Raw genomic sequence first — 57671 nt, forward strand, 5'->3', positions numbered from 1 at the left:
TACTTTTTATTAATAGCATGCACAGAACAATCAAAGAGTGAAGTTGAAGTTATACGAAATGATAATGTAAATGCTATATTTACAGAAAATGGTTTTGGTGGAGTTGAAGTAAATCAAAGAATTAACGATGAATTTATTGAAATTGAAAATAGTAGAGTAGATAATTGTTTTTTTGCTAAAAATAGAAAAATAAAATCCGATGTGGATTTTCAAGTTCTTAATAATAAAATTTCTGTAATTTCTTCAAATCAACTCGGAGTTTCTACGAATCTAGGAATTAAAGTAGGGGATGAAGAAAGTAAAATTTATGAAAAATATAAGAATTCAGTGATTGATAAAAAAATAAATCCATATGGTGAATCTCAAAATGATTATTCAATTATTATTTGGAATCATGATAAAACAAAGGGTACACGGTATGATATCGAAAGCAAAAAAATTATAGGTATAAAAGTAGGTGATACTAACCTAACTTTAATGGAAGGTTGTGCTTAAGCATTTTTAAAAAATAAAGCCGACTCTCGTCGGCTTTATTTATTCAACCTTCCAGCACTTCTTCCAATAACTCTTCACTCGGTGCAAAGTAATAAGCGCCATCCATAGGAGTGACAAAGTGAAGTAAGCGGTCATGAATGCCGTCACCACTGGTGCCAAACATACGTACTAGCATGCTGTCGATAATGCTTAAATCATTGGTATATGCCACAAAGAACAAGCCTTGATCGCCACGGCCATCACCATAAGGGAGTGAATGACGCAAAATCGCCATTTCTTCACCTTCACCATCTTCTACAACTGTACGTGATACATGTGAGTTTTCAGGCTGTTCATCTTCATCTAACTCAATAGACTCAAGTTTAGTACGGCCAATTACATGCTCTTGCGCATCGACTTTCAGCTTTTTCCATTTATCCAAATTATGCGCATAACGCTGTGCAAAAATAAAAGAGCCATTGGCAAATACGCCAGCTTCTTCAGCTAGTAATGCTGTTTCAGCACGATCATCTGGAAATTGCGGATTTTCAGTTCCGTCAATAAAGCCGGTTAAATCACGGCCATCAAAATTGCGGAAGCACACACGTTCATCCAGTACGTCAACTTTATCTTGAATACCATCAAAGAATGCTTGGCTCAGCGCAAAGCAAATATCTGTACGCTGTGCTGCAATATGGATAAATACATCTGCTGGGGCTACAGGCATGTTAAATGAACCTTGAATTGGATCAAGTTGTTTAAAGCCTGCCGGGGATTGACTGTAAAGTTGTGCCCAAAGTTCTGGTCCAAAAGCCACAGCCGTTTTAATCTGTGCATTTGGATGTTGGGTAATCAGACGATCACGAGTATTAAGTAAGTCTTCAAGTTGTTCTTTTAATTCGCTAATCGTTAAATCTTTTAAACGTAAAACAATAAAACGAGCATGATCTGAGGGTAATGGCAAAATTACAGATTGAGCAGACATTCATGGCTCCTAAAAATTATAATTTCTGAGTGGCTGTGTGTATTGTGCCTTAAGCAGCGCTGAGAGTGTAGCCTTCATTTGGCCTTTTAGCGTGCATTATTGTCATGAAAATAGAGTAAATGTCTATAATACAGACCCATTTCAAACTTGAGCTAATGATGTCCTATCAAATCTGGATTGCATATATGTTGGCATGTTGGGTGATTAGTGTTTCCCCAGGTGCAGGTGCAATTGCGTCTATGTCGAGTGGTTTGAATTATGGGTTTAAGCATGGGTATTGGAATGCCATCGGCCTGCAATTGGCACTTTTGGTTCAGATAGTCATTGTTGCAGCTGGGGCAGGGTTCTTATTTGCGACGACACCATGGGCTTTTCTGATCGTGAAATGGTTTGGTGTGGGCTATTTATTGTATTTGGCTTATTTACAGTGGACAGCGCCAACAGAGTCAATTGAAATCCAACAAGATTTACCAAATAAATCACCTTCAAAATTAGTTTTACATGGCTTTTTGGTCAATATGAGCAACCCTAAAGCGATTGTATTTTTATTGGCTGTTTTGCCGCAGTTTTTAGATTTATCCAAACCCCAATGGATTCAATATGTCATTATGGCTGCAACGATGATTAGCATCGATCTGATTGTCATGGCGGGGTATACCGGTCTCGCTGCAAAAGTGCTGCGGTTATTAAAATCACCCAAACAACAAAAATATTTGAATCGAACCTTTGCGGTATTATTTGCTTGTGCTGCGAGTTTATTGAGTTTGGTGCATCAATAAATCCAGTGAGATGATTCTGAGTATCGTATTTGACGTGCAAAAAAAGCCATGCAACTGCATGGCTTTTTTTTGATATGTCGCGAATTGAACAATGAACGTTGCTACTTAAGCCACTTTCTTAAATTTTTGCATAATAAAAATTAGGGCAAAGAGCAGCGCCATAGTTAATACAATGGTCAGTCCTGTAGAGGTGTTTAAACCAGCACTTGACCATAAACCTACAGTTACACCGACTTGGGCAATGATGAAAGACCACAGTACCATTTGCTTCGGAGAATTTGCCAATAAACGAGCGGTTAATGCAGGAATCACTAACAGTGCACCCATCAGCAATGAGCCGACAGCACGTAAAGCCAATACGGTAAATAAGGCCAGTAACAACATAAAAATCAGACGTTGCCATTTGGCGCTGACACCTTCACTGACCGCAATATCGGGGTCAATGGCAATCTGAATCTGCGATTGCCAACTTTTATACAGCACGGTCAGTGCCACAATGATCACCATTGCAAAGACAGGCAAATCTGACCAAGAAATAGTGAGTAAATCACCAAATAAATAGCTGAGTAATTCAGGTCTTAAGCTTGGCAAATGTTGTATGAACAGTAAGCCTGAGCACAGGAGTGTTGCAGAACAAAGCGCGAGCAAAGCGTCATTGGGTAAGCGAGGGTCGTGTAACACCCATAAGATTGCAACCAATAAGAGCGCAATCAATGTAACGCCTGTCCAAAGCGGTAGACTCATCGCACCGGCAATGGCGACACCGAGTAAAGTGCCATGTGCCATGGTGTCCGCAAAAAATGACATGCGACGCCATAACATTAAACAGCCAAGCGGCGCAGTCAGGAACACCAGCAAAGTGCCCATGATCCATGCTGGCAAAAGGAGTTGTAGCCATTCCATCATGGATTATGCTTCCGGTTCAGGGTGAATATGGGGACGAGAGTCATGCTGGCAAGGCGTTGCACTATCGCCATGTGCACAGTGATCATGGTGGTGTTGATAGAACACACGGTTTGTCCCAAAGATCGCTTGATATTCAGGATGTTGCTGGACATTTTCAGGCAAGCCACTACAACAAATATGCTTATTGAGGCAAACCACACGATGTGTTCCTTGCATTACCCACTGTAAATCATGAGAAACCATCAAAACTGCACAGCCATATTTTTCTGGCAAGCTACGCACGTAGTCATACAGTTCTGCTTCAGACTGGATATCCAGACCTTGCATAGGTTCATCCAGAACCAATACATTCGGTTGACGCAATAAAGCCCGTGCAATCAATACACGTTGACGTTCGCCGCCCGACAATTGCTGAACTTTAGATTGTTGCAACTTGGCAATGCCTGTATCACGAATTATTTCTTGCTTGATATTGGCATCACATTTTTCTAGGGCCAATAAATCACACACACGTAGCGGTAAGCTGTGTGATGGATTAAATTTTTGTGGCACATATGAGAATTTTAATTTTTGTGTGCTGATCACTTTGCCGGAGACAGGTTTTACAATACCCAACAACACTTTGATGAGTGTGGATTTGCCTGCACCATTGGGACCAATCAAGGTGACAATTTCTTTTTCGTGTAAGGCGAAATCTACATTCTTTAAAATGTCACGTTCATCGATTCGGACATGAACATGCTCTAAAGCCACAATGGGCTTCATATTTAGTGTTTGCTGCGGCACTGCTGACAGATCCCTGAAATTTCAATAATACTGTGATGTGCAGTAAAACCATCGGATGCAGACAATTCATCAAGTTGCGCCATCAAGCCTTGAGCAGATGCTTCTTTGACTATTTTACAATCGGTGCAAATCAGGAATGCGGCTTGATGTCCTTCGCGCGGATGACAACACGGGATGTAAGCATTAATCGACGTTAGACGGTGAATCAAACCTTTTTCAAGCAGAAAATCCAGCGTACGGTATACCGTCGGTGGCGCTGCAGGTCGGTCAGACTCACTTTTGATTTTAGCCAAAAGGTCATAAGCACCCATTGGTCCCGTTGCGTTCAAGATCAGTTCCAATACTTCTTTACGCAAGGGCGTAAGTCGAGCACCCGTCGCGCTACAGAGACTCTCAGCTTCAGCAAGGCGCTGTTCGACATTATGATGATCGTGTACACCATGCAAAGCATTATGATGTTCGTGTGAACATGCGCTCATAGCCAACCTCGAGTACGAAACTGTATAAAGAAAAAGACTTTAAATCTTAACATGAAGCGTAAGGACTTACGAACAGACGTAGGTTTTTTTACGATTTTGTTATATTATAACACCATTCATTTTATGGTGCTCTCTCCCCATGTCCCGTGTAATTCTTTTTTGTAGTTTAGCTTTATTCAGTGTGATGAGCTGGGCGCAAGGTCTCGTTGTTTCTACACAACCGATTTATCTAATCGCAAAGGATGTACTTAAGGGTGTAGAGCAACCGAAATTACTGCTTGACCATCAATCTGGACATGATGTGAGCTTGACGCCTGCACACCGTAAAACCGTGCAAGATGCCAATCTCGTTTTATGGTTAGGTCACGCGCACGAAGCACCATTGGCAAAAATGTTGGGTGGAAGTGGCAAAAGTATCGCTATTTTAGACTCAGGTATTATCAGTGCTTTGCCATTACGTGATGTCCGTGGCAATGCATTAAAAGGCACAATCGATACGCATGTATGGCTTGAACCAAACAATGCGGTTCGAATCGGCTTTTTTATTGCTGCTTTACGTTCACAACAGTTTCCAGAACATCGTGAAAAATATTGGGCCAATGCGCGTGCATTTGCGCAGAAACTCTTGGTCACTGCACAAAAAACTGATGTGTCGAGCCGTGCTCAACCTTACTGGTCTTACCACGATGCCTATCAATATCTTGAGCGCTCACTGAATTTGAAATTTACCGGTGCGTTGACAGATGATCCACATGTCGCGCCGACATTGGCACAAATCAAATACCTGAAAGACCATCGCGCGCAGCCAAAAGTATGCTTACTTGCAGAAGCACATGCCAGCCAAAATCAGTATCAAAAGCTCGGTGGTATCGTCTTTCAGCCGGTTGACGAAACGATGAGTGGGGCAGGGGATTTTGTAACAGCATGGAAGATGTTGGCTGATGAAACCCTGAAATGCACACTAAATGCACGAAAGTAAAGTAAAAAATAAACAACTATTGATTAGTTTGAAAGCAGTTTGCCAATTTAAAAAAACACGACTAAGGTCGGGAAAAGATTGCAAGTTAAGGGGTGTAACTCTATAATGCCTGCGATTAAAAATAATCATCAGTTAAACTTGTCAAGCAGAATTGCTGTGAGTGAACAAAAATGAGTCGAACTAGTCGCATGATTGATCGACGATTAGCGAAAGCTTTAGTCATCTTACAAGCAGTAATGATTCCTGTTTCAGCCCTGATTGGTTGGGTCCTTAAAGACACAATCACAGCATATAGTGCAGCTTTGGGTGCGTTGGTATGTTGGCTAGCAAGTAGCTACTTTTCATGGCAGTCGTTTCGTGCGGCTGGTGCCCGTGCCTCTAAACAGGTGCTGTCAAACATGTATCGTGGCTTAATGGGCAAGTTTGCAATCGTGATTGTTGGATTCATTTTGATTTTGATCAATGTCAAGCCGTTGTCAGCGGTGGCATTGTTTTGTGGTTTTATGCTCGTACAAAGTATGTCGTGGGTCGCTCCTTTTTGGGCAACACGCTTAAAAAAACGAGTATAAACACAACAAAAAATTGAAAAGTTTTTTGGAGAGTAACGAGATATCAGGCAGCACGCGATATTCGTTTTCTCTATTAGTTTTGACATTGACCAGGTGTGATTTATGGCTGCTGAAGAACATGCCCTTACTTCGACCGAGTACATTCAGCATCACTTGACTAACTTGACCTATGGCAAAATGCCAGATGGTACTTGGAAGTTAGCTGAGACTGCTAAAGAAGCTCAAGAGATGGGGTTCACTGCTATTCACTTGGATTCAATGGGTTGGTCTATTGGCCTTGGTATTGTTTTCTGTTTGTTGTTCTGGGTTGTAGCGAAAGCTGCAAACTCTGGTGTTCCGACCAAGTTCCAGTCTGCAATCGAAATGATTATCGAGTTCGTTGACTCAAGTGTCCGTGACACTTTCCATGGCAAATCGCGCTTAATCGCGCCGTTAGCATTGACCATCTTCGTGTGGATTTTCCTCATGAACTTGATGGACTTGATCCCTGTTGACTGGATTCCTTATACAGCTCAATTGATCGGTGCTAACGTGTTTGGTATGGATCCTCACCACGTTTACTTCAAAATCGTTCCATCTACTGATCCTAACATTACCTTGGGTATGGCATTATCAGTATTTGCGTTAACTATTTTCTATAGTATCCGTGAGAAAGGTCTTGTCGGATTCGGTGCAGAATTTGCACTTAACCCATTTAACCCAAGTAACCCAGTTTTAAAAGCATTACTTATTCCAGTAAACATTATTCTTGAATTAGTAACTTTTATTGCACGTCCAATCTCATTGGCTCTTCGACTGTTCGGTAACATGTATGCGGGTGAGTTGATCTTCATCTTGATCGCATTACTACCGTTCTGGATCCAGTGGGCGTTGTCTGTGCCTTGGGCGATCTTCCATATTCTTGTTATTACGTTACAAGCATTCATTTTCATGATGTTGACTATCGTATATATGAGTATGGCTAGCGAAAAGCATTAATGGTATTGCTCAACTGTCAAAGGGTGGTTGGGCACACAATTTTTTAACTTAATTTGGTATAAACCTAACCTCTGAGGAATTATCATGGAACTCACTTTAGGTCTAGTTGCAATTGCATCTGCTATCTTGATCGCTTTTGGTGCTTTAGGTACTGCGATTGGTTTTGGTCTTCTAGGCGGCCGTTTCTTAGAAGCTGTTGCTCGTCAACCAGAATTGGCTCCACAACTTCAAACTCGTATGTTCTTAATCGCAGGTCTTCTTGATGCTGTGCCTATGATCGGTGTTGGTATTGGCTTGTTCTTCATCTTCGCTAATCCATTTGTAGGTTAATCAGCTTAATTCCTAAATTAAACTATTGAGGAATAGCAATGAATATCAACCTCACATTGATTGGCCAAGCGATTGCATTTGCGATTTTTGTCGCATTCTGCATGAAGTTTGTATGGCCACCACTAATCAATGCGATTAGTGAGCGTCAGCGTAAAATCGCTGATGGCTTAAACGCTGCTGAAAAAGCAAAAGCTGACCTTGCGGATGCGCAAGCACAAGTGAAAGCTGAATTAGACGCGGCTAAAGCACAAGCGGCTCAATTGATCGAACAAGCGAACCGTCGTGGTGCGCAATTGGTAGAAGAAGCGCGTACTCAAGCTGCGGCTGAAGGTGAGCGTATTCGTCAACAAGCTAAAGAAGCTGTTGATACTGAAATCAATGCTGCTCGCGAAGAATTACGTCAACAAGTTGCTGCTCTTGCAGTTACTGGCGCAGAAAAAATTCTGAACCAGCAAGTTGACGCAGAAGCTCACAATGCCATGCTGACTCAGCTGGCTGCTAAACTTTAAGAGAGGCGGATTATGGCTGAACTCTTGACGTTGGCACGCCCATACGCTAAAGCAGCATTTGCTTACGCTTCTGAGCAAAATGCAACTGACACTTGGTCAAATGCATTGAACTTGCTCAGTGCTGCGGTGCAAGACGAAGCATTTTCAGCTTATCTAAATCGCCCTGAGCTTACTCCTGCTGAGCAGGTAAGTGTTTTCGCAAAAGTTTTAGGTGAAGACCAGACTGCAGCAGTGTCAAACTTTTTGACATTGCTTGCCGATAATGACCGTCTGGCACTTCTTCCTGAAATTTCAGAAGAATACGAACAGCTCAAATCACAGAATAACAATACTGTGGATGTAGTGATTGAATCTGCATTCCCATTGACTTCTGTACAAGAACAATTACTTGCGCATGCATTAGAGAAAAAATTCGAAGCTGCCGTAAATGTTTCTGTAGAAGTTAACCCAGCGTTAATCGCGGGTGTAGTTATTCGTGCAGGCGACCAAGTGATAGATGATTCTGCGCTTAACAAGCTTGAAAAAATGCGGACTCGTCTTCTTGCTTAACAGCTCGAAGACTGAACTTTAAAAAGATTGAGGTATAGCGCAATGCAACAACTGAATCCATCCGAGATCAGTGCGCTCATTAAACAGCGTATCGGCGATCTGGACACCAGCGCGACCGCTAAGAACGAAGGGACCATTGTTATGGTTTCCGACGGTATTGTGCGCATTCACGGCCTTGCTGATGCAATGTACGGTGAAATGATCGAATTCGACGGCGGCTTATTTGGTATGGCACTGAACCTAGAACAGGATTCAGTGGGTGCCGTTGTCTTAGGTAACTACTTAAGCCTTCAAGAAGGTCAAAAAGCTCGTTGCACAGGTCGTGTATTAGAAGTTCCGGTTGGTCCAGAACTTTTAGGCCGTGTAGTAGATGCTCTTGGTAACCCAATTGATGGTAAAGGCCCTATTGACGCAAAACTTACTGATGCTGTTGAAAAAGTAGCACCAGGCGTAATTTGGCGTCAATCAGTGGATCAACCTGTACAAACTGGTTATAAATCAGTAGATACAATGATCCCTGTTGGTCGTGGTCAACGTGAGTTGATCATCGGTGACCGTCAAACTGGTAAAACAGCTATGGCGATCGATGCGATCATCGCTCAGAAAAATTCTGGCATTAAATGTGTATACGTAGCAATTGGTCAAAAACAATCGACTATCGCTAACGTTGTGCGCAAGCTAGAAGAAACTGGCGCTATGGCGTACACAACTGTTGTAGCAGCTGCTGCAGCTGATCCTGCAGCGATGCAGTATCTTGCTCCGTATGCTGGTTGTACAATGGGTGAGTACTTCCGTGACCGCGGTGAAGACGCGCTTATCATTTATGATGACTTGTCTAAACAAGCTGTTGCTTACCGTCAAATTTCATTGCTTCTACGTCGTCCACCAGGTCGTGAAGCATATCCTGGTGACGTATTCTATCTACACTCACGTTTACTTGAACGTGCTTCACGTGTATCTGCTGACTACGTTGAGAAATTCACTAATGGTGAAGTTAAAGGCCAAACTGGTTCATTAACTGCATTACCGATTATTGAAACTCAAGCCGGTGACGTATCTGCATTCGTACCTACAAACGTAATTTCGATTACTGACGGTCAGATCTTCTTAGAAACATCATTATTCAACGCAGGTATTCGTCCTGCTGTGAACGCGGGTATCTCTGTATCACGTGTTGGTGGTTCTGCTCAAACTAAGATCATCAAAAAATTGTCAGGTGGTATCCGTACCGCTCTTGCGCAATACCGTGAATTAGCTGCGTTTGCTCAGTTCGCTTCTGACCTTGACGAAGCAACTCGTAAACAGCTTGAACATGGTCAACGTGTAACTGAGCTTATGAAGCAAAAACAATATGCTCCATACTCAATTGCTGACCAAGCTGTTTCAATTTATGCATCTAACGAAGGCTACATGGCTGACGTAGAAGTGAAGAAAATCGTTGCATTTGATGCTGCGTTGATCTCTTACTTCCGTTCAGAAAATGCTGCGTTAATGCAAAAAATTGACGAGACTGGTGCTTACGATAAAGAAATCGAAGCAGCAATCAAAGCAGGTATTGAAAGCTTTAAAGCGACTCAAACTTACTAAGATTCAACTGTGTTGAATCTGGTTTTGGTTTGGTTCACGGATCAACCTTCGGAAGCTCGAAAGGGCTTTCGAATACTAGGTTAAGCGTATGGCAAATTTAAAAGAAATTCGCGCCAAAGTAGCTAGTATCAAAAGCACGCAGAAAATTACTCGCGCGATGCAGATGGTAGCAGCTTCTAAGATGCGTCGTGCGCAAGAGCGCATGGCTCAAGGCCGTCCGTATGCCGAAAATATGCACCGTGTAATTGCTCATTTGGTACAAGCGAACCCTGAATACAAACACCGTTATATGGTTGAACGTCCTGTAAAGCGCGTTGGCTATATCATTGTTTCTTCAGATCGTGGCCTTGCTGGTGGTTTGAACATTAACTTGTTCAAAAAAGTGGTAAAACACGTACAACAGCAACAAGAGCAGTCAATTGAAGTTCAATTTGCTTTAATTGGTCAAAAAGCGGTTTCGTTTTTTAAAAACTACGGCGGTAAAGTTCTTGGTGCAACTACAAACGTAGGTGATGCTCCGAGTCTTGAACAGTTAACTGGTTCTGTACAGGTGATGTTAGACGCGTTTGATAAAGGCGAGTTAGATCGTATTTATCTAGTGTCAAACGGCTTTGTCAACGCCATGACTCAAAACCAAAAAATCGAACAGCTTGTTCCTTTAGCAGCTGCTGAGGAAAGCGAAGGTCTAAACCGTCAATACGGTTGGGACTATATCTATGAACCAGAAGCTGAAGAGCTTTTAAATGGTTTATTGGTTCGTTACATTGAGTCTATGGTTTATCAAGGTGTGATTGAAAACATCGCATGTGAACAGTCTGCTCGTATGGTTGCAATGAAAGCTGCAACTGATAACGCGGGTGAATTGATCAAGAGCCTACAACTTATTTATAACAAGCTGCGTCAAGCCGCGATTACTCAGGAAATCTCTGAGATCGTTGGTGGTGCCGCTGCCGTTTAACATTATTAGTTTGAATTGAGGAGACAGCAATGAGTAGCGGTCGTATCATTCAGATCATCGGCGCGGTTATCGACGTCGAGTTTGAACGTAACAGCGTTCCTAAGATCTATGACGCTCTCCATGTTGATGGTACTGAAACTACATTAGAAGTTCAGCAGCAACTTGGTGATGGCGTAGTTCGTACTATTGCAATGGGTTCTACTGAAGGCCTTAAGCGTGGTCTTACTGTAACTAACACTGGCGCGCCTATCTCTGTACCTGTAGGTACTGCATGTTTAGGTCGTATCATGGACGTTCTTGGTCGCCCTATCGACGAAGCTGGTCCTGTTGGTACTGAAGCTCGTTTACCAATTCACCGTCAAGCGCCTTCTTATGCAGAACAAGCGGCTTCTACTGACCTTTTAGAAACTGGTATTAAAGTCATTGACTTACTTTGCCCGTTCGCCAAAGGTGGTAAAGTTGGTCTGTTCGGTGGTGCCGGTGTTGGTAAAACTGTAAACATGATGGAGTTGATCAACAACATCGCAAAAGCTCACTCAGGTTTATCTGTGTTTGCTGGTGTTGGTGAACGTACTCGTGAAGGTAACGACTTCTATCACGAAATGAAAGACTCTAACGTTCTAGACAAAGTAGCAATGGTCTACGGTCAGATGAACGAGCCACCAGGTAACCGTTTACGCGTAGCGTTGACTGGTTTGACTATGGCTGAGTACTTCCGTGACGAAAAAGACGAAAACGGTAAAGGCCGTGACGTTCTATTGTTCGTCGACAACATCTATCGTTATACACTAGCGGGTACTGAAGTATCAGCACTTCTAGGTCGTATGCCATCTGCAGTAGGTTACCAACCGACTCTTGCAGAAGAGATGGGTGTTCTTCAAGAACGTATTACGTCTACTAAGTCTGGTTCTATTACGTCAATTCAAGCGGTATACGTACCTGCCGATGACTTAACAGATCCATCGCCTGCGACTACCTTCGCTCACTTGGACGCGACTGTTGTATTGAGCCGTGACATCGCATCTTCTGGTATTTACCCAGCGATCGATCCACTTGACTCTACTTCACGTCAGTTAGATCCACTTGTGGTGGGTACTGAGCATTACGAAATCGCTCGTTCAGTTCAAAACGTTCTTCAACGTTACAAAGAATTGAAAGACATTATCGCAATTCTTGGTATGGACGAATTGGCAGAAGAAGACAAACTTACTGTATACCGTGCACGTAAGATCCAACGTTTCTTCTCTCAACCGTTCCACGTAGCTGAAGTGTTTACTGGTGCTCCTGGTAAACTTGTACCGCTTAAAGAAACAATTCGTGGCTTTAAAGGTCTTCTAGCTGGTGAATACGACCACATTCCAGAACAAGCGTTCTACATGGTTGGTGGTATTGACGAAGTTATTGCTAAAGCTGAGAAACTTTAATTAGTTACCTAATTTAGGAGATTCTCATGTCAACTATGCAATGTGACGTTGTAAGTGTTAAAGAGTCTTTGTACTCTGGCACTGTAACTATGCTAATTGCTAAAGGTGCTGGTGGTGAGTTGGGTATTATGCCTGGCCATGCACCACTAGTAACTTTGCTCAAGCCGGGCGCAATCCGCGTTCTGCTTGAAAATGGTACAGAAGAATTAATCTATGTATCAGGTGGTGTACTAGAAGTTCAACCGCACGTTGTTACTGTACTTGCAGATACTGCAGTACGTGCTGACAACCTTGATGAAGCAGCAATTATTGAAGCTCGTAAACAAGCTGAACAATTGTTAGCAAATCAAAAGAGCGACTTGGACTCAGCTGCTGCATTGGCTGCTCTTGCAGAAACTGCTGCTCAGTTGGAAACCATCCGCAAAATCAAAAACCGCGCTCAATAAGACGCAGTTTGAGATTGAAAGAGCCACCCGAAAGGGTGGTTTTTTTATGTTCAAATATACAACTTAAATCGAGATGGATATAATATTTAGCAAATAAATCTTGATATAAAAAATAAAATGAAACTCAATATTAAATTAACCAATGAAGATTTTTATGTATTTCAGGTGCTAAACGAAGAGCTTATTAATCCTGTTGTATATGACAAATTCGAAGTTAAGTTTCTCAGATTAGTGTTTAAATTTTTTATACTATTAATAGTCGGTCTCTTTATTTTTATTTTCTTCAAAAATGATTCTTCACTTTTGAATTACTTGATTGTTTTAGTCGCTCTTTTATTAGGATTATTGCCCAAAGTAAACTCTCTTTTTCAAAATATGTTTAAGATACGATATATCGATCATATGGCTGAAAATTCGAAAATTTTCATTGGGGATAAAGAAATTGAGATTACAGAGAAAAATCTTATCGAAAGTACTGAGTATTACACTCAAATTTTTTCATGGAGTTTAGTATCAAATATTGAGAAAACGCAAACTCATTTAATTGTTTTCTTCGGTATATGTATAGGGATTATTTTGCCCTTAGACCAAATTAATAATGACGTAGAAAAGATAATACAACAATATTGCCCAAATATTGAGTTCAAAGAACATAACTGGTAAGTAAATTTCATTTGATTGTCTTTGATGAATTTGAAGTGATTTATTTGTAATGAATAATTGAGAAATTTCTATTCTCCATAATATTCACATCAAATCTCTTATCAAAATTTTCCCCTAAACTTTTCAGCTCAGGCTTTATATCTATCACCTAAAGTTGAATATATTTTATTCAATACAATCTTTATAGTGATTAAATTCAATCAGCTAGCATTGCACCATGAATCTTATCGCCTATGAGCCGCATTTTTGGGAACTTTATCAAGACTTTGATCAATATTACTTGAGCATTGCGGTTGATCTCAGTTCTGTAGTGTCATGTTGGGATGTTGAACTCACCCATGAAGAAGTTCAACAATATGAACACCGTGGGTGCGTGAGTATTCAAGAACTGGCAAAATCGATGGTTGCTGCTGCCTATAAAGGTGATTTTGCTTCATTAGAAAGTCGTTTAGTGAAACCATATGAACGTCAGGCCATGCAATCGGCTTTTAAAAAATGGCAAGATAGCCAAAAAGCAGGTTAATGGTTGTTATTCATGCATGGGTAAAATTGAAAACTCGCCGTGACTGATAATTTTAATTTTAAAAATTAGATCAAAGCCTTCATCCTGTGATGGAACTTGAAGTTTGCGATAAGTAGCACGCACGCCAACTTCTGGAATATGGGCTTTGCCTTCACGAAAACTGTTGCGTTTTAAGGTACTGTCCAAATCGGTTTCAAAATAATAAGCAATCACCTCAAAACCTGCATCAATTGCACGTTGGATATAGCGAGCACGAGCTTCCCGATCTGGGTTGGTATTATCAATCACCATTTTTGTTTTGGATGCCAAACCAGCTTCAAAGATCATATTTTCCCGATGTCGGGTTTTCAACATATCCAAATTAATACGTAAATGGCTATGATATAAATTCAACATGTAAAAGGTTGATTTGCCAGAGGCTTGAACGCCTGTAAAAATAATCAGCTGCATGGTGTCTGCAATGAAAGCATGGAATGAATAATAGAGTATTAAATCAGCAACGCAGTTTTGCTACAATCGCTGCAAAATGAATAAGAACAATTTACATAGGTCTGTATGCTCAAATTTTTTACCAGTTTATCGCTGTGTCTCTGTTGTGGTTTGCTCGCTGCATGCCAAAGCCAATACGTCACGACACCCAATCTTCCCACTGAAGCTGCACTTGTCGCTGAATCGGTTGATAATGGCATCAGTACGGAGCTTGAGATCCCATATTTGACCGCCTTTCGAAATCTGCGACAAGCCTATAATCACTGTGTTGCGTTTACCGCGAACAATCGCTACGTCTATACCGATAATCGTTTAGAAGAGCATTTGGAGCAGGGGACATTGATGGCACGGACTGAACATGGGGCGTATTTGCATAAAATGTTGGTCGAAAGTTTAGATCCACAGACGACACGTATTACCTTATTTTTGCCGAAGCAATATACCTTTGCTCAAGCACGCTTTAAACAAGATGTTCAACGCGCACTTGGACAAGATAAAAACTGTAATACCTTTGAATTTGCTCAATCCAACTAATTGAACTTTAAGACACTTGTGAGTTTTCTTGCTCTGGGTGCTCTACACGTTGACCGCCTTCATAACTGGCAAATCGAGCCTGATTAGGTTTGAAGACCGGTGCGGGTGTTGGCCAAGGCCAATCTCCAAAATGGGTTTCACGATAGCGTTTAAAAGCCGCATTGAGTTCTTCAGTGGTATTGAGCACAAATGGACCGCGCATTGCCACGGGTTCATTAATCGGTTCACCTTCTAACCACAGAATCCGGGCTTCTAATCCACCTGCTTTGAGATGGACGTCGGCATCTGATTGGAGTTCAACCAAATGCTTCATCTGAATGGTTTGACCTTCTATTTCTAATGTATTGCCTTGATAAAAATAAGCAAAACGGTTGGAGCTACTTGTTGTTGCGGGAATCACCAACTCCGCACCTGCTTGCAGGGTGATTAAATAAATGTTGACTTTATTTTCTGCGGCAGCCGCCCATGAGTGTGGCGGTCGGGAAATAGCATCAGTGGATTTGAACTGCCCTGAAATTACACGTATATCCGATTTTTTTCCTTCACTATCGGTTTCAAAGACGTGAGGAATGTCTTCACGCCAAAACATTTTATAGTCGGCATCATGGGTTTTCTGTTCAGCCGATGAATTAAACCAAATTTGGAAAAGTTCAAATGGATTGGCTTTGTCTTCATGCAGTAGGGGGAACATTTCACAGTGTTCAACGCCATTGCCTGTAGACAGCCATTGCACATCACCAGCAGCATAGCGTCCGCCATTGCCTAATGAATCGAAATGATCGACATAGCCTTGTTCAACCAAGGTAATGGTTTCAAAGCCAGTATGTGGATGCTCCGGAAAACCTGGAACCACATCGCCATAGTACATATTGAATTCATCTTTTTCTGCGGCTGTTTTTGGCCCCATATCAGCATTTGCAGCAGGAAAATGATCAATATGATGGGCAGTAAATAAGAAAGGATCTTTTAAATCTAAACGAAAGGTAATGGGTGTAATGTTATAAATCACAGCGTTTGACATAACTGTTCCATCATTGGCTTTATTATTAAGCATTAATCTAAAAGGAAAAACAGTCGTGTTCTATAGCGGAACTGTAAGAAAAAAAGCGTTAGCTCAAGGTCTAACGCTTTTTTGATTTAAAACAGGTGGAATGCAATGGAAATGCTAGATTTCGCTATTTATTCAGTTTCAGTGGGTGCAGTAGATGAGCTTTTTCCAGCTTGATCTTGGATCAACATACCTGCCAATTTCAGCATTTCAGCTTGAATATTGCCCATTTGATTTTGAATTTTCTGAAAATCAACTTTGCTTAAATCGACTTGTCCATTGAGAAAAGGTGAGGCCAACACTTGCTGATTCGCTGCCTGTAAATTGCTGCGAATATCATTAATCTCAATGCTTTTTAGATTTAAATCATTCAAAGCTTGATTAAAACCTTTGAGCTGCTGTTGCAGCTGGGTTGCAGCTTTTTGTAATTGGAGATGATCTTGGTTGCTGACTGCGGCTTCTAAATCGACCTGCGTTTGTTTGAGTTGTTCAACATAATTGCCGGCTTTAAGTTGCATATCCGCCACATCGCGAACGATATAAAACATATTGCCGCTTTTTAATTGGCTTTGATCGGTTGCCTGACTTTGTGTCGCAGATTGATCTTCGTTTGTTGATGTTGTTGCAGGGCGATCATTTTCTGCTGCGATTTCTTGTTCCTGTTGCGGTGCTGTGGCAGGTTCACAGCCAATCAGCACCAAAACACCACTAAAAATGGCAAAAGGGAGAAGGGCATTCTGCACTAGCTTTTTCATTCAATCATCACTATGTGTTAAGTCTATGCTTTGAATATAGGGGCAGAATGTGGATTAAAAATAGATTGTTGCAAAGCAATAACAAAATAATCGCTTGAACAAAAAAAAGAGGGCATTTGCCCTCTTTTGATGTTTTGGTGGGTTTAACCCGCAATGATTTTGATCATGGCGTGGCTGACAGCATTCATTAAAATGTAGTCACTATTCACTTTAATCCATTGTTGGTTTTTGCCTGATTTAGACAATTTTTTATATTTGTTGTGGTCACCTTTGTAGCGATGACCACGGTATTCAGAAGATACTTTTCGTCCAGAACGCCAGGTATGTGATGGATTTACCGCTTTTTTCTTGTTCTGGCTTTGGTTTTTACCCCGTGTGTATTGTTTAGTGTGCTGTTGGGTTTTCGCCTTTTGAGTATTTTGCCGTGCATCTATTGTTAGCGCAGATACACGTGCTGTCAAAAAATAGATAAAACGATAGCTTTCAATAATGTATTTTAAGTTCACCTGTTTACTGCTGGATGTGAATTGATAAGACTCATCATAATGAGTATTTACAGGGAAGCTTTGAACAATGTGTATATGAAATATTAAAACAATGGGTGAAATGTGTAAATTATCAATATGTGATAATTATTAAATATTATTGTGATAATTTAAAATGATTAATCTCAGTTAAAATCACAATAATCTTAACTGAGAGATTGAGATATTGTCGAATTATTTGGCTAATTCAGCGTTAATGGCATCGACAATACGAGCATCATCTGCCTTGATGTCAGGTGCAAATCGTGCCACAACGTCGCCTTGTTTATTCACGAGGAATTTTTCAAAATTCCATAAAACTTCAGGCTTAGGATTTGGAGTTAAACCGTATTCAACTAAATCATCCCACCATGGGCCTTCACCAATGCGTTCAGGGATGGCTTGGGTTAAGGTTTGATAAAGTGGGTGTTTATCCGCGCCTGCCACAGAAATTTTTGCAAAAAGTGGGAAATCAACCTTGTAGTTGATTGAGCAAAATTCTTGAATTTCAGCTTCAGAACCAGGTTCTTGTTCTAAAAAGTTATTGGCAGGAAAACCTAAGACTTCAAAACCTTGTGATTTCTTCTCTGTATAGAGTTTTTCTAGGCCTTCATATTGCGGTGTTAGCCCACATTTAGAGGCCACATTGACCAATAATAAAACCTTGCCTTGGTATTGATTGAGTGTGGTGTCATCACCTTGGATGGTTTTTACCGGGATATCGTAAACTGAAGCTGACATATTCGTTCCTAATTGAAGTTGTGCCTTTCATCCTTGTTTTAAAGGGAAATCTGGTGAACAGCAAGCTTTTGTCGATAGGATTTTCGCATAATTTTTGTAGTAGTTTGCAGAATTCGAGCTGAGGCTTGCTTGAGTGCTTGGCATTTAACTAGTGGCACGGTGTTGGTTTGGGGTTTTTCCTGTATAGCGTTTAAAAAACTCAATAAAGCTTGAGCTGTGTTGATAGCCCAATTCATAGCTGAGAGCTTTAATAGACTGACCAGCACGGAGTTGTTGAATGGCATAAATAATTTTTGCACGGTTTCGCCATTCAGAAAGACTCATTTGCAGTTCGTTCTGACTCAGCCGCAGTAACTGACGCCCACTCAAACCGACATTGGATAAGCATCGTTGTAGGCTCAAACTAAAATGATCTACATCTGCAAGCTGCGCCAAGATCGGCTTTAACACCGCATCATGGCTTTGCGGTAAATAATGTTGATGTTTGGGTGCAGTTTTTAACTGGTCGAATAAGACCTGTAGTAGGTGTCGATAGGGTGGTGTGGTATGTTGCTCTGTAGGAAAGGCCAAAATTTCTTGCACCAACAAACGAAAGAAAGGCTGGATGCTAAATACTTCCGTCTGCTTGGGGAAATTTATGCAGAGATCAGGTGCCAGTCGGATTGCCACATAATGAATAGGTTGCTCATCAATCGCGACTGAGCAATGTTCTGTATGTGGGGGAATCCACACCCCATAACTGGCAGGTGAGAGATGGTGTTGCCCTTGTATCTCATATTCGAAAATACCATCGAGACAAAAATTAAAATCACCCCAAAGACAACTGTGCGGATAGACCGTATCTAATGTGGTGTAGTGCGCTTCAAAAAGCTCGATTTGTTGTTCAATCGGTGCTGATGTCATATATGCCTAGGTGTCGATGTCTGAACTACAATATAAATGTCTGAAATCATGTATTTCAATTAAAACAGACATCACTCAAAATACCTAGACCAATCTTTGCACGATATATTGAGGAGTCAGACATGTTGCTTCAAGCGCGTTGGGCGAAATTTGCAATTTGTTTGCCTCTGATCGCAGTATTTATATGGTCGTTAAATATTACCGTCACCCGCTATGTAACTGATTATATTTCACCAGTCAGTATCAGTTTTTATCGATGGTTTATTGCATTTTTGATCCTAACCCCCTTTATGCTCAAAACCGTTTGGCAGCAAAGACAGCTTATCGGGCAGCATTGGCAGCAATTGGCTGTGCTGAGTGCTTTTGGCATGGTGTTATATCAAGGCTTGGGCTATACCGCTGCGCATTATACGACGGCGACCAATATGGGCATCATCAATGCCTTTATCCCTGTTTTTACGATTGCCGTTGCATTTTTCATACTGAAAGATGTGCCTAATCGCTATGCCATCTTGGGCTGTGCGATTTCATTTACGGGGCTATTGTTTGTCATTGCGCAAGGAGATTTCAGTCAATTACTGAATATGGGCGGACATTTCGGCGATATCCTCATGATCTTCGCAGTGTTCTTTTATGCCTTTTATGGGGTGTTTTTAAAAAAATGGCAATTGAAACTTCCGCTACTGTTGAGCTTATATGTACAAATTTTCTTTGCCGTTTTATATCACTTGCCATTCGTATTGTATTTAGGCATAGACGCGATTAATCCTGCCAATGCGCCAAGTGTATTTTATGCGGCAATTTTTCCATCACTGATTGCACCATTGGTATGGATGTTGGCTGTGCAATATCTCGGCCCGAATCGCACCAGTATTTTTATGAATTTGATGCCCGTATTTACCGCGATCATTGCCTATTTCTGGTTGGCTGAGCAGTGGATGTTTTATCATACCGTCGGCACAGTGATGGCGATTGCTGGGGTGATCTTGGCGCAGCGTAAGTAAATCCAGTAAAAAGTTGAAAATTTACGAGAAGTATTGATTAAAAAACAAGCAAACAAACTTGTTTTTTTATAGAGCAAATCTTTTGAAAATGGATTTTTGAGTGTAAAACTGAATTAAAAAAACAAATGCTCGTCTTAAAAATCAATCAAAAATAGGCACATATTTTGACTAAGTGGTTATAAAATCACAAATAAAGTGCTTATCAGTAGTTTTATTTATATAAAAAATCTATTTGTTAAATTTAAAAAAATATTACATAATACTTTCATCGTAAATGATGAAGTAGTTCTTAATAATTACTTGATATTTACCCAGAGATTGCAAGACCCTCTGGATGTGATTTTATACACATCCTTTTTTATGCTCAGCCATCCCTATATGGCTGAGCTTTTTTTTGTCTGTATTTCCCCGAAAGGCAGGTGTAGACAGGCATCCGAGCTTATGCGCGGATGATTTCACCTGTTTCAGCATCAATAATTTTACTTGGTTCTTGGCTTAGGCCGAGATCACCATTTAAGTAATTTAGTTCATTGGCAAAATACTGATTGGCTTCTTGTAGGGAACGTGCAGGGGTTAATCCTGCAGGATTGGCACTAGTAGACACAATAAAGCCATTAAAAGCTTGGCATAAAGCCACACATAAAGAGTGGGTAGTCACACGGACTGCGACTTTTGGATGATTGCCTTTAATCCATGTTGGAATATGGTCGCCAGCCGGTAATAACCATGTAGTTGCACGTTCATTGGGTTTACGGTTGGTCCATGTCGCAATGACTTGCTGACGCATATCTTCTGTTAAGCCTTGAAGCAGGTGTTCAACTTGAGCGACATTGGCAGCCAATAAAATCACGCCTTTTTCAATGGGACGTTGTTTTAAGCGCAAAATTTCGAGAAAGGCTTGCTCATTGTAGGGATCACAGCCCAATCCCCAAACAGCCTCTGTAGGATATGCGAGAACCTGACCTTTTTTAAGACAGGAAGCTGCTTCTGCAACAGAGGTGGTAATCATTTCTATAGACCTTATCTGATTCGACAAAGGACTATTGTGAACCTAATTTACCCATTCTACAACGTAAGTAGTGTCCGGCTTGTTGTGTGGCATAGCCCATTAACTCTAATTCCATCAGTTGACTGGTCAATGTCGCGGTATCAATTTTGAGTTGAATGGACAATTGATCAAGGCTTTGGCCGACCCAATCGAGTTGCCGATACAGCGCAATTAAATGTTCTGGGATGGGTTCGGGTGGTGGAGTGTCCGGTGTTGCTGTTTCGGGTGTCGCTATTTCGGTGGTTGTTAATGTTTCGGCAGCTTGTGATTGCCACTGTGTTGCCAATGCTAAGTCTTCAATGACCTGTTGTGGATGATCAATCAAAATTGCACCTTCGCGTATGAGTTGATGGCAACCTTGATGCGACTCACTATAAATATGGCCTGGGATGGCAAAAATAGATTTGCCTTGTTCGGCAGCGCGTTGAGCTGTGATCAGTGAACCACTTTTTAATGCCGCTTCCGCCACGATGACACCAAGGCTGAGCCCACTGACGATACGATTTCGATGTGGAAAATGGTGTTGCAGGGGTGGAGTGTGTGGAAGAAACTCACTGATTACGGTCCCACCATGTTGGATGATCTCTTGTCTTAAACGCTGATGTGCGGTCGGATAAGTTTGATCTAAACCTGTGCCCATCACGGCAATGGTTCTGTGGTGTTGTATGGCAGCGCGATGTGCCGCTTCATCAATTCCTTGTGCTAAACCGCTATTGATGTAGAACCCTTGCTCACTTAGATAATAAGCAAAATCATAAGCAATTTGCCGACCTTGGGGACTAGGTTTGCGGCTACCAACAATCGCAATTTGGGGTTGCATCAAGGCTTGGGCATTACCTTGCCCAAATAGAATGGGCGGCTTGTCGCTATAAGGTAAAAGCTGTTGAGGATAGTTCAGGTCTTCAGGAATCAGTACAAAGTCACTGTATTGTTGAATATCCTTGAGACATTTTTCAAAGCTAAGCTGTCCACTTGGACTATGAAATTCTTCAAAGCGCTGTAAATGATTTTTATGCAGTCCTAATTTTTGCCATGTGGTGATTTGATCAGGCTTAAGGGCGTGGTGTAGGGCAGGATAGTGCTGCTGAATTTTATAGAAACTACGAAGTGAGTGTTGCACCACAAACCACAGGCGAATGTAATCTAAATGCAAGTCAGTCAATGAGTTGAGCATAATGAGACCTTTGAATCTGTCTTCTTTTTATGGTTTAAAATTATTAGTGATATTGTTGTTGGATAATAAAAAATGAGGCTGAAATACAGCCTCATTTTTATGGATTTGGTCTTAGTCATCCATCAGTGGTGGCTGAATCGTTGCACCTACTTTGATTGGTAATTCGCTTTCAAGTACATAAGCATAGCTTAGGTTATCAAACGTTTTGAATACCATAATGTTACCAATACGTTGTCCTGGAAGTTGAACACGTTCTTTGGTTTTTGGATCAGTCACGATTTCACCTTTTTGGTTCACGCTAAAGACTTGACCAGATTGAACGCCTTGCAAGCTACCACGGTCGATCGTCACAACACTGTGAACCGCTGCAGTACCAATCGAGCCCATAACACGAACTACACTACCGCCAGCAGTGACATTTTCTGCATTGGTTGGATAGAACAGTGTTGGCAGCATTGGGTCATATTCAGGAAGAACACGATCGCCACGACGAACTTCAGCATTATAAGTATCGGTTAGTTCTAAAGTGGTAATGTCATTTTCACCACGAACGGCAACACCTGAAGCGACTTGAGTCAGTTCTAAACCTGCGTTGTATTTTTTGCCGTTTGCATCGGTAAAGATGTACGGTTCGCCTTCACGGTAAACAGCATATCGTTGACCGACTTGCATGCCTTGGCCGCGTGCATAAACTGTTTGGCCTTTGGCAGCTAATACACGTTGATCAGCTGTACCTAAAATGTAAGGTGTGCCTTCAACAGAATCAGCGGCAACAATCATGCTGCGCTCAAGCCATTGCTTAATATATTCTAATGGGATAACCGGAATCGCACTGTTGAGGGATTCAACACGAACTTGTGGTTGAAGTTTAGTGCCACCTGTATAGCGACGAATAATACCTTCACAGCCATCACCTTCATCCTTACCGATGATTGGGCGGCCATTGTAGGTACACATTAATAGGCGGTCACCTGGGAAAATCCAGTGCGGATTTTTCACGTGTTTATTGCTCGCCCAGATTTCAGGCCAGCGCACGGGATTTTTTAAGAAACGCTTGGAAATATCCCACAACGTATCGCCTTTTTTCACCACATAAACTTGAGGGGCACCTGCCTTCAATGACGGTGGATTGACGTTACGAGCAGGGGCAGCTTCTGCAACACTGACCATTCCCATCCCCACACTTACACAGACTGTAAGTGCCAATAATTGTTTTTTAAACCCCAAGGCACTAAAAGTTGGCATGCCCTTCAAAACCTTTTTCATTATCATAATTCCTAAAATTATGTATGTAACTGCGTTATAATAACGATATTACACACAATTTTTTGATGAAGCATTCCTTCATTTTGTTTTTTGATCAATGGCATAAGTGAGGACGTCGTATGGCCTTATTACCTATTTTAAGTTTCCCCGATCCCCGTCTTCGTACCATTGCAAAACCAGTCGAAGAAGTTACTGATGAAATTCGTCAGTTAGCAGCCGACATGTTTGAAACTATGTATGAAGCACCGGGAATTGGCCTGGCAGCAACACAGGTAGATCACCATATTCAGCTGATAGTCATGGATTTATCTGAAGAAAAAGATCAACCCATGGTGTTTATTAACCCCAAAATTACGCCATTGACGCAAGAGACGCAGCCCTATGAAGAAGGCTGTTTATCAGTGCCTCAAATATACGATAAAGTTGAGCGCCCGTCACGTGTAAAAATTCAGGCAATTAACCTTGAAGGTCAATCATTTGAAGTGGAAGCGGACGGACTTCTCGCAGTTTGTATCCAACATGAAATGGATCACTTAAATGGTAAGTTATTCGTCGACTATCTATCGCCTTTGAAACGTCAACGTGCACGTGACAAAGTGGAAAAATTGGTTCGCCAACGTCAAAAAGATAAAGTCGCAGTTAAACGTTAATTGATCGCGGTTAAAAAATACCTGAGACAAGCCCAATTTCGATTGGGCTTTGTTATACTTGGGTCAGACAAATGTTAGGGTTTGCTTGTATTGTTTCGTAGTGGAGTGCTGCTGTCCTTTGCAGCCGTTTTTTTGCAGATTGCTGTTTTTTTACAGCCATTGTTGCCCAAGCAATATCAAGTTGCTCCGGTCTGCGAAACCATTACGCGTGCACTTTTACTTCCCAATGTTCATGCTGAACATACCGCACATTCACACCATTCCTCTTCCGCTCACGCAGAGCAGGTTCAAGTCGATCATACTGCCCATGAACATGATGCCAGTCATCAATGTCAGTATTGTACGGTCTATGGCAATTTGGTTTTGCCTCCTGAACTTGATGTAAAAGAAGTGCTTGATCGAATTCAAGTTCGTTTAATTGCTTTTCAAAAAGCTTTCAAGCATGTCTGGTTTGTTCTTCAACAACTCTTTTTACTTCCGCAAGGTCGAGCCCCACCACTCGCTGCATAAATCCGACGTTTTTTTAACTTGGGTCGTTGAGGACTCAGGTACGCCTTTATTTATGTATTTTGTGAGATAAACATGGCTCAGCCTAAATTTTTTCTACAGCCTCTTGCGGCTGCAATTTGTGTTGCCTGCTATTCAACTTCTGTGATGGCTGACGAGATGTCCGTAGAGATGACGGAAACCAATGCGGTACAGACTTTGGCACCGATTGTGGTGACATCACATCAGGGGAATGATGCCAATGGCCTGATTGTTCGTGCCAATCCCAAACAGCCGATTCAACCGATACCTGCCAGTGATGGGGCCGATTATTTAAAAAGTATTGTAGGTTTTAGTGCTATTAAAAATGGGGGAACCAATGCAGATCCAACCTTCCGTGGCATGTTTGGTTCACGCATTAAAATATTGACCGATGGCACAGAAAATCTAGGGGCGTGTCCGAGTCGTATGGATGCACCAACGTCTTATATTTCCCCTGAAAGTTATGACCGAATTTCAGTGATTAAAGGACCTCAAACGGTTCAATATGCCAATACAGGTTCTGCTGCAACAGTCTTGTTTGAACGCAAACCTGAACAGTTCGATGCTGATAAAAACTACCGTGGTCAAGCCAGTGTGATGATCGGTTCTTATGGTCGTTTAGATCACAATGTCGAAGCGGCAGTCGGTGATGAGAAAAAATATGTCCGTTTGAATGCCAGTCGTTCTGTTGCGGATAGCTACCAAGACGGAGATGGTAATACTGTGCCGTCAGACTGGGAGCGGTGGAATACAGATTTGGCTCTTGGTTGGACGCCAAACGAAGATACATGGGTAGAACTTACTGGAGGTAAAGCCGATGGTGAGGCGGTATACGCAGGCCGTTCAATGGATGGTTCGCAATTTGCCCGTGAAAGCTTAGGCCTTCGTGTCGAGAAAAAAAATGTCACAGAGGTGATTAAAAAAATCGAAGCACAGGTCAACTATAGTTTTAATGATCATGTCATGGATAACTTCAGCTTACGTGAGTTTCAACCAAGTGGCATGATGAATATGCCAATGGCATCGAATGTTGCTCGCAGAACATTAAATGCACGTATGGCGGTGACACATGAGTGGGATAAAGTTGACTTTGTGACAGGTGTTGATACTCAAAATAATGAGCATAGTGGTCGTAAAGGCAGAATGAACAGCTATAAAAATTTGCCTCGTACTGTGGATATGGAGTTTCAATCTATAGGAGGTTTTGGTGAGCTTGGTTATCAATTCAACGATCAAAACAAGTTAGTCACAGGTGTGCGTATTGATCAAATTGAAGTAGACGCAGTGCAAACAGCTCAACAACGTAAAGAAACTTTGCCAAGTGGCTTTATTCGTTTGGAAAATCAACATCCGCACCATGATGCTAAAACTTATGTCGGTTTGGGCTATGTAGAGCGTATGCCTGATTATTGGGAATTGTTTAGTCCTCTGTCTGGTAACGGAAATAAAAATACGTTTAATCACATTGATACTGAAAAAACCCTTCAATTGGACTTTGGCTATCAACATGAACATGGTGCATTCAGCTCTTGGGCATCGGCTTATGCAGGTTTAATTAATGATTATATTTTGACGAATTACAAACTGAGAGATGAAAACAAGCCTCAGAGTAAAGAAAATCCTTTAGAGGCGCATACTCGCAATGTGGATGCAACGATTGCAGGTGCAGAAGTTGGTATAGGTTATCAATTTACCGATGCTTTGCAGGCAGATGTGAGCGCCATGTATGCGTGGGGTGAAAACACCACAGATGGCAAGCCATTACCACAAATCTCACCGTTAGAAGCACGTATCAACTTACGTTATATCCAAGATAATTATACTTTGGGAGCATTCTGGCGTGTGGTTGATGGGCAAAATCGTATCAGTGCGCACCAAGGCAATATCGTGGGTTATGACCTGAAAGAAAGTGCAGGATTTGGCACACTGTCTTTAAATGGTACTTATCATATTAATGAGGGTGTAGATGTATCTGTGGGTGTGGATAATCTCCTGAATAAAACTTATACCGAACATCTAAATAAACTGGGTGATGCAGGGACAGGTTTAGCGACTGATCAACAGTTTAATAATATCGGTCGCAATTATTGGGCACGTATTTCGATGAAATTCTAAGTCCTGACATTTGTCATCCAAAAAGCAGAGCGATCGCTCTGCTTTTTTTATTGGTGCATACTGGCTAGTTGTTTGGCCTTACTTTGATACAGTGCTAAACCGAGTTTTTGAATCGCACGGCCTTTTTGCTGTAATTTTTGATTTAAACTTGGGAGATGCTTAGCGCCTGAATACAGGACAAGATTTCTAGCCAATAAATAATAGGCAAACCATGCGGCGGATTGTGGTTTGAGCCCTAATTTATGCATGCGTTTTTTGCCAATAAAAAATTGTGTCAGCTCCAGATGTTGTCGATAAGCCAGTTTTTGCTGAAATGGTCGGAGGTATTTGTATTGTCTTTCAAAAGGTTCTTTAGAGAGACTGGCGCCGAGAGCCATACTGCTTGCATCAGATTGAGGGTGTACAAATTGCATCCAATACAGCAGTTTCCAACCATCTGATTCTTTTTCAATTAACCATTTTTCATCAATACCCATTAACCACCCCACATAACGCCAAAAATGTAAAAAGCTTTCAGTTTCTTGTTTTGATGGAAAAATTCCTAAAGCGCGAATGCCCAAAAGTACCACACTGCTAAAGGCAAGATTGGTCATCGCCAAGTCAAATTGATTCATCGGCGCCCCCCACGTTGCAAAATCCCAGTCTTTACCTTTTTGGAGTTGATGCCGTACCAAAGCATGAATAAAACGCACATAAATCGTCGATGTAAGCCCCCGCATGCAAACGTTCGAGTCCTCTATCTTCAGTGATATCTACCCACCATTTAATGGTTTCAGCCAGACGTGTACCGGCTTGTTTATTTAAAGCACCCGTCAGCATGAGCGGTTGATTGAAACCGGGGAATAGATAACCGACCATGAGTGAAAGGTCTCGCAAAATAAAGCCATTGTTAATCCCTAGACGATGAGTGAATTCAATGGCCTGCTGTATTTTTTCTGGCTCTAGCCACGGCGGTATTTGTTCAACATGCTTAAAAAAATGTTCGAGTTCGGGAATAGAAAAGGGAAGTTGCTCTACACCTTTAAATAAAGCGATTTCAAAATATTCACGATGCTGTTTAGGGTTCTGCATCATCCACGTGAGCACTTTTTCCATCTGGGGATCACAACATTGCAGGGCTTTATTGAGGGCAAGATATTGAGGGTAATTCGGCTGTGCAGCTTGACCTGTCAAATGAGACAGTAGAAAACTCAGCAGATTAGATTGCTGCGTGGCCTGAAATGAAGCCAGTCGGGTATTGAAGTGAGTGGTCATGTTTTGATCTTCAATGTTATTGTTGCATACCACACTAATATGAATATTTATTCGCATTCAATTCGCATTCAATTCGCATAACACTATCGCATTGGAGAGCAATAGAATGAGAAAAAAACCACAACAACAACGCGCGAAAATGATTGTGGAAAGCATTTTGCAAGCTGCGCAGTTGTGTATTGCAGAACAAGATTTACTGGAGCTGACGACGCCCAAAATTGCGGAAAAATCTGGGGTGAGCGTTGGGTCAATTTATCAATATTTTGAAAATAAAGAACAAATCGTAGAAGAGTTATTGCTCAGAAAATCAGAACAATTGGGGTTAGCACTAAAAAATATAGTCGTGGAGCAAGAGCAGCACAGTATTTATGAGGTGATCCCACTTTGTATTCAGTTTGGCTTTGATATGTTGAAAGCTGATCGTGGCTTCTTCATTGAGATCTTAAAACATTGGCATCAATACAGTCATTCAGATGCCTCTCAGGTTTTGGAAAAGCATTTTTTTGAAGTTGGGATGTATTTATTTAATCGCTATTATTCACATTGGAACTTTGAAACTTTGAAACACCGCTCTTTTGTAATCATTAATAGTACCTTATTTACCATGATGCGCTATGTGAGCAATAATAGTTTTTTAATTACAGAACAGCAGCTTAAAGTAGAATTATCGAAGATGATTTTGGCGTATTTAGATAGTGAATGACACTTAAAAAATTAAATTTGTCGATTAAAGATGGTATTTAATTCTGATCCAAGATATGTGAAGATAGGTTAATAATAAATCAATAACTTAAGATAATAAATCAGGAACATCATGATGGTTTCTTTGAGCTTGCAGCAATTGTCCAAATCTTTTGCGGGAAAATGTATATTTTCAAATTTAAATTTAGAGTTAAGCGAATTCGGAATTGTCGCTGTTGTTGCTGAGAATGGAGTAGGGAAGTCCACCTTACTTGCGATGATTGCTGGGATGTTGGATTTTGATGCAGGCAATATTTTGATTAATGATCAGCAATATGCCCCTCATAACAATGAATACAAGAAACTTGTGGCCTATGTGCCAGATAAAAGCCCTATTTATGACTTTTTAAAAGGGCAGGAGTTTTTGAATTTAATGTGTGATATTCGAGGGATAGCGCATGAGCAGTATCAAATCTTCATTGAAAAATTTAAATTAGAAAACTATTTAGCCACGCCGTTTGCTGAAATGTCTTTTGGTACTACCAAAAAGTTTTTATTGGTCGCAGCCTTAATGACCACGGCACCATTACTGATTTTGGATGAACCGAGCAATGGCTTAGATCAAAATGCCTTGGCTGAATTAACAAGCATACTTTTACAGCAGAGCCAATCGAAATTGATTCTATTGTCTTGTCATGATCATGTATTTAGAGACAGTCTTGCAGCAAAAATCATTGAGCTAGATCGGCTAAAGTCCAATGAGCAGGCGGCATGAATAAACAAAGACCTGTTGGGCAGCGAACAATTATAAAAACGCTTTTGAAATACCGATGGACATTTTATGTCAAAACCACAGCAGACGCTGTTGCACGGCAAAAGCATTTACTTATTTTAGTCACATTAATTCTCGGGCCAATGATATTCGGACTGCTCTTATCATTAGTACAGCCCATTATTGATTTGGTTTATTGCAAATCATTAATCACGAATTTGTTTCTTTGGACTGGCTTTCTTGCCTTAAATGTATTTTGGTGTGCGATACAACGTAAAGCTTTGAGCGGTGGGGAAGGGTATCGCTATCTAGCGCTATTGCCCATCACGCTTAAAAGTCGTTTTGCAGTGGAAATCAAATTTTTAGGGAGTTTAAGCTTTTTGATGTTATTGCCATTTGTTTTGGCGCTTCTATATGTTTGGGTTGAGTATGAACTCTTGGCTTCCCTTGGCATCAGTGTATTGATGCTACTTTGGATCTTTAATTTATTAATTATACAAATGCTGTTTTTACAACAGAATCAATATTGGGTTTTAGTGTGTCTTTTGACATATTCGCCCATTTTGAGCCTTGCGATATTGGACGCTCAACTCGTTGCGGTGTTGTTATCTACATTCATCTGTATAGCGGCAATAAAATTCTGGCTGCTCGGTAGGAAATCAAAACCAATAAAGCTGCAAGTACCTAACGTATTTGTGATACAGAAATATAGCCCACTCTGGCTCAATCAGAATAAATTAATTATTCGTCAGGCATTTCATAAAAGATTTCTAACCCACCGTATTGTCAGTATCGGTATTTCGGTTACAGCGGTCGTGATTTTGTATTGGTTCGCCACACAGGCGGATACTTGGAACATCATGAGCCTTGATTTCACCGCTTCACAATTATTCCAATTGATGTGTGCTGTCTATATTGCACTGAGTTTATTCAATCTAGGCGTGATCAAAATGGACCTAAAATCAAATTTTGAATCTGCAGAGCGATTCTGGATCATTCAAGGGTTCACACTTTGGCAGCTCAGGAAATACGAATACTGTGTTTTATTGATAATTGGCTTGTTGATGAGTGTTCCAGTTTTGGTCTGGCTACTGCTGAAAGGTGGATTCGTTGATGTGCTATTGATGGCGACATTATTTGGTATCGCCATTCCATTTATTCAGTGGTTGTATAGAAAACCTGAAGAAGTGCACGGTGTTATGCCAGTTTTAATGTTTATCTTATGGGTGCCTCTGGCATATTGCATGCTTTCTGTACGCTAAAAACACTTTTTTAAGTAAAAAACGCTGATTTAGTAGAATAAATAAACAAACGTAATGAAAAATTAAAAATAAATGGAAAAGGGTGTTGCAACGGTCCTGAAATGCTGTAGAATGCACATCCATCGGCGGTGATGAAGATTAAAACTTCTGATAAAACAGTAACTTAGCATGAAATGCTTGAGTTAGGTTTTAGAAAGGAAGTTTAAAAATAATTTTCATTACTGGTTGACTTTCTAGAGATAGAGAGTAATATAGCCGACCTAGCTTGCTACTGACGAAGTAGCAAGAAGATCATTAAGAGATTATGAAGAACAACTTGTGTGGATTTTTACTGATTGATTGATCGAAATTATTTTCATTGATTGATGGTAGAAATTACTCGAAGTTTATTTGAGCAAATTTTTGTCAGTAATTGATGAGCCAAGATTGGTACACTATATGTACTATTGATTTTAAACTGAAGAGTTTGATCATGGCTCAGATTGAACGCTGGCGGCAGGCTTAACACATGCAAGTCGAGCGGGAATAGGTAGCTTGCTACCGATTTCTAGCGGCGGACGGGTGAGTAATGCTTAGGAATCTGCCTATTAGTGGGGGACAACATTTCGAAAGGGATGCTAATACCGCATACGTCCTACGGGAGAAAGCAGGGGATCTTCGGACCTTGCGCTAATAGATGAGCCTAAGTCGGATTAGCTAGTTGGTGGGGTAAAGGCCTACCAAGGCGACGATCTGTAGCGGGTCTGAGAGGATGATCCGCCACACTGGGACTGAGACACGGCCCAGACTCCTACGGGAGGCAGCAGTGGGGAATATTGGACAATGGGGGGAACCCTGATCCAGCCATGCCGCGTGTGTGAAGAAGGCCTTTTGGTTGTAAAGCACTTTAAGCGAGGAGGAGGCTACCTTAGTTAATACCTAAGGATAGTGGACGTTACTCGCAGAATAAGCACCGGCTAACTCTGTGCCAGCAGCCGCGGTAATACAGAGGGTGCGAGCGTTAATCGGATTTACTGGGCGTAAAGCGTGCGTAGGCGGCTTTTTAAGTCGGATGTGAAATCCCCGAGCTTAACTTGGGAATTGCATTCGATACTGGGAAGCTAGAGTATGGGAGAGGATGGTAGAATTCCAGGTGTAGCGGTGAAATGCGTAGAGATCTGGAGGAATACCGATGGCGAAGGCAGCCATCTGGCCTAATACTGACGCTGAGGCACGAAAGCATGGGGAGCAAACAGGATTAGATACCCTGGTAGTCCATGCCGTAAACGATGTCTACTAGCCGTTGGGGCCTTTGAGGCTTTAGTGGCGCAGCTAACGCGATAAGTAGACCGCCTGGGGAGTACGGTCGCAAGACTAAAACTCAAATGAATTGACGGGGGCCCGCACAAGCGGTGGAGCATGTGGTTTAATTCGATGCAACGCGAAGAACCTTACCTGGTCTTGACATAGTAAGAACTTTCCAGAGATGGATTGGTGCCTTCGGGAACTTACATACAGGTGCTGCATGGCTGTCGTCAGCTCGTGTCGTGAGATGTTGGGTTAAGTCCCGCAACGAGCGCAACCCTTTTCCTTATTTGCCATCGGGTTAAGCCGGGAACTTTAAGGATACTGCCAGTGACAAACTGGAGGAAGGCGGGGACGACGTCAAGTCATCATGGCCCTTACGACCAGGGCTACACACGTGCTACAATGGTCGGTACAAAGGGTTGCTACTCCGCGAGGAGATGCTAATCTCAAAAAGCCGATCGTAGTCCGGATTGGAGTCTGCAACTCGACTCCATGAAGTCGGAATCGCTAGTAATCGCGGATCAGAATGCCGCGGTGAATACGTTCCCGGGCCTTGTACACACCGCCCGTCACACCATGGGAGTTTGTTGCACCAGAAGTAGGTAGTCTAACCGTAAGGAGGACGCTTACCACGGTGTGGCCGATGACTGGGGTGAAGTCGTAACAAGGTAGCCGTAGGGGAACCTGCGGCTGGATCACCTCCTTAACGAAAGATTGACGATTGGTAAGAATCCACAACAAGTTGTTCTTCATGACGATGTATCTGAGGGTCTGTAGCTCAGTTGGTTAGAGCACACGCTTGATAAGCGTGGGGTCACAAGTTCAAGTCTTGTCAGACCCACCACTACTGACGAAGTACGGAAAATCAGAAACATTGACTTATTGATAAGCTGGGGACTTAGCTTAGTTGGTAGAGCGCCTGCTTTGCACGCAGGAGGTCAGGAGTTCGACTCTCCTAGTCTCCACCATACATCGCAAAGCGATGTATAAAAGACAAGTTAATAAATGAACAGTCAGTTGGCTGTTAGTTTAGTCTTTAAGCGATCAAGTGCTTAGGTTATAGAGCTTAGCAACAAAGTGGCGTATGATTCGCTTCATTGTTATTAAGCTCTGTGATTTATCACAGTTTCCTGACCTGACGAAGGCTGGAAAAATCATTAACAGAATATATTTGAGTTGAAATAATTTGTTCATACTCGTTTGATTTAACCTAACAAGCAATTGTGAAAGTTGAATGAAATGAGTTACTAGCGAAATTAACTGAATCAAGCGTTTTGGTATATGAATCTAATTGAAGCTGTACAGTGATTAAGTTCACGAAGCTCTAAACTGTAATGTTGGTTGATCTACTTGTAGGATCAAACGACTGTTTGGGGTTGTATAGTCAAGTAATTAAGTGCATGTGGTGGATGCCTTGGCAGTCAGAGGCGATGAAAGACGTAATAGCCTGCGATAAGCTCCGGGGAGGCGGCAAATATCCTGTGATCCGGAGATTTCTGAATGGGGAAACCCACCCGCTATAAGGCGGGTATCATAAACTGAATACATAGGTTTATGAGGCGAACGAGGGGAAGTGAAACATCTCAGTACCCTTAGGAAAAGAAATCAATTGAGATTCCCTCAGTAGCGGCGAGCGAACGGGGAAAAGCCCATTAAGTTATCTAAGCTTTAGTGGAACGCTCTGGGAAGTGCGACCATAGTAGGTGATAGTCCTGTACGCGAAAGGGCTTAGATAATGATGTCGAGTAGGGCGAGGCACGTGAAACCTTGTCTGAATATGGGGGGACCATCCTCCAAGGCTAAATACTCCTGACTGACCGATAGTGAACCAGTACCGTGAGGGAAAGGCGAAAAGAACCCCTGTGAGGGGAGTGAAATAGATCCTGAAACCGCATGCATACAAGCAGTGGGAGCCAACTTGTTTGGTGACTGCGTACCTTTTGTATAATGGGTCAGCGACTTACATTCAGTAGCAAGGTTAACCGATTAGGGGAGCCGTAGAGAAATCGAGTCTTAATAGGGCGTTTAGTTGCTGGGTGTAGACCCGAAACCGGGTGATCTATCCATGAGCAGGTTGAAGGTTGGGTAACACTAACTGGAGGACCGAACCCACTGTCGTTGAAAAGCCAGGGGATGACTTGTGGATAGGGGTGAAAGGCTAATCAAACTCGGTGATAGCTGGTTCTCCCCGAAAGCTATTTAGGTAGCGCCTCGGACGAATACCATTGGGGGTAGAGCACTGTTTCGGCTAGGGGGTCATCCCGACTTACCAAACCGATGCAAACTCCGAATACCAATGAGTACTATCCGGGAGACAGACTGCGGGTGCTAACGTCCGTAGTCAAGAGGAAAACAATCCAGACCGCCAGCTAAGGCCCCAAAATTATAGTTAAGTGGGAAACGATGTGGGAAGGCATAGACAGCTAGGAGGTTGGCTTAGAAGCAGCCACCCTTTAAAGAAAGCGTAATAGCTCACTAGTCGAGTCGGCCTGCGCGGAAGATGTAACGGGGCTAAAACTATATGCCGAAGCTGCGGATTTACACATTAGTGTAAGTGGTAGGGGAGCGTTCTGTAAGCCGATGAAGGTGGATTGAGAAGTCTGCTGGAGGTATCAGAAGTGCGAATGCTGACGTGAGTAACGACAAAACGGGTGAAAAACCCGTTCGCTGAAAGACCAAGGGTTCCAGTCCAACGTTAATCGGGGCTGGGTGAGTCGACCCCTAAGGCGAGGCCGAGAGGCGTAGTCGATGGGAAATTGGTTAATATTCCAATACTTCAGTGTAATGCGATGAGAGGACGGAGAAGGTTAAGTCAGCCTGGCGTTGGTTGTCCAGGTGAAAGGAAGTAGGCATGTATCTTAGGCAAATCCGGGGTACTCTATGCTGAGATCTGACAGCAAGCTGTACTTGTACAGTGAAGTGGCTGATACCATACTTCCAGGAAAAGTCTCTAAGCTTCAGTTACACTGGAATCGTACCCGAAACCGACACAGGTGGTCAGGTCGAGTAGACCAAAGCGCTTGAGAGAACTCTGCTGAAGGAACTAGGCAAAATGGTACCGTAACTTCGGGAGAAGGTACGCTGCTTTTGGTGATGGAACTTGCTTCCTGAGCTGAGAGCAGCCACAGAAACCAGGCCCCTGCAACTGTTTATTAAAAACATAGCACTCTGCAAACACGAAAGTGGACGTATAGGGTGTGATGCCTGCCCGGTGCTGGAAGGTTAATTGATGGGGTTAGCGTAAGCGAAGCTCTTGATCGAAGCCCCAGTAAACGGCGGCCGTAACTATAACGGTCCTAAGGTAGCGAAATTCCTTGTCGGGTAAGTTCCGACCTGCACGAATGGCATAATGATGGGGGCGCTGTCTCCAGCAGAGGCTCAGTGAAATCGAATTCGCCGTGAAGATGCGGTGTACCCGCGGCTAGACGGAAAGACCCCGTGAACCTTTACTGCAGCTTGACATTGAACTTTGATCTTACTTGTGTAGGATAGGTGGGAGGCTTTGAAACCGAGACGCTAGTTTCGGTGGAGCCAATCTTGAAATACCACCCTGGTAATATTGAGGTTCTAACTCTGTCCCGTTATCCGGGACGAGGACCATGTCTGGTGGGTAGTTTGACTGGGGCGGTCTCCTCCTAAAGAGTAACGGAGGAGTACGAAGGTGCGCTCAGCGTGGTCGGAAATCACGCGTAGAGTATAAAGGCAAAAGCGCGCTTAACTGCGAGACCCACAAGTCGAGCAGGTACGAAAGTAGGTCTTAGTGATCCGGTGGTTCTGTATGGAAGGGCCATCGCTCAACGGATAAAAGGTACTCTGGGGATAACAGGCTGATACCGCCCAAGAGTTCATATCGACGGCGGTGTTTGGCACCTCGATGTCGGCTCATCTCATCCTGGGGCTGAAGCAGGTCCCAAGGGTATGGCTGTTCGCCATTTAAAGAGGTACGCGAGCTGGGTTTAGAACGTCGTGAGACAGTTCGGTCCCTATCTACCGTGGGCGCTGGAAATTTGAGAGGATCTGCTCCTAGTACGAGAGGACCAGAGTGGACGAACCTCTGGTGTACCGGTTGTGACGCCAGTCGCATCGCCGGGTAGCTATGTTCGGAAGGGATAACCGCTGAAAGCATCTAAGCGGGAAGCCTACCTCAAGATAAGATTTCCCTTGGACTTTATGTCCACTAAAGAGCCGTTGAAGACTACGACGTTGATAGGTTGGATGTGGAAGTGCGGTGACGCATGAAGCTGACCAATACTAATTGCTCGTGAGGCTTGACTATACAACACCCAAGCAGTTGTATATATAGCATCAATTGATTCACTTATAATCAAAGCAACTTGATTTAGTTGAAAAGCTAGATAAAATGAACACCTTAAATTAACTCAAGTACTTCTGTTAATAACTCATTTGGTAGAAAACTTAGCACGAAGAGCACTGCTCTGAGATTAGACTAAGCAAGTATCCATAACAGTTGTGCTGGCGACAATAGCAAGAGTGAACCACCTGATCCCTTCCCGAACTCAGAAGTGAAACCTCTTAGCGCTGATGGTAGTGTGGGGTTACCCATGTGAGAGTAAGTCATCGCCAGCTCATTATTCGAAACACCCCCTGATATCTCAGGGGGTGTTTTTTTATGCGTGAGGAAAAGAAAAAGAAGTAATGAGAAAAAAAGAAAGAATTCATCATTCATTTCATGTGATTTATAAATTAAAGACTGAAAGGCGTATACTATCCGTGTCATTGATGGAAAGCTCATGTCTAATTTAGCCTCAAATTCTCCTTATATTGAATATGGCACACGGCCATTTCTTGCCATTTTATTTTCTTTATTTTTAGCAGGCTTCGCAATTTTTTCATCGTTGTATTGTGTACAACCGATGATGCCCATCTTTGCGAATTTCTTTCATGTCAGTCCGACACATAGCAGCTTTCCTTTATCTTTTTCTACCATTGCCTTAGCGATTGGGCTGCTATTCACTGGTTTGATTTCAGATCGATTCGGTCGTAAGCCTGTGATGGTCACCGCTTTATTTTTGGCAGCGTCACTTTCAATCATTAGTTCTATATTTCCACTTTGGGAAATATTTTTATTGAATCGCGTGCTGATCGGATTAAGTGTTAGCGGTGTTGCTGCAGTTGCAATGACTTATATAGGTGAAGAAATTGAGCAAAAAGATATAGGCTTTGCAATGGGCCTGTATATATCGGGTACTGCGATTGGAGGAATGGGTGGTCGTCTCATTGCCGGGGTATTGATTGATTATATTAGTTGGCAAAATGCCATGATGATTATCGGCATCATTAACCTATGTATAGCCACAGCATTCTTTTTATTACTTCCAGCATCTCAACATTTTCAAGCTTATCCCATTCGTTTCAACCGATTTTATGAATCTTTCGTTAAAAATTTAGCAGATCCAAAGCTGAGAATTTTATTCCTTCAAGGCTTTATCCTCATGGGATGTTTTGTCTCTATATTTAACTATATGAGCTACCACCTATTAGAAGAACCTTATCAACTTTCTCAAACATGGATTGGACTAATCTCCATAGCATATTTGGCAGGAATATATAGTTCACCTCGGGCTGCAAGTTGGGGGAAACGCTTTGGCCGGGTAAAAGTTTTACCTTCGATGCTGATCATGATGTTGTTCGGGCTGTTGATCATGCTCATTCCGGCATTTTGGTCAGTCATTTTGGGGCTGATTGTATTCACTTTTGCTTTTTTTGCAGCGCATTCCACGGCAAGTAGTTGGGTATCAGTTCAATCCCTGCAATACCGTGCCGTAGGTTCATCTTTATATTTATTTTGCTATTACTTAGGTTCTAGTATTTTGGGTAGTAGTAGTGGTTTGGTTTGGGAAATTTCTGGTTGGATTGGGTTGACGAGCTTTATTGCTGTTATCTTGATGATTGGTTTATTTTTAGCAATACAATTGAATAAATAAAGATAGAAATATGTGAATAAGTTATTATTAAATATTCGTTTTACATCTATTTTTAATATAAATAACGCTATAAAAATGGCTAAGTTTACTATTTTTATGATTATACAACTTTGGTCTAATATGCCTTTTAAAAGGTGCCTCATAATAATGAAATACATCACAATATTATAAATAAATTATTTTTGGTTATCATTTTTAAAAGTTTGAAAAATAATAAATATATGATAAATATGAATTATTTGTTTTTTTGAATATTTTTGCATTTGTTTTTAGATAGAATTATATATATAGATCAATATTGGTATTAAAATTAAGGCGATTATGAAAAATATAACTATTTTAATGATGGCTTTGGTTTTTATCTTAATCTCAGCTTGTACAAGTACCACGAATTTAGGGACAGCAGGCGCAGAGCGAAAACAGTTTTTTATCGTTCCTCAAAAGTTATTAACTAAACAGGCGGATAGATCGTATCAACAATTTATTCATCAGGCGAAAGACAAGAAACTTTTGATCATCGATCCGAAATTGGATCAAGTTTTAAATAAACTCAAGCAAAATGCGGAGTTTTACCGCCATGGTTCGAGTCAATGGGATTGGCAAGTCAGTGGGAATCTCAATAAAGATTTAAATGCACATGGTTTTCCAAGTGGGAAAATTGTCATTAATACGGGTTTGTACTGGAGTTTAAAGCTGACTGAAGATGAATTGGCATTTGTGATGGCGCATGAAATGGCACATGCATTACGTGATCATCATCGTGAGAAGATTTCCTTGTTGTTTGCAAGTCAGGTGGCGATGATTTCTTCAACTGCGGGTATCGGCGCGCTTGCTACTGCGGCCAGTAGTGTGACAGGGCAAGCTGTTTTTCTGCCTAAAGTTTCAAAATTTGAACTGGAAGCTGATGTCCTTGCACTTGATCTGATGTCGAAAGCGGGCTTTGATCCAAATGCAGCATTGAGTTTTTGGCAGAAATATCAGCAGGAAACGACACGCCGTCAAATGCTTGATGTAAAACCATTAATGACTCAAGACAGTATAGATAAGCGTAAGATTTATATTGAAAAATATTTACCTGAAATGCACATTCAATTTCAACAGGCGCAGGCTTTAATGTTGAATAAAAATGCGATAACTCATGGCACATTCTAGGTTGATTTAAACTAAAGCAAAGTTACAAATGATTTATTTAAATCTTGTTTTATAGTCGTGCTACAGCACGATTACATCTGATGTCTATATAAAACAATTCAATGATTCTGTAGCTGTTGTATAAATTATAATCAAGCATGATGAATGGAATTCATGGTAAAATGATCGGCTTTCATCTTCTTTGATCTTTTTTCAGATCATTCCATCTGCCAGCCGAGAATTGCTAGCCATGTCTACTGCTTATACTATGCAGACTGCGCCAAAAGCGTTGTTTGATTACGACAAATATTGGGCGTCTTGTTTTGACCCTGCGCCATTTTTGCCGATGTCACGCGAAGAAATGGATCAACTCGGTTGGGACAGCTGCGACTTTATTTTGGTTTGCGGTGATGCGTATATCGATCATCCGTCATTCTGTTCAGGCATCATCGGTCGAACCCTTGAAGCGCAGGGTTTCCGTGTCGGGATTATTGCTCAGCCAGACTGGACCAATGTAGAAGCGTTCCGTGTATTGGGTAAACCGAATATTGCTTGGGGCGTAACAGCCGGCAACATGGATTCGATGATCAACCGTTATACAGCTGACCGTAAAATCCGTTCAGATGATGCGTATTCTCCGGATAATCAGCCGAATAAACGTCCAGACCGCGCAGCAACAGTCTATTGCCAGCGTGTGCGTGAAGCTTATCCAGATGTGCCTGTATTATTGGGCGGTATTGAAGCCTCGCTGCGCCGTATTGCACATTATGATTATTGGTCAGACAAAGTCCGCCGTTCAGTATTGATGGACTCGAAAGCCGATCTATTGATGTATGGTAATGGTGAACGTTCAATCACGGAAATCATGCATCGTTTGGCCCGCGGTGAAAAAATCCAAGAGATTACGGATGTCCGCGGTACAGCATTTATTGTGAATAAAAATAACAGGGCTTCAAAAGCGAAGTTTGTTGAAATCGCATCGAATGATGTCGATGCGATTGGCCGTGTCGATCCGATCATTAATCCTTATGTGATGACCGAAGACCTTGAAGGCTGTGAAATCGAAAAAGGCAAAGACAGCGTTACGCAATATCAAGGCTTCCAAAAAGAAGCGGTAGCAAATCCGATTGTTCGTGAAGGTGATAACTTAGACGCCGATACGCAAATCGTGCAGCTGCAGCCTGCATCAAAAGCTATTAAGCATAAATTGCCGCCGCGTGAATTGGCGGTGATTCGTTTGCCTGCCTATGAAGATGTGGCGAATGATCCTGTGCTGTATGCACATGCCAACCGTATTTTGCATTTGGAAACCAATCCGGGCAATGCGCGCGCGATGGTGCAAAAGCATGGTGAACGTGATGTTTGGCTGAATGCACCGCCGATTCCATTGACTACAGAAGAAATGGATTATGTGTTTGACTTGCCATATGCACGTCTGCCACATCCTGCGTATGGTGAAGCGCGTTTTCCTGCCTTTGACATGATTAAGTTCTCTGTAAACATTATGCGTGGTTGTTTTGGCGGCTGTACCTTCTGCTCAATTACAGAGCATGAAGGGCGTATCATTCAAAACCGTTCTGAAGAATCGATTTTACGTGAAGTTGAAAAAATTCGTGATACTGCACCAGGCTTTACTGGGATCATTTCTGACTTAGGCGGCCCAACGGCCAATATGTACCGCTTGGCATGTAAAGATCCTGAGATTGAAAAGAACTGCCGTAAGCCGTCGTGTGTATTCCCAGGTGTATGTCAAAACTTGCACACCGATCATGCGCCTTTAACCCAGTTATACCGTAAAGCGCGTTCATTGCCGGGGATTAAAAAGATTCTAATTGGTTCTGGTTTACGCTATGACCTTGCGGTGTTAAACCCAGAATATGTCAAAGAATTGGTGACACATCACGTCGGCGGTTACTTGAAGATTGCGCCTGAACATACCGAAAAAGGTCCATTATCGAAGATGATGAAACCGGGGATCGGGACCTATGACCGTTTCAAACAAATGTTTGATCGTTTTAGTAAGGAAGCAGGGAAAGAGCAGTATCTCATTCCTTACTTTATTGCAGCGCATCCGGGTACGACGGACTATGACATGATGAACTTGGCGATTTGGCTGAAGAAGAATGGTTTCCGTGCCGATCAGGTGCAAACCTTCTATCCATCACCAATGGCGACTGCAACGACCATGTATTACACCGGTAAAAACCCGCTGGCTAAAGTGGCGCGTTATACCGAAAATGTCGATATCGTGAAAGGTGAAAAACGCCGTCGTTTGCATAAAGCCTTCTTGCGTTATCATGATCCAAACAACTGGCCATTGCTGCGTGAAGCGCTCAAAGAAATGGGACGTCAGGATCTGATTGGTAACTCAAAACAGCATTTGATTCCGACGTATCAACCGGCTGGCAGTGCTGAGGGTCAATACCAATCTGCACGTAAAAAGAACTCAAGCATTGCGGGTGATTCACAAAAACGTACAGGTGAACAAGGTAATCGGACGAAGGCTGCTCAATCGCGTCCTTCAAATACCAAGAAGCGTCCTGAGCGCGGTCAAATCTTGACGCAGCATACTGGTCTGCCGCCGCGTGAAACGGGTGATGCGAAAAAACCTTTTGGCGGTCCGAAACCCAAAGGAAAATCGAAGTCTAAATCACGCGCTTAAAATGGATAGATAAAAAAAGACACTTCGGTGTCTTTTTTTATGGGTGTTATGCTCGGCAGCATCAGACAATTTGCATTTTTATATGCTGTTACAAGCTCAATGCCATATGTGTGTCGGTTATCTCAATGAAATACGAGCAAAATTTGACAGCTTATCGGAATAGTCTGACAGTGAGAGGAAATGCACTTGCTGTCGTTTTAGCGAATGATCTAAAGTATCTGTATATAGCAATGGATGCTATTACTCTGAACGAAGTGGCATGTGATGTTTGACGCTTTAAGTTTGCAACTTTTTGTCAGTTTAAATACGTATTGTGTGAAAGTTAGAGTTATTTTTTTTAATAGGACATTAAAAAAATAATACTGGTTGTATACTTCGTCTTCAAAAGAAGTATGTCAAAAACCAAAAATATAAGAAATATAAAGGATTATGAGATGACTATATACATAGTAATAGGGAGTATTTTACTCTTCTGTGTGCTCATAATGGCTTGGAAAAGTTTAGAAGGTGATTCTAAGCAACAAGATAGCGCATTGAAACAACGTGCTATTTTCAACATTAATGAGCAATTAACCTACACGCGTTTAAAAGAAATTTTGCCTAAGCATACGATCCTTGCGCACGTGTCTTTTGATGCACTGTTGACCACGAAATACTATCGTACGCGGAATAAGTATCGAAATATGGTGGCGGACTTTGTCGTCCTAGATGAACAGCATCAGATCTTGGCGATCGTCGCTTTAGATGATCCAATGGTACTCAAACGGATGCAGCAGTCGCAATATCAAGATGCTTTGCTCGCTTTGGCAGGCTATCGTGTCATTCGTTATGATGATGTGCCTGAGTACGTTCAATTACGCGAAGATTTCTTAAATGAGCAGCGTGTACAAGCGCCATTTGTGCCGATTAATGATCTGAAAAAATATCATTTATATTCAGATTTGGAACGTAAAAAGATCAAAATTATTGGATCTTAGGGATTCAAAGAGCAAAATTTTTTGCAAAAAAAAGCATGGCTTTAGACATGCTTTTTTTATTGTTATTCAGGCTTAATGATTATTCAGGCTTAACGGCTACGACAGTTAATTCTACCCGCACACGCGGGTCGTATAATTTGGCTTCAACACAAGTTCTGGGTAATGCTTCAATATCTGACACCCACGCATCCCATACCTCATTGAATGCGGCATAATCCTGTTCAATATCTTTAAGATAAATGGTCACTGACATAATCTGGCTTTTATCTGTACCGGCATCTGCAAGGAACTGATCAATAAGCTCAAATGTTTGCTGTGTTTGTCCTTTGATGTCTAAATCAAGGTCTGTTGCCAATTGACCTGCCAAATGGATCAATTGACCTGAAATAGCGATTTCGGAGAAGCGTTTTGAAACATGCAGGCGTTGGATGGTCATGCGGAATATCCTGAAAGCAAAAAGGTCACTTAATCTTGAGTTTTAGGCATTGTAGCTGCAACCAAGGCCGTCAATAAACAGCCAACAGCAAGGTAGATTGCCACATAATGCCATGAACCATCACCCCAAATCACCAAAGCTGCTGCAATCATTGGAGTAAAGCCACCACCGATAATACTAGCCACTTGATAGCCGACACCTGCGCCACTGTAGCGATAGGCGGTACCAAACAAGGAGGTAAAAATCGGCTGGTGTACACTCACCACCATATCATGGGCAATATTGGCAAGGAAAATTGCACCGACAATAATTAGCCAAGTATTTTGTGCATCAAGGGCCATGAAGAAGGGAAAAGCTGAAAGCGCACCAATCAATCCACCCAGCACGCACATTTTACGATGATCAAATCGATCTGCTAGCCACGCAAGCAAAGAGGGGAATGCTGAAGCAGCTAATTGCACCAACCATTAAGGTGATATTGAGGAAGAACTGTTTGTCCATGCCCAATTGAGCGGTGAGATAATTCAGTGCAAAGTTCGTCACCAAATACATGGTGAGTAACTCGGTCAGGCGCAGCGCAATAATGTAGAAAAAGGCTTTTGGGTGTTGGCTAATCGCTTGCAGAATCGGTAATTTTTGTGGCGTTTGTTGAGCTTTGACCACATGGTCGACAAATTCTTGAGATTCGTCTTGATCACGTCGAATCCACATCGCGATAGCCAGCAAGATAATACTGGCAATAAAGGGAATTCGCCATGCCCAATCAGCAAAAGCATCTTCACCCAAAGTGGCAATAATCAAAGACACAGCGCCTGTTGCCAGAACGAGTCCGACGCCATAGCCAATTTGTACACCACTACTGTAAAAGGCTTTTTTGCCTTTCGGGGCATTTTCTACAGCCATCAGGGCAGCGCCGCCCCATTCACCACCGACAGCAAAACCCTGTATTGCCCGAAGTGTTACGAGTAGGATCGGGGCCCACCAACCGATGGCCGCAAAATTGGGTAATAAACCGATACCGACAGTCGAAATGCCCATCAGGATGACGGTGAGCACCAACATTTTTTTCCGACCCAGTTTGTCACCAAAGTGTCCAAATACAATGCCGCCTAAGGGGCGGAACAGGAAGCCGACGCCAAAGGTCGCCAAGGCTGCCAAGGTTCCCATATTGTTGCCAATACTGGGGAAAAACTGATCTTTGAAAATGAGTGCGGCAACAATGCCATAAAGTAAAAAATCGTACCAATCGACTACGGCACCAATGAAGCTACTTAATGCGGCTTTACGCGCACGTTGTTCTTGATTTTGTGAAATATTTTGAGGATTTGGAGCAGATTTTGCAGAAGGCATACAGCGGGGTATTCCATGATTGACAACAGAGTTGCCCTGTAATATTCGGATTTGATCGTCACGCCAATCACAGGACAGCATGCTGAAAGTAAAGGTGATTTTCAGCATCTCAGCGCATACACGGATAATGTAGTGCGCTGATAGAGTACTCTAATTTTAGGCTTTGTGAATAGCAAATTGCTTTAATTTTGTTCTTCTGCCTAAATCTTAAGCAAATACGATCTTCTTGATGTTTTTAGAGCAGCGAAAGTTGTGCTTCTTGGTTTTGCGCACTTAATTGATAGACCCCTACGCCAATCAGACGAAATTGATCGTCCTCAGAAATATGCATTTCATGCAGTAATTGCTGCAATACCTGCGCAAGGTCTTCACGATGATTCAGTGACGTTTTAAAACTTTTACTGTGCTGTAGCACTTGGAAATTCTTCAGTTTTAATTTAGCCGATACACCGCGCGCGCTTAACTGCTTTTTTTCTAAACTAGACCAAACTTGGTCAATCAGTTTGGGCCAATAGGGCTGACATTGGCTCAGGGTGAGATCATCATCAAAAGTGGTTTCTTTGGAAATTTGCTGACGTTCACGGCTAGATTGAACCGGTCGTTCATCAATGCCTTGTGCATACAGATAGAGTTGTCGTCCATATTTACCGAAATGATGAATCAGAACGGCTTCTTCAATTTGTTGTAAATCACCCAATGTATTGAGTTGCATGGCTTTTAATTTTTCTTGAGTCACTTTTCCCACACCAGGAATTTTTTTCAGTGCCAAGTTATGGATGAAATGCAGAACTTGTGATGGTTTGATAATACAAATGCCATTGGGTTTGTTCCAATCAGAAGCGACTTTAGCCAAAAATTTATTGGGCGCGACACCTGCAGAGGCAGTTAAACCAGTGCTTTGTAAAATCTCTGCCTGAATTCGCATAGCGACTTCAGTGGCACTCGGAATGTGTTGTAAATTTTCTGTGACATCCAAATAAGCTTCGTCTAAAGATAGTGGTTCAATCAGCGAGGTATAGCGTTGAAAAATGGCATGAATTTGCGCCGAAACGGCACGATATTTTTCAAAATTAGGTTCGATCACCACGACTTGTGGGCAGAGTTTACGGGCCTGTGCCATCGACATCGCAGAACGTAAACCAAATTCACGTGCAGGATAGGACGCGGCACAGATGACCGCACGAGGGTGATGTGAAGACACAACAACAGGAAGCTGTTTGAGTTCGGGGCGTTCCCGCAGCTCTACTGATGCAAAGAATGCATCCATGTCGATATGTATGATTTTCCTCATGCCTAGATAAATCAGTGCCTAAAAATTGAATTTCAGTATCGCACAGTCAATCTAGCGCTTTCCTCAATTTTTTAACTCGAACGACACAGGTTGACTGAGTAAAACCACCTTGGTGTTTTGAGCTGCTGCCGACTGTATCAATAGATTTAGGCTTTGAGGAGTGTCATCGGCAAAGCGAGGTAAAAATTCGAGCTCTGGATTCAGTGGTTTGAAAAAATTATCCCAGTGAATTGGAATCACGGTGCTGGGTTGAAGAGTCGCTAAGGTTTCTTTGAAATATTGCTGTTGAAATGCTGCCGTTTGCTTGGAAAGCTGAGCGATGCCTAAAAATAAAGTATTGACTTTTAGTTTTTGCAACTGTTTGGGCACAGCACCTGTACTGGCTTTGACTAAACTGTAATGTGGCCCATGTTGGATGAGATAGTCATATGATCCACCTTCTTTAAACTGACTAAAATGTGCAGGGAGTTACAGTGGCTGCGAAATTTCTTCCCCCAAATCATCATTAACGGCCGTTGGCGGAGTATGTTGCGAGGGGATGGCAGTAATGGTGAATTTACCGATTTGCATCGGTTGCCAAGCTTGAACTTCGTGTAATTGTGATTCAGCGATTGGCATCGCCCGTGCAATATTTAAGGTACTTTTAGAGCCGACAATCATGGCTTTAGGGAGCTGGTGGGCCAACATTGGAATATCGAGCGCATGATCATAATGTGAATGAGTCACGAAAATAGCACGTGTACGTTTTAAGTCGTATTGGTCGATATAGCTTTTTAATAAAGGCTGATCACTTTGAATCTGAGTGAATATGGTCTGACTAAGCGATGGACGAGTAAAGAAGCCATCGATGAGGATTTGCTCTTGGCCATCGTCAAACAGTAAAGTCGAAACGCCAAAGAATTTGACGTGATAGGGCGCCGCTGAGCGAGTATCTGCAGTGCTTTGTGCGGGAAGTTGATAATGCCACGTTTTAAACGCTGCCAAGGTCCCTGAAGGTTGGATCAAATATGCCAATATCCCGATGGCGAGGATTATAAAGACTGAAAATATAATAAGAAAAGTTTTTAAAATACGCATCCTGCGACTCAGTTTTCATGGATTATTTGCTTCGATGTTGTCCTGAGTCGGTGAATAAATCAACGGGGTTTGATCGGGGAAACGCCATTTTTGTCTAAAAACTCAGTCCAAGCCTTATCATCACCTGAAAATACATTTAAATCGACGGTGGTCGAGATGCCTTGAATTTGTCCTTGATTGGTATGTTGCCAAATCAGCCATTTCGGATTGTTTTTTAGATCGGGTAGGCCTTTATATTCGCGGACCCACAGCGGCGTCTGTTTAAACTCGCCAGCTAAGACAATATTATAAAAAGACTTCGAAGTATAAAAAATCGGTTGTTTGCCATAATGGCGGTGTAAGCGATCATGCATATAGCTGATTTCTTTGAGTAACTGCTCTTTGCTATAGGTGTTAATGCAGTTGGTGTCATATTCTAAATCAATCACGGGAGGAAGGGCATCGGCTTTTTTCGGCACGGAAGCAATAAAATTTTCCGCCTGAATCTTGCCATCACGGCACAGACGGTAAAAATGATAGGCCCCAACTAAAAAGCCGTTTTCCCGTGCTTGTAACCAGTTATCTTGAAATTTTCGATCTTTAAAATCACCACCCTCTGTGGCTTTGAGATAAACAAATTGGTATTTTTTAGGTGAAATTTTTGACCATTGAATATCTTTTTGATGATGGGAAACATCAAAACCTTTGACGGGATATTCTTCTGCAGATGCAGGGCGATGCGGCATCACGGCTAAATAACCTAATCCAGCCACCACCATGACGCCGCTGATAGCGCTGAGTGCAATAATCGGGCTATATTTTTTGAGTGAACTTTTAGAGGTACGTGATTTGGCTTTTTTAGGCATGAAAATGTATCCAAGTATCTATTTTATCATAACCCTTTAAGGGCTGATCTGTCATAGATTTGCCCGATGACACAGGTTTAGACATCCACATGTTTAGGAATTTGCCAAAAAATCGCTGCGGTAATCAGGTTAATACAGCCGAGTAAAATCAAGGTGCTATGGAATGCCGTTTCGATTTGTGCAGGACCATAATAGGCCGTAAACACGTTGACTAAAGTCCCTGCCAAAGCCACACCGATACTCATCGACACCATCATAATCATCGACAAGAAACTGTTGCCACTGCTGGCATCTTGCTGAGGTAAATCTTTGAGGGTTAAGGTATTCATCGAAACGAATTGCAGCGAGTTTAAAATACCAAAAATAAAAAAGTGTAAGGCACGTAACCACGTGGGGGTTTCAGCCGTAGAGAGTGCAAAACTGCAAATACAGGCGCCGACCAAGAAGGTATTTACCAATAACACTTTGCGATAGCCAAAGCGTTGAATAATTTGACGAATAATCGGTTTAGATGCCAATGAGCCGAGTACAGTCGGTATCATCAATAACCCTGTGATAAAGGGCTCAAAGCCAAAAGCCACTTGTAGCATTAAGGGAATCAAAAATGGCATGGCATTGCCGCCAAGGCGGGCAAAGAAGTTGCCGATAATGCCGATGGCATAGATCCGATTTTGAAATAATTTACTGCGAAACAGCGCATTGGCGTGGGTATGTGCATGAAAGGCATAGATCAAACTGGCGATGATGCCTGCAGCGACCAAAAGCAGGCTCCACCATAGCGGCAGATGCGGGCTGGCAAAGTTTTCAATGCCTAACGATAAACCCACCATGGCGACGACCAATAAGAAAAAACCCATAAAGTCGAAGCGTTGTACGCTCGGTTCGGTCACATTGGGCATGGCTTTAAAGGTAATAAGAACCCCTAACAGCCCCATTGGAATGTTTATTAAAAAGATCCAATGCCATGTTGCGACTTCCACCATCCAACCGCCAAGGGTAGGGCCAATTAAGGGGCCCATCAAACCGGCAAGGCTCATCAGACTCATAGCCGATAAAAACTGTGTCCGAGGAATCACTTTGAGCATTGCCAAACGCCCAACAGGTAGCAGTAATGCGCCACCTATGCCTTGAATTACCCGATAAACCAGCAGCTCATTCAGGCTATTGGCCATGCCGCAGCCTAGCGATGCTAACGTAAAAATAATAATGGCTGTGAAATACGTATTTCGTACACCAAAACGATCGGCCAACCAACCACTTAAGGGAATACACGCTGCGACAGACAAGACATAGGCCACGACCACACTATGCATTTGAAGCGGGTCTTCACCTAGACTTCTCGCCATAGCAGGGATTGCGGTATTGACGATGGTCGTATCCAGGCCTTGCATAAAAAAGCCAATAGAGACCAATAGCACAAGAAGTCTAAATTCGGGTTGTAAAGCCTGATGCGTTGGCGTGCTATTCATAAGTCAATAAAGCTGAGATTTTTAAACAGTTTAAATGAATATTGCCATTTGGATGTAGTAAAAGCTTTGCATAATTGAGCCAAAAAATTGCAAGAAAAATGCAATGAAAGTTTCATCTCTATGCAACCTAATGTTTATAAATTGGTCATATTTTAATAAAAGACGAATGAAAACATGAAACTACAAGTTTCGGCACTGATGTGGTTAAACAAGGCGATTTAGGACCCGAAGGTCTGATTTTTATTGCGGCCAAAGATTCACCTAATGCTCAACCTTTGTTGGTGGTTGGAAATGAAGTGAGCGGTAGCACGGCGGTTTATCAGATTAAATTGAAATAATTAAAGTTTAAAGCAATTGTTTTATTTGAGGTTTTTATTTTAGTGTCGAGAAAAGCACGGCACGAAATTGTATGAACGCCAGATAAACTGTCATAATGCGCTCAAGTCCTTCATTTATTGGAGGGCTTTTTCTTTATGGCAAAGGTGTTTTGTTTTTATGACAATCGAAATTCTGATGGTCATAGGCTTCTGTCTCGCGGCCTATTCTATTGTCGGTAATGATGTGCCACAGACATTGGGAACCTTTATTTCATCCAATGCGCATCGCCCTTGGTGGCTGTTGTGGATCTATGTCAGCAGTATTCTAGCCATTGTATTGGTTTATGGTTGGTACAGTTCTGGCGTGGGGGATGCATCTTATGGTCGTTTAGAAACGATTCCATTTCCCGCAGAAGGGGTCACGTGGCTCTATATTGTGCCACCGATCTTACTGATCATTTTGACTCGCTACGGAATCCCGGTCAGCACCACATTCTTAGTGTTAACGATTTTCTCTCCGAGTAGTCTTGGCTCGATGTTAACCAAGTCCATGATGGGTTATGCGGTAGCTTTTGTTGTCGCGATTATTGTTTATCGTTTTGTGATTAAAGGCATCTCGGTTTATTTCAGTAAAACACGTGATGAAACACCCTCGAATATTTGGGTGGGACTACAGTGGGTTTCGACGGCATTTTTATGGAGTCAGTGGCTGATTCAGGATTTGGCCAATATTTTTGTCTACGTCCCTCGTCAGGTGCCGCTGGAGTTCCTGATTTTTGCAATTGTGGTGTTTATCGTACTGCTTGGGATCATTTTGTACCAACGTGGTGGGGCGATTCAGGGCATTATCGACACCAAAACGGGTGTGGCTGATATCCGCTCGGCAACCATTATCGACTTTATGTATGCCTTGATTTTATTGGTGTTCAAAGAGTGGAGTAATATTCCAATGAGTACCACTTGGGTGTTCTTGGGCTTACTTGCAGGACGTGAATTTGCCATGTCCATGCATTTACATGAAGTGAATAAATATCGAACTTCACGAAATGTCAGCAAAGATGCGATGAAATTGATGCTTGGTTTATTGATGAGTATTTTCTTAGCGACAACCTTGCCATGGTTCTATCGTGTGGTGTCGGGTTAAGTCGGCACGATATAGATTTGAAGTAGGACATCGAGTAATAAAAAAGGGGAATACTTTATTCCCCTTTTTGACATCTAAAATACAGTTAGACCACGAAATTTTTCGGGCAATCTAAATTTTTCAGTGCGCTAAAGATCTGCTTCGAAGAATTACATACGATCAGTTTGGCACGATGCTGCGGCGGCAAGAAACCTTCAGCGACCGCATGGTCTAATTGTGCAATTAGTGCATCATAGAAGCCATTGACGTTATAAAGCATCATCGGTTTTTGGTGTTGATTCAACTGTCCCCAAGTGGCGATTTCTAAAATTTCTTCGAATGTACCGAGACCACCGGGCAGAGCAACAAAGGCACTTGCACGTTCTGCCATCATGGCTTTACGCTCATGCATACTGCGTACGACGTGTAATTCAGTCAAATGATTATGTGCAATTTCATAATCCAACATAAACTCAGGAATCACACCCACAGCTTCGCCGCCATGATCGACCACAGCGTCAGCAACTTGACCCATCAGGCCAATACTGGCGCCACCATAGACCAGACCAAAACCATGTTCAGCCAAGCCTTGCGCTAATGCGATGGCTTTTTCTTGATAAATTGGATTGTTACCAGAGCGGGAGCCGCAATACAGTGCGATTAAAGGTTGTGTTGTAGCAGGAGAAGGATTACCACGTTTTTCTGTCATTTTTAATCCGCTATTCATTACGTTTTAATTTTACCTTAGCATGTTATTTTTTATGACACTACATTGGCAGCTAAATATGACAATTTAATGTCATCATTGGGTTTAAATTCTTCCATACAGAGATTGTACTTTGGTAAAAAAGGGTGAATTTTTACCTTAACTTGCTATACTTAAAACTTCATTTTAAGCTAAAGAACCGTCATGGGTAGTGGTTGTTGTCACTCAGCACACATCAAAATATTAGAAAGAACGCCATTAAAAGCGTTTGCGCATGTCCAATGCATTTCATCTTCAAATCAGCATGATCCACGTGTGAATAACATTCAGGAGATACAATTATGATCTTTGAATGGATGTCCGACCCATCTGCATGGGTGGGTTTATTGACACTGGTGGTGCTTGAGATTGTTTTAGGTATCGATAACCTGGTTTTTATTGCGATTCTTGCGGAAAAATTACCGCCAGAACAGCGTAATACCGCACGGATTGTCGGCTTATTGCTTGCACTGTGTATGCGATTGGTCTTACTGGCTTCAATTGCATGGGTGGTGACTCTAACCAACCCACTGTTCCATATTTTCGACCATCCATTTTCCGGTCGAGACCTAATCTTACTGTTTGGTGGGGTGTTCTTGCTATTTAAAGGCACCATGGAACTGCGTGAACGTCTTGAAAACAAGCCTATGCTAAAGGAAGAAAATCCTGTGCATGCGACGTTTTGGATGGTGATTGTGCAGATTGTGGTGCTCGATGCCGTGTTCTCACTCGATAGTGTGATTACCGCTGTCGGGATGGTGAAACACCTGTCGGTCATGATGATTGCGGTCATTATTGCTGTCGGCATCATGCTGTGGGCATCTAAGCCGCTGATGAACTTCGTGAACCGTCATCCAACGGTGGTGATTCTGTGCCTGTGCTTCTTGATGATGATTGGTTTCTCGCTCTTAGTCGAAGGCTTTGGTTTCCACATTCCAAAAGGCTACTTATACGCAGCCATTGGTTTCTCCGTCCTGATTGAGTTCTTGAACCAAACCATGCGTCATAATCAGGAAAAAATGGTGACAACCACAGACTTACGTTATCGCACTGCCTCAGCGGTGATGCGTATGCTCGGTGGGAAAAATGTTGCAGACAATCAAAATGAAAATGAAGATGTGCTTGCAACACGTGCCTTTGCTGATGAAGTCTTTGATGAAGACAACGGGGTTTACCACAGTGTCATGGTACAAGGTGTACTGGGTTTATCTGAACGTCCAGTGAAGTCGGTGATGACACCTCGTCCTGAACTGGAATGGATTGACTTGGATGAAGCGCCTGAGGCGATTCGTGCTCAATTACTCAGTACCACGCATTCACGTTTGATTGTGGCACACGGTGAGTTAGACAATATCGCGGGTGCGGTACTGACTCATAAAGTCATGAATGACTATATTGAAACAGGCGTACTCGATTTTGAAAAGCATCTCCGTGAGCCTGTGGTGGTACATGAAAATGCACAAGTCTTGATGGTGATGGAACAACTGCGTCAAGCGCCGTTGCAAATGGCCTTGGTGTTGAACGAATACGGTTCAATTGAAGGGATTGCAACACCAATTGATGTCTTAGAAGCGATTGCTGGTGAGTTTCCCGATGAAGATGAACCGGAGACAGCAGCAGAAAGTCTCGATGATGGTTCATTGTTACTCGATGGCTCAACTGACATTCGTCATGTGTCTTTATTGTTGGGTCGTGACTTGGTGGATGATGCTGAACAGTATTCGACATTGTCCGGATATATCTTATTTCATTTGGGCCGTTTACCAGCCAATGGTGAAAAATTCAAAGCGGATGAACACATTTTTGAAGTGGTTACGATGGATGGTCATAAGATTGAAAAAGTGCATGTCATTCCCATGCCAACTGAAGATTAAGTTGCGTATCGGGGGGTAATCTATATAGATCACTGATGTTACGCACGTAAAAGTAATTACGCATTTTTAAAATGATTTTTAAGTCTATTCGACGGAGTCTTACATCTAGGGTTTAAATAAAGGGATTAGCCTTCGGCTGGAGGTACTTTTGTTTCGGCAAAAGTACCCAAAACCATTGTCATCCGCAAAACTCGTTCACTACCGTCAAATTATTCAAAGCATTGCAAAAACATTTTTGATTAGAAGTGGTCCTGTCTCAAACACTTGCGGATGACCTTACCGTGTATCATTCTTTTATTTGAATCGATACGGATCTACTGATGAAAATTGTGTGGAAAGATCCGTTAAAATAGCCTGCATTGTCAGGCTATTTTTTATGGAAACAAATATGTCACAAGTCCAGTGTCCATGTGGCAAAGGTGAGTATGGTAGCTGTTGTCAGCTCTTACATACGGGGCGTGAAAATGCACAGACTGCAGAGCAATTGATGCGTTCACGTTATAGTGCTTTTGCACAGCATGAGATTGATTATATTGTACAAACAACTGCGCTTGGACAGCAGCAAGCCTTGGATGTCAGTGCCATTGCAGCGTGGAGTCAGGCCAATCAGTGGTTAAAGCTTGAGGTTGTCCAAGCCCAAGAAAAACTCGATAAAAACCATGCTCAAGTTGAATTTAAAGCGCATTATCACGATGGGCAGCAAGCGCAGGTACATCATGAAATTTCACACTTTGTGAAGTTCGAGCAGCGCTGGTATTTCCTTGATCCGACCACAGAGATGAAAATCACCATGAAGCAACCCTGTATTTGTGGTTCTGGACGAAAATTTAAACAATGTTGTGCGCAATTTTTATAACATTTGAGCAGATTTAGCTTAGAATAGCGCGCATCTCAACCCTCAGTGGAAGAAGGGCGATGTTACTTACCGTTATTTATATTATCGCAATCACGGCAGAAGCAATGACAGGTGCATTGTCTGCGGGTCGGCGGAGTATGGACTGGTTTGGGGTAACATTGATTGCCTGTGTCACGGCACTGGGGGGCGGTTCGGTTCGTGATGTGCTACTTGGGCACTATCCACTGACGTGGGTTAAGCATCCTGAATATCTCATGCTGACCTGCTTTGCTGCATTTGTCACCATCCTGATTGCAAAGTGGATGCGTCATCTGCGTAATATCTTCTTGGTTCTCGATGCCTTGGGTCTCATTGGTTTTACCATCATTGGCTGTCAAATCGCTTTAGAAATGGGACATGGTTTTGTCGTTTCTGCGGTAGCAGGGGTACTAACGGGCGTCTCTGGCGGTATTTTACGAGACATCCTGTGTAACGATGTCCCGCTGGTGTTCCGTCGTGAACTTTATGCCAGTATTTCTTTTGTGTCCGTGATTTGTTATTGGCTCTGCATTGAGATTGGCTTATCGCTAGAATTGACCGTCATTGCGACGCTCATTTTCGGTTTCACCTTACGTCTGATCGCCATTTACTTTGGCTTAGAAATGCCTAAATTTATTTATAAAGATGATGATGATCAGTCAGTATCTTCAAAAGATTTGTCATAGCCGCGTTGCTATAACATCACATTAAAATGCTAAAAAGACGGATCAATGGTCGGTCTTTTGCATGGATCTATACTAAAAAACGCAAAATCATACATCCTGTTGGGAAAGCAGTGTTCATCCTTCCACCAGTTCAGAGATCTTGTTATGGACTTAGTCTCACGTATACAACGCTTACCCATCGGTAAGTTTCACTACACTTTACTTTGGGTTATTGGCCTTGGCTGGATGTTTGATGCCATGGATACGGGACTCATTTCCTTTATCTTAGCGAAAATGGCTGAAGATTGGGCCATGACGCCAAATGATAAAAGTTGGGTGGTCTCGATTGGTTTTGTTGGAATGGCGATTGGCGCAGTGTTTTCTGGTGGATTGGCAGATCGCTTCGGCCGAAAAACAGTCTTTGCATGGACATTGGTGATTTATAGCTTAGCCACCGCTGCATGTGCGTTTGCACCTAATCTAACTTGGTTGTTGGTATTTCGTTTTATTGTCGGCTTAGGTTTAGGGGGGCAACTCCCAGTCGCGGTGACTTTGGTCAGTGAATATATTCCAGCGCATGTACGAGGACGTTTTATTGTCTTACTGGAAAGTTTTTGGGGACTGGGTTGGTTGGTTGCGGCGTTAGTATCACGCTTTATTATTCCTGATTTTGGTTGGCATGCGGCTTTCCTGATTGGCGGAATCCCTGCGTTATATGCGATCGTGATTTGGAAAATGGTGCCTGAATCGGTGCCTTATTTGATTAACCGTGGACGTTTTGATGAAGCACATGCATTGGTGAAAAAGATTGAAGCCAAATGTGGTGTGGAAGTTGTTGAAATCTTTGAGGTCAAACCGGTTGCAGAAAAGCACAACATCAGTTTTTCACAGTTGTGGTCAGGCATTTTTGCACGTCGTACTTTAATGCTGTGGCTCATTTGGTTCGGTATCGTCTTTTCTTATTACGGTATTTTTACGTGGTTGCCAAGTTTATTGGTTAAAGAAGGCTACACCATTGTTCAATCCTTTGAATATGTTTTGGTCATGATTTTGGCACAATTACCGGGTTATATTGCAGCTGCATGGTTGGTCGAAAAATTAGGTCGTAAAGCTACGTTGGCGGGCTTCATTGGGATGTGTGCCATTTCGGCATATTTCTTCGGTCAGTCTGGCAGTGTGACAGAGATTGTGATTTGGGGCTGTTTAATGTCCTTCTTTAATCTCGGTGCTTGGGGCGTACTTTACACCTATACACCAGAACAATACCCGGCCAATATTCGTGCCTTTGGTTCGGGCTGGGCGGGTGCCATTGGTCGGATCGGGGGCATTGCCGCGCCTTTTGCTGTGACACATATGATGGATATGGATCATGGTTTTAGCTATGTCTTTATGATGTTTACTGCAGTCTTAATTGCAGTTGCTGTGGTGATTTTGGTTTTAGGTGAAGAAACCAAGGGCAAAACTTTAGAATCCATCGGTCTATAAAGACTGTTGAATTTTTAGTTGATCATGGTGAATAAAATGGATATTTTTACGCCATAAGACACAATTTGTCGCAGAGTGTTAGATCATCCCCTTGTATAGGGGACACCTGCGACATAGCATAAGAACCCAATAAAGAACGAACAATTTAGGATTACAGGTTGTTATGACAAGCCTTGCGCATCATGCGACAGAAAACCGTTCCGTAGCAGAATTTACCGAACAAGCATATCTCAACTACGCCATGTACGTGATTATGGATCGTGCATTGCCACATATCAGTGATGGTCTAAAACCCGTTCAGCGTCGTATCGTCTATGCGATGAGTGAACTCGGGTTAAAGCCAACGGGTAAGCCAAAAAAATCTGCACGTACGGTTGGTGATGTACTGGGTAAATACCATCCTCACGGTGACTTAGCTTGTTATGAAGCTATGGTACTCATGGCGCAGCCGTTTAGTTATCGCTATCCATTTATTGAAGGTCAGGGAAACTGGGGTTCACCAGATGATCCGAAATCCTTCGCAGCGATGCGTTATACCGAAGCAAAACTGTCTGCTTATAGTGATTTATTATTGTCTGAGTTAGGACAAGGAACCTGTGATTGGCAGGATAACTTTGATGGTTCGATGAAAGAGCCAGTGAATTTACCGGCACGTGTTCCAAATATTTTACTCAACGGCACAACGGGTATTGCAGTGGGTATGGCAACGGATATTCCACCGCATAACTTACGTGAAGTGGTGAAGGGCACCATCGCCTTAATTCGCAATCCAAACTTAACTGATGAGAAAGTCGCAGAATATATTCCTGCACCTGATTTGCCTACACGTGCGGAAATTATTACCTCTCCAGAAGAATTACTCAAAATACAAACCACGGGTCGCGGTAGTTATCGAACTCGTGCGGTGTACAGCATTGAGAAAAATGAAATCGTGATTACGGAGCTGCCGTATCAGGTTTCAGGCTCAAAAGTGATCACGCAGATTGCAGATCAAATGCAGGCGAAGAAGTTGCCATTGGTCACGGACTTACGTGATGAGTCAGATCATAAAAACCCAACACGTTTAGTGATTGTCCTGCGCTCGAATCGTATTGATGCTGAATCGGTGATGAGTCATTTATTTGCAACCACTGACTTAGAGTCGAGCTATCGTGTCAATATGAACATGATTGGCGCTGACGGTCGTCCGCAAGTGAAATCGATCCGCCGTATTTTGTTGGAATGGATCGAAATCCGTAAAAATACCGTGACACGTCGTTTGACTTATCATCTGAATAAAATTGAAAAACGGTTACATATACTTGCAGGCTTGATCATTGCCTATCTGAATATTGATGAAGTGATTCGTATTATTCGCGAAGAAGATCAGCCTAAACCGGTGTTAATGACGCATTTTAATATCGATGAAATTCAAGCCGAAGCCATTTTAGAACTCAAGTTACGTCA

At 42.3% G+C, this 57671-nt stretch carries 51 protein-coding genes, 2 tRNA genes, 3 rRNA genes and 3 pseudogenes (2 of these 59 running past the window's edge); 38 read left to right on the top strand and 21 right to left on the bottom strand.

The window, feature by feature from the left end:
• Positions 1–495, top strand: the 3' portion of a protein-coding gene (locus MST17_RS00780) for a hypothetical protein (RefSeq protein ID WP_180026144.1). 39 nt of this gene lie to the left of the window's left edge; the window shows 495 of its 534 coding nt (coding positions 40–534); its start codon lies off the left edge, out of view; it ends in the stop codon at positions 493–495.
• Between the two features lie 43 nt (positions 496–538).
• Here the strand turns inward: MST17_RS00780 and MST17_RS00785 are convergent, their stop codons facing one another.
• Positions 539–1459 (bottom strand): Dyp-type peroxidase, encoded by a 921-nt coding sequence (locus MST17_RS00785; protein ID WP_180010769.1) that lies wholly within the window; start codon positions 1457–1459, stop codon positions 539–541.
• Between the two features lie 158 nt (positions 1460–1617).
• Between MST17_RS00785 and MST17_RS00790 the strand changes: the two genes are divergently transcribed.
• Positions 1618–2238, top strand: coding sequence for a LysE family transporter (locus MST17_RS00790; protein ID WP_180026143.1), 621 nt, complete (start codon positions 1618–1620; stop codon positions 2236–2238).
• A gap of 105 nt (positions 2239–2343) precedes the next feature.
• Here MST17_RS00790 and znuB read toward each other — a convergent pair whose 3' ends face one another.
• The 3 genes from znuB to MST17_RS00805 are packed head-to-tail and all read right to left on the bottom strand — an operon-like array spanning position 2344 to position 4409.
• Positions 2344–3144: a zinc ABC transporter permease subunit ZnuB gene (znuB, locus tag MST17_RS00795; RefSeq protein WP_180009577.1), complete on the bottom strand. Its 801-nt coding sequence runs from the start codon at positions 3142–3144 to the stop codon at positions 2344–2346.
• 3 nt (positions 3145–3147) lie between these two features.
• Complete coding sequence (gene znuC / locus MST17_RS00800) at positions 3148–3909, bottom strand: zinc ABC transporter ATP-binding protein ZnuC (RefSeq protein WP_078194027.1); 762 nt, start codon at positions 3907–3909, stop codon at positions 3148–3150.
• 2 nt (positions 3910–3911) lie between these two features.
• Positions 3912–4409: a transcriptional repressor gene (locus tag MST17_RS00805; RefSeq protein WP_078191481.1), complete on the bottom strand. Its 498-nt coding sequence runs from the start codon at positions 4407–4409 to the stop codon at positions 3912–3914.
• Positions 4410–4548: 139 nt separating this feature from the next.
• Here MST17_RS00805 and MST17_RS00810 point away from each other — a divergent pair, with 139 nt between their 5' ends.
• The 12 genes from MST17_RS00810 to MST17_RS00865 all read left to right on the top strand — a co-directional run bounded on the left by MST17_RS00810 (position 4549) and on the right by MST17_RS00865 (position 13924).
• Positions 4549–5388: a metal ABC transporter solute-binding protein, Zn/Mn family gene (locus MST17_RS00810; RefSeq protein ID WP_180026142.1), complete on the top strand. Its 840-nt coding sequence runs from the start codon at positions 4549–4551 to the stop codon at positions 5386–5388.
• A 170-nt stretch (positions 5389–5558) separates the two neighbouring features.
• A complete protein-coding gene (locus tag MST17_RS00815; protein WP_078194025.1) occupies positions 5559–5957 on the top strand; it encodes an ATP synthase subunit I in 399 nt (132 codons plus the stop codon).
• 102 nt (positions 5958–6059) lie between these two features.
• Positions 6060–6935, top strand: a complete 876-nt coding sequence (atpB, locus tag MST17_RS00820) for a F0F1 ATP synthase subunit A (RefSeq protein WP_078191478.1) — start codon at positions 6060–6062, stop codon at positions 6933–6935.
• An 84-nt stretch (positions 6936–7019) separates the two neighbouring features.
• Complete coding sequence (gene atpE / locus MST17_RS00825; protein ID WP_000424060.1) at positions 7020–7265, top strand: F0F1 ATP synthase subunit C; 246 nt, start codon at positions 7020–7022, stop codon at positions 7263–7265.
• Positions 7266–7303: 38 nt separating this feature from the next.
• Positions 7304–7774, top strand: coding sequence for a F0F1 ATP synthase subunit B (locus MST17_RS00830; protein ID WP_078191477.1), 471 nt, complete (start codon positions 7304–7306; stop codon positions 7772–7774).
• Between the two features lie 12 nt (positions 7775–7786).
• Complete coding sequence (locus MST17_RS00835; RefSeq protein WP_180026141.1) at positions 7787–8323, top strand: F0F1 ATP synthase subunit delta; 537 nt, start codon at positions 7787–7789, stop codon at positions 8321–8323.
• 42 nt (positions 8324–8365) lie between these two features.
• A complete protein-coding gene (gene atpA / locus MST17_RS00840) occupies positions 8366–9910 on the top strand; it encodes a F0F1 ATP synthase subunit alpha (protein WP_078191475.1) in 1545 nt (514 codons plus the stop codon).
• 88 nt (positions 9911–9998) lie between these two features.
• Positions 9999–10868: a F0F1 ATP synthase subunit gamma gene (gene atpG, locus MST17_RS00845; RefSeq protein WP_078191474.1), complete on the top strand. Its 870-nt coding sequence runs from the start codon at positions 9999–10001 to the stop codon at positions 10866–10868.
• A gap of 29 nt (positions 10869–10897) precedes the next feature.
• On the top strand, positions 10898–12292 hold the full coding sequence (atpD, locus tag MST17_RS00850; RefSeq protein ID WP_078191473.1) for a F0F1 ATP synthase subunit beta: 1395 nt from the start codon (positions 10898–10900) through the stop codon (positions 12290–12292).
• Between the two features lie 26 nt (positions 12293–12318).
• Positions 12319–12738, top strand: a complete 420-nt coding sequence (locus tag MST17_RS00855) for a F0F1 ATP synthase subunit epsilon (protein ID WP_078191472.1) — start codon at positions 12319–12321, stop codon at positions 12736–12738.
• 117 nt (positions 12739–12855) lie between these two features.
• Positions 12856–13401 (top strand): hypothetical protein, encoded by a 546-nt coding sequence (locus MST17_RS00860; protein ID WP_180026140.1) that lies wholly within the window; start codon positions 12856–12858, stop codon positions 13399–13401.
• 217 nt (positions 13402–13618) lie between these two features.
• Complete coding sequence (locus MST17_RS00865) at positions 13619–13924, top strand: hypothetical protein (protein WP_180010759.1); 306 nt, start codon at positions 13619–13621, stop codon at positions 13922–13924.
• Between the two features lie 6 nt (positions 13925–13930).
• On the opposite strand, the gene MST17_RS00870 is transcribed toward MST17_RS00865, so the two are convergent.
• Positions 13931–14374 (bottom strand): AAA family ATPase, encoded by a 444-nt coding sequence (locus tag MST17_RS00870; RefSeq protein ID WP_180010757.1) that lies wholly within the window; start codon positions 14372–14374, stop codon positions 13931–13933.
• A gap of 105 nt (positions 14375–14479) precedes the next feature.
• On the opposite strand from MST17_RS00870, the gene MST17_RS00875 reads away from it, so the two are divergent.
• Complete coding sequence (locus MST17_RS00875; RefSeq protein ID WP_180026139.1) at positions 14480–14947, top strand: hypothetical protein; 468 nt, start codon at positions 14480–14482, stop codon at positions 14945–14947.
• Positions 14948–14954: 7 nt separating this feature from the next.
• On the opposite strand, the gene MST17_RS00880 is transcribed toward MST17_RS00875, so the two are convergent.
• The 5 genes from MST17_RS00880 to MST17_RS00900 form a co-directional block, all read right to left on the bottom strand.
• A complete protein-coding gene (locus tag MST17_RS00880) occupies positions 14955–15968 on the bottom strand; it encodes a pirin family protein (protein ID WP_180026138.1) in 1014 nt (337 codons plus the stop codon).
• Positions 15969–16126: 158 nt separating this feature from the next.
• Complete coding sequence (locus MST17_RS00885; protein WP_180026137.1) at positions 16127–16750, bottom strand: hypothetical protein; 624 nt, start codon at positions 16748–16750, stop codon at positions 16127–16129.
• Between the two features lie 143 nt (positions 16751–16893).
• Positions 16894–17256, bottom strand: a complete 363-nt coding sequence (locus MST17_RS00890; protein ID WP_257246877.1) for an RcnB family protein — start codon at positions 17254–17256, stop codon at positions 16894–16896.
• A 213-nt stretch (positions 17257–17469) separates the two neighbouring features.
• On the bottom strand, positions 17470–18015 hold the full coding sequence (locus MST17_RS00895; protein ID WP_180026136.1) for a glutathione peroxidase: 546 nt from the start codon (positions 18013–18015) through the stop codon (positions 17470–17472).
• Positions 18016–18159: 144 nt separating this feature from the next.
• Positions 18160–18918 (bottom strand): helix-turn-helix transcriptional regulator, encoded by a 759-nt coding sequence (locus MST17_RS00900; RefSeq protein ID WP_180022165.1) that lies wholly within the window; start codon positions 18916–18918, stop codon positions 18160–18162.
• 122 nt (positions 18919–19040) lie between these two features.
• Between MST17_RS00900 and MST17_RS00905 the strand changes: the two genes are divergently transcribed.
• Positions 19041–19922: a DMT family transporter gene (locus MST17_RS00905; protein ID WP_180026135.1), complete on the top strand. Its 882-nt coding sequence runs from the start codon at positions 19041–19043 to the stop codon at positions 19920–19922.
• A gap of 439 nt (positions 19923–20361) precedes the next feature.
• Here the strand turns inward: MST17_RS00905 and MST17_RS00910 are convergent, their stop codons facing one another.
• The 3 genes from MST17_RS00910 to MST17_RS00920 form a co-directional block, all read right to left on the bottom strand.
• Positions 20362–20931 (bottom strand): L-threonylcarbamoyladenylate synthase, encoded by a 570-nt coding sequence (locus MST17_RS00910; RefSeq protein WP_111885874.1) that lies wholly within the window; start codon positions 20929–20931, stop codon positions 20362–20364.
• A 31-nt stretch (positions 20932–20962) separates the two neighbouring features.
• Positions 20963–22144: a DNA-processing protein DprA gene (gene dprA, locus MST17_RS00915; protein ID WP_180026134.1), complete on the bottom strand. Its 1182-nt coding sequence runs from the start codon at positions 22142–22144 to the stop codon at positions 20963–20965.
• 111 nt (positions 22145–22255) lie between these two features.
• Complete coding sequence (locus MST17_RS00920; RefSeq protein WP_180022161.1) at positions 22256–23410, bottom strand: LysM peptidoglycan-binding domain-containing protein; 1155 nt, start codon at positions 23408–23410, stop codon at positions 22256–22258.
• Positions 23411–23529: 119 nt separating this feature from the next.
• Here MST17_RS00920 and def point away from each other — a divergent pair, with 119 nt between their 5' ends.
• The 3 genes from def (at position 23530) to MST17_RS00935 (ending at position 26703) form a co-directional block, all read left to right on the top strand.
• Positions 23530–24060, top strand: coding sequence for a peptide deformylase (def, locus tag MST17_RS00925; RefSeq protein ID WP_078191459.1), 531 nt, complete (start codon positions 23530–23532; stop codon positions 24058–24060).
• A gap of 90 nt (positions 24061–24150) precedes the next feature.
• Positions 24151–24570, top strand: coding sequence for a DUF2946 family protein (locus MST17_RS00930; protein WP_180026133.1), 420 nt, complete (start codon positions 24151–24153; stop codon positions 24568–24570).
• Between the two features lie 72 nt (positions 24571–24642).
• A complete protein-coding gene (locus MST17_RS00935) occupies positions 24643–26703 on the top strand; it encodes a TonB-dependent copper receptor (RefSeq protein WP_180026132.1) in 2061 nt (686 codons plus the stop codon).
• Between the two features lie 47 nt (positions 26704–26750).
• On the opposite strand, the pseudogene MST17_RS00940 reads toward MST17_RS00935, so the two are convergent.
• Positions 26751–27957 (bottom strand): annotated as a pseudogene (locus MST17_RS00940) (oxygenase MpaB family protein).
• A 106-nt stretch (positions 27958–28063) separates the two neighbouring features.
• Here MST17_RS00940 and MST17_RS00945 point away from each other — a divergent pair.
• The 12 genes from MST17_RS00945 to MST17_RS01000 all read left to right on the top strand — a co-directional run bounded on the left by MST17_RS00945 (position 28064) and on the right by MST17_RS01000 (position 42674).
• A complete protein-coding gene (locus MST17_RS00945; protein WP_180026131.1) occupies positions 28064–28660 on the top strand; it encodes a TetR/AcrR family transcriptional regulator in 597 nt (198 codons plus the stop codon).
• Positions 28661–28771: 111 nt separating this feature from the next.
• Complete coding sequence (locus MST17_RS00950; protein ID WP_180026130.1) at positions 28772–29413, top strand: ABC transporter ATP-binding protein; 642 nt, start codon at positions 28772–28774, stop codon at positions 29411–29413.
• A complete protein-coding gene (locus MST17_RS00955; RefSeq protein ID WP_180026129.1) occupies positions 29410–30672 on the top strand; it encodes a hypothetical protein in 1263 nt (420 codons plus the stop codon). Before MST17_RS00950 ends, MST17_RS00955 begins: the two co-directional genes overlap by 4 nt.
• A 454-nt stretch (positions 30673–31126) precedes the next feature.
• Positions 31127–32665 (top strand): 16S ribosomal RNA (locus MST17_RS00960).
• 61 nt (positions 32666–32726) lie between these two features.
• Positions 32727–32803, top strand: a tRNA-Ile gene (locus MST17_RS00965).
• Between the two features lie 48 nt (positions 32804–32851).
• Positions 32852–32927, top strand: a tRNA-Ala gene (locus MST17_RS00970).
• A gap of 414 nt (positions 32928–33341) precedes the next feature.
• A 23S ribosomal RNA gene (locus MST17_RS00975) occupies positions 33342–36235 on the top strand.
• Between the two features lie 196 nt (positions 36236–36431).
• A 5S ribosomal RNA gene (rrf, locus tag MST17_RS00980) occupies positions 36432–36546 on the top strand.
• The 16S, 23S and 5S rRNA genes sit together here with 2 tRNA genes alongside, the layout of an rRNA operon.
• A 164-nt stretch (positions 36547–36710) precedes the next feature.
• On the top strand, positions 36711–37904 hold the full coding sequence (locus tag MST17_RS00985) for an MFS transporter (protein WP_180026507.1): 1194 nt from the start codon (positions 36711–36713) through the stop codon (positions 37902–37904).
• Between the two features lie 321 nt (positions 37905–38225).
• The gene (locus MST17_RS00990) at positions 38226–39056 is read left to right on the top strand and encodes a M48 family metallopeptidase (RefSeq protein WP_180026508.1); all 831 of its coding nucleotides are present in this window, start codon (positions 38226–38228) and stop codon (positions 39054–39056) included.
• A 229-nt stretch (positions 39057–39285) separates the two neighbouring features.
• Complete coding sequence (locus MST17_RS00995; RefSeq protein ID WP_180026509.1) at positions 39286–41697, top strand: YgiQ family radical SAM protein; 2412 nt, start codon at positions 39286–39288, stop codon at positions 41695–41697.
• Positions 41698–42131: 434 nt separating this feature from the next.
• Positions 42132–42674 (top strand): DUF2726 domain-containing protein, encoded by a 543-nt coding sequence (locus MST17_RS01000; protein ID WP_180026510.1) that lies wholly within the window; start codon positions 42132–42134, stop codon positions 42672–42674.
• A gap of 79 nt (positions 42675–42753) precedes the next feature.
• Here the strand turns inward: MST17_RS01000 and MST17_RS01005 are convergent, their stop codons facing one another.
• The 6 genes and pseudogenes from MST17_RS01005 to mdtD all read right to left on the bottom strand — a co-directional run bounded on the left by MST17_RS01005 (position 42754) and on the right by mdtD (position 49142).
• Positions 42754–43110: a RidA family protein gene (locus MST17_RS01005; protein ID WP_180026511.1), complete on the bottom strand. Its 357-nt coding sequence runs from the start codon at positions 43108–43110 to the stop codon at positions 42754–42756.
• Between the two features lie 29 nt (positions 43111–43139).
• Positions 43140–44460: pseudogene (gene shiA / locus MST17_RS01010) on the bottom strand (shikimate transporter).
• Between the two features lie 235 nt (positions 44461–44695).
• The gene (gene dinB, locus MST17_RS01015; protein WP_180026512.1) at positions 44696–45751 is read right to left on the bottom strand and encodes a DNA polymerase IV; all 1056 of its coding nucleotides are present in this window, start codon (positions 45749–45751) and stop codon (positions 44696–44698) included.
• A gap of 63 nt (positions 45752–45814) precedes the next feature.
• A pseudogene (locus MST17_RS01020) lies at positions 45815–46828 on the bottom strand (MBL fold metallo-hydrolase).
• Between the two features lie 59 nt (positions 46829–46887).
• Positions 46888–47673 carry a GH25 family lysozyme gene (locus tag MST17_RS01025; RefSeq protein WP_180026513.1) on the bottom strand — a complete coding sequence of 262 codons (786 nt, stop codon included), beginning with the start codon at positions 47671–47673 and terminating at the stop codon, positions 46888–46890.
• A gap of 77 nt (positions 47674–47750) precedes the next feature.
• Positions 47751–49142, bottom strand: a complete 1392-nt coding sequence (mdtD, locus tag MST17_RS01030; protein ID WP_111884839.1) for a multidrug transporter subunit MdtD — start codon at positions 49140–49142, stop codon at positions 47751–47753.
• A 200-nt stretch (positions 49143–49342) separates the two neighbouring features.
• On the opposite strand from mdtD, the gene MST17_RS01035 reads away from it, so the two are divergent.
• A complete protein-coding gene (locus tag MST17_RS01035) occupies positions 49343–49480 on the top strand; it encodes a hypothetical protein (protein WP_180026514.1) in 138 nt (45 codons plus the stop codon).
• 157 nt (positions 49481–49637) lie between these two features.
• Positions 49638–50603: a hypothetical protein gene (locus tag MST17_RS01040; RefSeq protein ID WP_078189479.1), complete on the top strand. Its 966-nt coding sequence runs from the start codon at positions 49638–49640 to the stop codon at positions 50601–50603.
• An 85-nt stretch (positions 50604–50688) separates the two neighbouring features.
• Here the strand turns inward: MST17_RS01040 and MST17_RS01045 are convergent, their stop codons facing one another.
• The gene (locus MST17_RS01045) at positions 50689–51309 is read right to left on the bottom strand and encodes a TIGR00730 family Rossman fold protein (RefSeq protein ID WP_078192607.1); all 621 of its coding nucleotides are present in this window, start codon (positions 51307–51309) and stop codon (positions 50689–50691) included.
• 320 nt (positions 51310–51629) lie between these two features.
• Here MST17_RS01045 and MST17_RS01050 point away from each other — a divergent pair, with 320 nt between their 5' ends.
• From MST17_RS01050 to parC, 5 genes are all read left to right on the top strand, one after another.
• Complete coding sequence (locus MST17_RS01050; protein WP_168378245.1) at positions 51630–53201, top strand: TerC family protein; 1572 nt, start codon at positions 51630–51632, stop codon at positions 53199–53201.
• A gap of 388 nt (positions 53202–53589) precedes the next feature.
• A complete protein-coding gene (locus tag MST17_RS01055; RefSeq protein WP_180026515.1) occupies positions 53590–54057 on the top strand; it encodes a YchJ family protein in 468 nt (155 codons plus the stop codon).
• Positions 54058–54116: 59 nt separating this feature from the next.
• The gene (locus MST17_RS01060) at positions 54117–54761 is read left to right on the top strand and encodes a trimeric intracellular cation channel family protein (RefSeq protein ID WP_078189475.1); all 645 of its coding nucleotides are present in this window, start codon (positions 54117–54119) and stop codon (positions 54759–54761) included.
• A gap of 144 nt (positions 54762–54905) precedes the next feature.
• A complete protein-coding gene (locus MST17_RS01065) occupies positions 54906–56225 on the top strand; it encodes an MFS transporter (protein ID WP_078189474.1) in 1320 nt (439 codons plus the stop codon).
• A gap of 163 nt (positions 56226–56388) precedes the next feature.
• Positions 56389–57671: the 5' portion of a DNA topoisomerase IV subunit A gene (gene parC, locus MST17_RS01070; RefSeq protein ID WP_180005204.1), read on the top strand. It continues 937 nt past the right edge of the window; only the first 1283 of its 2220 coding nucleotides appear in the window; its start codon is at positions 56389–56391; the stop codon falls past the right edge of the window.

It is taken from the genome of Acinetobacter sp. YH16056_T (assembly GCF_024605895.1).
GTDB lineage: Bacteria > Pseudomonadota > Gammaproteobacteria > Pseudomonadales > Moraxellaceae > Acinetobacter > Acinetobacter amyesii.

What these genes read in the sequence shown, in the direction of transcription:
- MST17_RS01060 (WP_078189475.1), top strand. Translation starts at nt 54,117, where the DNA reads ATGTTACTTACCGTTATTTATATTATCGCAATCACGGCAGAAGCAATG.
- MST17_RS00855 (WP_078191472.1), top strand. Translation starts at nt 12,319, where the DNA reads ATGTCAACTATGCAATGTGACGTTGTAAGTGTTAAAGAGTCTTTGTAC.
- MST17_RS00830 (WP_078191477.1), top strand. Translation starts at nt 7,304, where the DNA reads ATGAATATCAACCTCACATTGATTGGCCAAGCGATTGCATTTGCGATT.
- MST17_RS01005 (WP_180026511.1), bottom strand. Translation starts at nt 43,110, where the DNA reads ATGACCATCCAACGCCTGCATGTTTCAAAACGCTTCTCCGAAATCGCT.
- MST17_RS00985 (WP_180026507.1), top strand. Translation starts at nt 36,711, where the DNA reads ATGTCTAATTTAGCCTCAAATTCTCCTTATATTGAATATGGCACACGG.
- MST17_RS00995 (WP_180026509.1), top strand. Translation starts at nt 39,286, where the DNA reads ATGTCTACTGCTTATACTATGCAGACTGCGCCAAAAGCGTTGTTTGAT.
- MST17_RS00860 (WP_180026140.1), top strand. Translation starts at nt 12,856, where the DNA reads ATGAAACTCAATATTAAATTAACCAATGAAGATTTTTATGTATTTCAG.
- atpD (WP_078191473.1), top strand. Translation starts at nt 10,898, where the DNA reads ATGAGTAGCGGTCGTATCATTCAGATCATCGGCGCGGTTATCGACGTC.
- MST17_RS00785 (WP_180010769.1), bottom strand. Translation starts at nt 1,459, where the DNA reads ATGTCTGCTCAATCTGTAATTTTGCCATTACCCTCAGATCATGCTCGT.
- atpB (WP_078191478.1), top strand. Translation starts at nt 6,060, where the DNA reads ATGGCTGCTGAAGAACATGCCCTTACTTCGACCGAGTACATTCAGCAT.
- MST17_RS01045 (WP_078192607.1), bottom strand. Translation starts at nt 51,309, where the DNA reads ATGAATAGCGGATTAAAAATGACAGAAAAACGTGGTAATCCTTCTCCT.
- mdtD (WP_111884839.1), bottom strand. Translation starts at nt 49,142, where the DNA reads ATGAATAGCACGCCAACGCATCAGGCTTTACAACCCGAATTTAGACTT.
- MST17_RS01000 (WP_180026510.1), top strand. Translation starts at nt 42,132, where the DNA reads ATGACTATATACATAGTAATAGGGAGTATTTTACTCTTCTGTGTGCTC.
- MST17_RS00815 (WP_078194025.1), top strand. Translation starts at nt 5,559, where the DNA reads ATGAGTCGAACTAGTCGCATGATTGATCGACGATTAGCGAAAGCTTTA.
- MST17_RS00835 (WP_180026141.1), top strand. Translation starts at nt 7,787, where the DNA reads ATGGCTGAACTCTTGACGTTGGCACGCCCATACGCTAAAGCAGCATTT.
- MST17_RS01050 (WP_168378245.1), top strand. Translation starts at nt 51,630, where the DNA reads ATGATCTTTGAATGGATGTCCGACCCATCTGCATGGGTGGGTTTATTG.
- MST17_RS00905 (WP_180026135.1), top strand. Translation starts at nt 19,041, where the DNA reads ATGTTGCTTCAAGCGCGTTGGGCGAAATTTGCAATTTGTTTGCCTCTG.
- znuC (WP_078194027.1), bottom strand. Translation starts at nt 3,909, where the DNA reads ATGAAGCCCATTGTGGCTTTAGAGCATGTTCATGTCCGAATCGATGAA.
- MST17_RS00990 (WP_180026508.1), top strand. Translation starts at nt 38,226, where the DNA reads ATGAAAAATATAACTATTTTAATGATGGCTTTGGTTTTTATCTTAATC.
- MST17_RS00920 (WP_180022161.1), bottom strand. Translation starts at nt 23,410, where the DNA reads ATGAAAAAGGTTTTGAAGGGCATGCCAACTTTTAGTGCCTTGGGGTTT.
- MST17_RS00910 (WP_111885874.1), bottom strand. Translation starts at nt 20,931, where the DNA reads ATGATTACCACCTCTGTTGCAGAAGCAGCTTCCTGTCTTAAAAAAGGT.
- atpG (WP_078191474.1), top strand. Translation starts at nt 9,999, where the DNA reads ATGGCAAATTTAAAAGAAATTCGCGCCAAAGTAGCTAGTATCAAAAGC.
- MST17_RS00885 (WP_180026137.1), bottom strand. Translation starts at nt 16,750, where the DNA reads ATGAAAAAGCTAGTGCAGAATGCCCTTCTCCCTTTTGCCATTTTTAGT.
- MST17_RS00935 (WP_180026132.1), top strand. Translation starts at nt 24,643, where the DNA reads ATGGCTCAGCCTAAATTTTTTCTACAGCCTCTTGCGGCTGCAATTTGT.
- MST17_RS00895 (WP_180026136.1), bottom strand. Translation starts at nt 18,015, where the DNA reads ATGTCAGCTTCAGTTTACGATATCCCGGTAAAAACCATCCAAGGTGAT.
- atpA (WP_078191475.1), top strand. Translation starts at nt 8,366, where the DNA reads ATGCAACAACTGAATCCATCCGAGATCAGTGCGCTCATTAAACAGCGT.
- MST17_RS00900 (WP_180022165.1), bottom strand. Translation starts at nt 18,918, where the DNA reads ATGACATCAGCACCGATTGAACAACAAATCGAGCTTTTTGAAGCGCAC.
- MST17_RS00945 (WP_180026131.1), top strand. Translation starts at nt 28,064, where the DNA reads ATGAGAAAAAAACCACAACAACAACGCGCGAAAATGATTGTGGAAAGC.
- MST17_RS00790 (WP_180026143.1), top strand. Translation starts at nt 1,618, where the DNA reads ATGTCCTATCAAATCTGGATTGCATATATGTTGGCATGTTGGGTGATT.
- dinB (WP_180026512.1), bottom strand. Translation starts at nt 45,751, where the DNA reads ATGAGGAAAATCATACATATCGACATGGATGCATTCTTTGCATCAGTA.
- atpE (WP_000424060.1), top strand. Translation starts at nt 7,020, where the DNA reads ATGGAACTCACTTTAGGTCTAGTTGCAATTGCATCTGCTATCTTGATC.
- def (WP_078191459.1), top strand. Translation starts at nt 23,530, where the DNA reads ATGGCCTTATTACCTATTTTAAGTTTCCCCGATCCCCGTCTTCGTACC.
- MST17_RS01025 (WP_180026513.1), bottom strand. Translation starts at nt 47,673, where the DNA reads ATGCCTAAAAAAGCCAAATCACGTACCTCTAAAAGTTCACTCAAAAAA.
- MST17_RS00870 (WP_180010757.1), bottom strand. Translation starts at nt 14,374, where the DNA reads ATGCAGCTGATTATTTTTACAGGCGTTCAAGCCTCTGGCAAATCAACC.
- MST17_RS01040 (WP_078189479.1), top strand. Translation starts at nt 49,638, where the DNA reads ATGACAATCGAAATTCTGATGGTCATAGGCTTCTGTCTCGCGGCCTAT.
- znuB (WP_180009577.1), bottom strand. Translation starts at nt 3,144, where the DNA reads ATGATGGAATGGCTACAACTCCTTTTGCCAGCATGGATCATGGGCACT.
- MST17_RS00955 (WP_180026129.1), top strand. Translation starts at nt 29,410, where the DNA reads ATGAATAAACAAAGACCTGTTGGGCAGCGAACAATTATAAAAACGCTT.
- MST17_RS00865 (WP_180010759.1), top strand. Translation starts at nt 13,619, where the DNA reads ATGAATCTTATCGCCTATGAGCCGCATTTTTGGGAACTTTATCAAGAC.
- MST17_RS01055 (WP_180026515.1), top strand. Translation starts at nt 53,590, where the DNA reads ATGTCACAAGTCCAGTGTCCATGTGGCAAAGGTGAGTATGGTAGCTGT.
- dprA (WP_180026134.1), bottom strand. Translation starts at nt 22,144, where the DNA reads ATGCTCAACTCATTGACTGACTTGCATTTAGATTACATTCGCCTGTGG.
- MST17_RS00875 (WP_180026139.1), top strand. Translation starts at nt 14,480, where the DNA reads ATGCTCAAATTTTTTACCAGTTTATCGCTGTGTCTCTGTTGTGGTTTG.
- MST17_RS00950 (WP_180026130.1), top strand. Translation starts at nt 28,772, where the DNA reads ATGATGGTTTCTTTGAGCTTGCAGCAATTGTCCAAATCTTTTGCGGGA.
- MST17_RS00805 (WP_078191481.1), bottom strand. Translation starts at nt 4,409, where the DNA reads ATGAGCGCATGTTCACACGAACATCATAATGCTTTGCATGGTGTACAC.
- MST17_RS00810 (WP_180026142.1), top strand. Translation starts at nt 4,549, where the DNA reads ATGTCCCGTGTAATTCTTTTTTGTAGTTTAGCTTTATTCAGTGTGATG.
- MST17_RS00880 (WP_180026138.1), bottom strand. Translation starts at nt 15,968, where the DNA reads ATGTCAAACGCTGTGATTTATAACATTACACCCATTACCTTTCGTTTA.
- MST17_RS01065 (WP_078189474.1), top strand. Translation starts at nt 54,906, where the DNA reads ATGGACTTAGTCTCACGTATACAACGCTTACCCATCGGTAAGTTTCAC.